The 47,969-nt window shown below is 73.8% G+C and carries 35 protein-coding genes, 5 tRNA genes and 1 pseudogene (1 of these 41 cut by a window edge); 19 read left to right on the forward strand and 22 right to left on the reverse strand.

The annotated features are described in order from the left end of the window. The 8 genes from J5Y04_RS34140 to J5Y04_RS34175 form a co-directional block, all read left to right on the forward strand. Positions 1-187, forward strand: the 3' portion of a protein-coding gene (locus J5Y04_RS34140; protein ID WP_209416426.1) for a hypothetical protein. The gene continues 38 nt to the left of window position 1, outside the view; the window shows 187 of its 225 coding nt (coding positions 39-225); its start codon lies beyond the left edge, outside the window; the stop codon is at positions 185-187. Positions 188-497: 310 nt separating this feature from the next. After that, the gene (locus J5Y04_RS34145; protein ID WP_209416427.1) at positions 498-1,046 is read left to right on the forward strand and encodes a tRNA adenosine deaminase-associated protein; all 549 of its coding nucleotides are present in this window, start codon (positions 498-500) and stop codon (positions 1,044-1,046) included. Positions 1,047-1,085: 39 nt separating this feature from the next. Then, positions 1,086-1,676 (forward strand): nucleoside deaminase, encoded by a 591-nt coding sequence (locus J5Y04_RS34150; RefSeq protein WP_209416428.1) that lies wholly within the window; start codon positions 1,086-1,088, stop codon positions 1,674-1,676. Between the two features lie 116 nt (positions 1,677-1,792). Next, positions 1,793-1,882, forward strand: a tRNA-Ser gene (locus J5Y04_RS34155). Positions 1,883-2,335: 453 nt separating this feature from the next. Continuing rightward, on the forward strand, positions 2,336-2,500 hold the full coding sequence (locus J5Y04_RS34160) for a hypothetical protein (RefSeq protein WP_174315669.1): 165 nt from the start codon (positions 2,336-2,338) through the stop codon (positions 2,498-2,500). Positions 2,501-2,562: 62 nt separating this feature from the next. Next, positions 2,563-2,856: a Dabb family protein gene (locus J5Y04_RS34165; RefSeq protein WP_148643967.1), complete on the forward strand. Its 294-nt coding sequence runs from the start codon at positions 2,563-2,565 to the stop codon at positions 2,854-2,856. A gap of 544 nt (positions 2,857-3,400) precedes the next feature. Then, entirely contained in the window at positions 3,401-4,198 is a 798-nt protein-coding gene (locus J5Y04_RS34170) for an RNA polymerase sigma factor SigF (protein ID WP_374106170.1), read from the forward strand. A 188-nt stretch (positions 4,199-4,386) separates the two neighbouring features. After that, a complete protein-coding gene (locus tag J5Y04_RS34175; protein WP_245205994.1) occupies positions 4,387-5,340 on the forward strand; it encodes an RNA polymerase sigma factor SigF in 954 nt (317 codons plus the stop codon). A gap of 57 nt (positions 5,341-5,397) precedes the next feature. Here the strand turns inward: J5Y04_RS34175 and J5Y04_RS34180 are convergent, their stop codons facing one another. Beyond that, positions 5,398-6,351: a tyrosine-protein phosphatase gene (locus tag J5Y04_RS34180; protein WP_209416430.1), complete on the reverse strand. Its 954-nt coding sequence runs from the start codon at positions 6,349-6,351 to the stop codon at positions 5,398-5,400. 413 nt (positions 6,352-6,764) lie between these two features. Here J5Y04_RS34180 and J5Y04_RS34185 point away from each other — a divergent pair, with 413 nt between their 5' ends. The 8 genes and pseudogenes from J5Y04_RS34185 (at position 6,765) to J5Y04_RS34220 (ending at position 17,081) form a co-directional block, all read left to right on the forward strand. Then, complete coding sequence (locus J5Y04_RS34185; RefSeq protein ID WP_245205996.1) at positions 6,765-9,119, forward strand: hypothetical protein; 2,355 nt, start codon at positions 6,765-6,767, stop codon at positions 9,117-9,119. 106 nt (positions 9,120-9,225) lie between these two features. Beyond that, positions 9,226-10,731 carry a GT4 family glycosyltransferase PelF gene (gene pelF / locus J5Y04_RS34190; RefSeq protein ID WP_209416431.1) on the forward strand — a complete coding sequence of 502 codons (1,506 nt, stop codon included), beginning with the start codon at positions 9,226-9,228 and terminating at the stop codon, positions 10,729-10,731. 150 nt (positions 10,732-10,881) lie between these two features. Beyond that, on the forward strand, positions 10,882-12,408 hold the full coding sequence (locus J5Y04_RS34195) for a hypothetical protein (RefSeq protein ID WP_209416432.1): 1,527 nt from the start codon (positions 10,882-10,884) through the stop codon (positions 12,406-12,408). A 100-nt stretch (positions 12,409-12,508) separates the two neighbouring features. Continuing rightward, entirely contained in the window at positions 12,509-13,501 is a 993-nt protein-coding gene (locus J5Y04_RS34200) for an SDR family NAD(P)-dependent oxidoreductase (RefSeq protein WP_209416433.1), read from the forward strand. A 71-nt stretch (positions 13,502-13,572) separates the two neighbouring features. Beyond that, positions 13,573-14,274, forward strand: a pseudogene (locus tag J5Y04_RS34205) (NDP-sugar synthase); the annotation flags it as partial. Between the two features lie 149 nt (positions 14,275-14,423). Continuing rightward, a complete protein-coding gene (locus tag J5Y04_RS34210) occupies positions 14,424-15,329 on the forward strand; it encodes an NAD(P)-dependent oxidoreductase (RefSeq protein WP_209416434.1) in 906 nt (301 codons plus the stop codon). After that, complete coding sequence (locus J5Y04_RS34215) at positions 15,326-16,009, forward strand: spherulation-specific family 4 protein (protein ID WP_209416435.1); 684 nt, start codon at positions 15,326-15,328, stop codon at positions 16,007-16,009. Before J5Y04_RS34210 ends, J5Y04_RS34215 begins: the two co-directional genes overlap by 4 nt. Before the next feature lie 67 nt (positions 16,010-16,076). Beyond that, entirely contained in the window at positions 16,077-17,081 is a 1,005-nt protein-coding gene (locus J5Y04_RS34220) for an endo alpha-1,4 polygalactosaminidase (protein WP_307853447.1), read from the forward strand. Positions 17,082-17,123: 42 nt separating this feature from the next. On the opposite strand, the gene J5Y04_RS34225 is transcribed toward J5Y04_RS34220, so the two are convergent. Then, positions 17,124-17,324 (reverse strand): hypothetical protein, encoded by a 201-nt coding sequence (locus tag J5Y04_RS34225; protein ID WP_148643958.1) that lies wholly within the window; start codon positions 17,322-17,324, stop codon positions 17,124-17,126. 190 nt (positions 17,325-17,514) lie between these two features. On the opposite strand from J5Y04_RS34225, the gene J5Y04_RS34230 reads away from it, so the two are divergent. Continuing rightward, positions 17,515-18,480, forward strand: a complete 966-nt coding sequence (locus J5Y04_RS34230) for an aldo/keto reductase (RefSeq protein ID WP_209416436.1) — start codon at positions 17,515-17,517, stop codon at positions 18,478-18,480. Positions 18,481-18,602: 122 nt separating this feature from the next. Here the strand turns inward: J5Y04_RS34230 and J5Y04_RS43330 are convergent, their stop codons facing one another. The 6 genes from J5Y04_RS43330 to J5Y04_RS34260 form a co-directional block, all read right to left on the reverse strand. Then, positions 18,603-19,811: a C40 family peptidase gene (locus tag J5Y04_RS43330; RefSeq protein WP_209416437.1), complete on the reverse strand. Its 1,209-nt coding sequence runs from the start codon at positions 19,809-19,811 to the stop codon at positions 18,603-18,605. Then, entirely contained in the window at positions 19,808-21,103 is a 1,296-nt protein-coding gene (locus tag J5Y04_RS34240; protein WP_209416438.1) for an SPFH domain-containing protein, read from the reverse strand. The genes J5Y04_RS43330 and J5Y04_RS34240 overlap by 4 nt, the downstream gene beginning before the upstream one ends. A 184-nt stretch (positions 21,104-21,287) precedes the next feature. Further along, a complete protein-coding gene (locus tag J5Y04_RS34245; protein WP_209416439.1) occupies positions 21,288-24,419 on the reverse strand; it encodes an Ig-like domain-containing protein in 3,132 nt (1,043 codons plus the stop codon). Positions 24,420-25,525: 1,106 nt separating this feature from the next. Next, positions 25,526-25,601 (reverse strand) — tRNA-Arg (locus tag J5Y04_RS34250). A 31-nt stretch (positions 25,602-25,632) separates the two neighbouring features. Next, a tRNA-Arg gene (locus tag J5Y04_RS34255) sits at positions 25,633-25,708 on the reverse strand. A gap of 254 nt (positions 25,709-25,962) precedes the next feature. Then, positions 25,963-26,056 (reverse strand) — tRNA-Ser (locus J5Y04_RS34260). A gap of 176 nt (positions 26,057-26,232) precedes the next feature. Here J5Y04_RS34260 and J5Y04_RS34265 point away from each other — a divergent pair. After that, on the forward strand, positions 26,233-30,054 hold the full coding sequence (locus J5Y04_RS34265; protein ID WP_209416440.1) for a PAS domain-containing protein: 3,822 nt from the start codon (positions 26,233-26,235) through the stop codon (positions 30,052-30,054). Between the two features lie 133 nt (positions 30,055-30,187). Here the strand turns inward: J5Y04_RS34265 and J5Y04_RS34270 are convergent, their stop codons facing one another. The 6 genes from J5Y04_RS34270 to J5Y04_RS34295 all read right to left on the reverse strand — a co-directional run bounded on the left by J5Y04_RS34270 (position 30,188) and on the right by J5Y04_RS34295 (position 37,573). Beyond that, on the reverse strand, positions 30,188-31,849 hold the full coding sequence (locus J5Y04_RS34270) for a long-chain fatty acid--CoA ligase (RefSeq protein ID WP_209416441.1): 1,662 nt from the start codon (positions 31,847-31,849) through the stop codon (positions 30,188-30,190). Positions 31,850-32,203: 354 nt separating this feature from the next. Beyond that, positions 32,204-33,007 carry a response regulator transcription factor gene (locus J5Y04_RS34275; RefSeq protein ID WP_209416442.1) on the reverse strand — a complete coding sequence of 268 codons (804 nt, stop codon included), beginning with the start codon at positions 33,005-33,007 and terminating at the stop codon, positions 32,204-32,206. Then, positions 33,004-34,203 (reverse strand): sensor histidine kinase, encoded by a 1,200-nt coding sequence (locus J5Y04_RS34280; RefSeq protein ID WP_209416443.1) that lies wholly within the window; start codon positions 34,201-34,203, stop codon positions 33,004-33,006. Before J5Y04_RS34280 ends, J5Y04_RS34275 begins: the two co-directional genes overlap by 4 nt. A 23-nt stretch (positions 34,204-34,226) precedes the next feature. After that, on the reverse strand, positions 34,227-34,943 hold the full coding sequence (locus J5Y04_RS34285) for a hypothetical protein (RefSeq protein ID WP_209416444.1): 717 nt from the start codon (positions 34,941-34,943) through the stop codon (positions 34,227-34,229). Between the two features lie 312 nt (positions 34,944-35,255). Beyond that, positions 35,256-36,605, reverse strand: a complete 1,350-nt coding sequence (locus J5Y04_RS43335) for a hypothetical protein (protein ID WP_209416445.1) — start codon at positions 36,603-36,605, stop codon at positions 35,256-35,258. Between the two features lie 101 nt (positions 36,606-36,706). Further along, entirely contained in the window at positions 36,707-37,573 is an 867-nt protein-coding gene (locus J5Y04_RS34295; protein WP_209416446.1) for a DUF1906 domain-containing protein, read from the reverse strand. Positions 37,574-37,725: 152 nt separating this feature from the next. Between J5Y04_RS34295 and J5Y04_RS34300 the strand changes: the two genes are divergently transcribed. Next, positions 37,726-38,793, forward strand: coding sequence for a DMT family transporter (locus tag J5Y04_RS34300; RefSeq protein ID WP_245205998.1), 1,068 nt, complete (start codon positions 37,726-37,728; stop codon positions 38,791-38,793). Between the two features lie 90 nt (positions 38,794-38,883). Here J5Y04_RS34300 and J5Y04_RS34305 read toward each other — a convergent pair whose 3' ends face one another. The 8 genes from J5Y04_RS34305 to J5Y04_RS34340 all read right to left on the reverse strand — a co-directional run. Further along, positions 38,884-39,654 carry a pyridoxal 5'-phosphate synthase gene (locus J5Y04_RS34305; RefSeq protein ID WP_241002682.1) on the reverse strand — a complete coding sequence of 257 codons (771 nt, stop codon included), beginning with the start codon at positions 39,652-39,654 and terminating at the stop codon, positions 38,884-38,886. Positions 39,655-40,086: 432 nt separating this feature from the next. Continuing rightward, a complete protein-coding gene (locus tag J5Y04_RS34310) occupies positions 40,087-40,428 on the reverse strand; it encodes a hypothetical protein (RefSeq protein ID WP_209416447.1) in 342 nt (113 codons plus the stop codon). 503 nt (positions 40,429-40,931) lie between these two features. After that, positions 40,932-42,296 carry an FAD-binding oxidoreductase gene (locus J5Y04_RS34315; protein ID WP_209416448.1) on the reverse strand — a complete coding sequence of 455 codons (1,365 nt, stop codon included), beginning with the start codon at positions 42,294-42,296 and terminating at the stop codon, positions 40,932-40,934. A 374-nt stretch (positions 42,297-42,670) separates the two neighbouring features. After that, the gene (locus J5Y04_RS34320; protein WP_245206031.1) at positions 42,671-43,897 is read right to left on the reverse strand and encodes an MFS transporter; all 1,227 of its coding nucleotides are present in this window, start codon (positions 43,895-43,897) and stop codon (positions 42,671-42,673) included. A gap of 280 nt (positions 43,898-44,177) precedes the next feature. After that, positions 44,178-45,008, reverse strand: coding sequence for a MerR family transcriptional regulator (locus J5Y04_RS34325; protein WP_209416450.1), 831 nt, complete (start codon positions 45,006-45,008; stop codon positions 44,178-44,180). Between the two features lie 154 nt (positions 45,009-45,162). Further along, complete coding sequence (locus tag J5Y04_RS34330) at positions 45,163-46,278, reverse strand: peptidoglycan-binding protein (RefSeq protein ID WP_209416451.1); 1,116 nt, start codon at positions 46,276-46,278, stop codon at positions 45,163-45,165. A 196-nt stretch (positions 46,279-46,474) separates the two neighbouring features. After that, positions 46,475-46,562, reverse strand: a tRNA-Ser gene (locus tag J5Y04_RS34335). 63 nt (positions 46,563-46,625) lie between these two features. Continuing rightward, positions 46,626-47,969, reverse strand: a 1,344-nt coding sequence (locus J5Y04_RS34340) for a S1C family serine protease (protein ID WP_209416452.1), incomplete at its 5' end; no start/stop codon positions are given.

The raw sequence follows: 47,969 nt of genomic DNA on the forward strand, positions 1-47,969 counted from the left end.
CGGGCTCCCGGGCCCGTCGGGCGGGCGCCCGGACCATCCGGAGACCGAGGCGGAACGCCGCAAGCGGCGGGCCGTCTTCCTGCGCGAGCTCGCCGAGGCGCGCGAACTGCGTGAGCGGGTGCAGCCCCGCCGGACCAAGGAACGGCGGATGCGCGAAGCCCTGCGGATGCGAACCTTCCGGATCTGAAGGGTCTCCCGTCCCCTCCGGATCACTCCCCCGCCCCTCCCGGGCCCCCTTCCGGCCACCGCGCGACCGCCGCGCGACCGCCGTTCGAGCGGTCTCGGCGCGCCCCGGCGGGCGTACACCGGCCCCCGGCCAGTCCTTCCGACACGACCTGCAAAGACGCGCTGCCGAACACCCCCCGCAACGGCGGGCTTTCTGTCACGATTCCGATGGGACGGTCCGAACAGCGGACCGCCTCTGGCGCGGGGGCGGCCAGGTTCCGCGTTGCCCGAGCGCGCCGACAGCCGAGACCGAGATCTTGGGAGTGTCCCTGGTGGCGTACTTCGCTGCAGTGCTTGCTCGCACCGAGGACGGGTGGGATGTGAGCGAGACGGAACTCGACGACGTCGAAACCCTGGCCGATCTGGCCGATGTGGCCCGCGAGGCCGCCCAGGACGACGACAGCGTCCTGGTCTTCATCGAGCAGGAGGACGCCTGGTTCGCCGTCGTCCGGGTCGACGGTGAGGAGGACCCGCGCATCTTCGTGTCGGACGGCGCCGCCGCCGCGCGCAGCTCGTACGGCTCCGTCCTCACCGACGAGCTGGTCGACCAGGCCGGCGAGAGCGAGTTCGGCGACCTCGACAACCTGGTCGCCGAGCTGGAGGACGAGGAGGTGGCGCAGGAGCAGGAGGAGGACGACGACGCGGGCACCCGCGGCGGCGTCCCGGTCGGCCCGCTGGGCGACTCCCACCTGCTCTCCGAGTTCGGGCTGCCCTCCGAGGAGCTGCTCGCCCTCAGCGGCGAGGGCGCCGTTCCGGGCGACGCCCTGGAGGAGATCGCCGAGGCCCTCGGCTGCGGCGAGGTCCTGGAGGCGGTCCGGTAGCGACCGGTGCCCGTCACCGGATGCCGGACACTGGATGCCATGCAGTCCGCGTCCGCCCGCCAGACAGTCCTACCGGCTGTCCCGCAGATAGCCCCGCTCCCCGCCCCCGTCCGCCCCGACCCGGTCCGCGACCGCTGGGCGGCGCCGATGCGCCTCGCCATCGCCGAGGCCGCACTGGCGCCGGCCACCGGGGACGTCCCGGTCGGGGCGCTCGTCCTGGGCCCGGACGGCGAGGTGATCGGACGCGGCCACAACGAGCGCGAGGCGGTCGGCGACCCGACCGCCCACGCCGAGGTCGTCGCCATCCGCGAGGCGGCCGCCAATTTGGGAGCGGCCGCGCGAAGCGCTCCGAACAAGGGTGGCGGCGGGCGACGGGAGGGCGAGTGGCGCCTCAGCGGCTGCACCCTCGTGGTCACCCTGGAGCCCTGCACCATGTGCGCGGGCGCCATCGTCCTCTCCCGGATCGACCGGGTGGTCTACGGCGCCCTCGACGAGAAGGCCGGCGCCGCCGGCTCCCTCTTCGACGTGATGCGCGACCGCCGGCTCAACCACCGCCCCGAGGTCGTCCCGGGCGTCCTGGCCGACGACTGCGCCGAACAGCTCCGGGCCTTCTTCGACACCCACCGCTGAACACCCACCGCCGAACACCCCGCCGAACACCGCCGCGCACCCCCGCAGGCGACCCGCAGGACCCCCTCCCGATACGGATTTCGTGACGGAGCCACCCGTCCGGTAGAGTTCCCCTCGGTAGCGTGTCCGAGCGGCCAAAGGAGCACGCCTCGAAAGCGTGTGTGGGGGCAACTCCACCGTGGGTTCGAATCCCACCGCTACCGCCAGCAACACGAGGGCCCCGTCCGCACCGGACGGGGCCCTCGTCGTTCCCGCGCACCCTCATACGCGGAAAGGGCTCCGCGCCCTGGGCCGATGACCACCAACGCCCTTCGAGCACGGAGCCTGGAGGGGGGAGCGGCCCAGGGGGGAACAACCGCTCCCCCGGGCGGAGTCCCACAACCGGGGCCGCGTCGGGGGAAGTCGCGGTGCCCGGTCCCACAGCGGGGAGCTCCGGATCCACACACCGGGGATTCCTGCCAGATCCTCGGCACATCAACCATCCTGCTCGACGCATCGCGCCGGGGCACCCGGAGAAAGGCCCCACTCAAGGGGACCTTCGTCCCGCCGGGCGAACGCGTCGCACACTTGATAGGCCGTCCGGTGGATAAGCTGCCCAATGCAGAGGGACGCTCGGGGACCGAATGGCGGCGGCCCACAGCAGGGAGGAAGGCCACCGGATGGCGCAGGCGAAGAAGATCGGCATGGTTCTCCTGCTCGTCTTCGTGCTCTACACGATCATCACCTCGCCGGCCCGCGCCGCCGAGCTCGTCCAACTGGGCTTCGAGGGCATCTCGAACGCCGCCAAGGCGATCGGCACCTTCATGACCGGGCTGGTGAAGTAGCCGCTCCGGCACCGGCTACGGTGGGCGCGTCCCTCAACCCCCCGTCCGCGAGGAGCGGCATCGTGATCCGGCACCTGGTCCTGTTCAAGCTCAATGAAGGCGTCAGCAAGGACGACGAGCGCGCGCTCGCCGGCGCCAAGGCCTTCGAGGCCCTCGGCCCGGTCATCCCCGAGCTGCGCGAGTGGGAGTGCGGCTGGAACACCACCGAGCGCGACATCGCCCACGACTACGCGATCAACAGCCTGGTCGAGGACCGCGAGGCGCTCCAGGCCTACCTCACCCACCCGGCCCACCAGGCCGCGGCCGGCCAGTGGCGCGAGTTCGCCACCTGGGTGATCGCCGACATCGAGGTCTGATCCCGGGACATCCCCCGGACGGACCGCGGCGCCCCTCCCGAGACCCGGGCGGGGCGCCTTGCTCTGTCCCGGAACGATCCTCCGGAGGCCGCGCCGGAAGACCCGGTGAAGCACCCCCGCACCACCAACACACCTCTACGCGGTGCTTGCCCGACCTGCGCCCGCCTTGTGATGCTATGACCGGTTTTGCCGGACATGGCGAGGTGGTGAACCCAGACGCGACGCCCGATCCGCAAGTCCCACCATTGTCGACTTTGGGAGGGGTGACGTGTCCGTGCGGACACCAGGGAGCGCGCCGGGAACCGATACCGGGCCGGCCACTGCACAGACCAGTACGGGGGCCGCCGCACCGGCGCCGGCCCCGCCCGCACAGGGCCAGGCGCAACCCCCGGCCCAGCCCCCGCCCCAGACCCCGCCCCAGGCTCAGGCCCCGCCCCAGAGCTCCGTTCAGGCTCAAGCCTCCGTTCAAGCCCAGGCCCAGCCCCCCGTCCAGGCCGTGCCGCCCGAGGAGGTCCTGGCCGCCGTCATCGGCCCGGCCGGCGAACTGCGCCCGGACGGCCTCCGCGGCCCCGGCGGGCGCCCCGTGGTGGACGTCCGGACGCTGACCCGGGTGCTCTTCGAGCGGCTCGCCGAGCTGCCCCCGGACACCCCCGAGCGGGAGCGGGTCCGGGCCGCCCTGATCGAGGTCAACATCCCGCTGGTCCGCTACGCGGCGACCCGGTTCCGCAGCCGCAGCGAGCCGATGGAGGACGTCGTCCAGGTCGGCACGATCGGCCTGATCAACGCGATCGACCGGTTCGACCCCACCCGCGGCGTCCAGTTCCCGACCTACGCCCTGCCGACCATCCTCGGCGAGATCAAGCGGTACTTCCGGGACAACGTCCGCACCATGCACGTGCCGCGCCGGCTCCAGGAGCTCTGGGTGCAGGTCAGCGGCGCGATGGAGGAGCTGACGGTGACCCACGGCCGGGCCCCCAAGGTGCCGGAGATCGCCGCCAGCCTGCGCATCCCCGAGGAGGACGTCCGGGCCTGTCTGGACGCCGGGCGGGCCTACAACGCGGCCTCCCTGGAGGCGGCGCAGGAGCACGAGGGCGGGCTCGCCCTGCTGGACCGGCTCGGCTACGAGGACTCGGCGCTGGCCGAGGTCGAGCACCGGGACATGGTCCGCCACCTGCTGGTGCAGCTGCCGGAGCGGGAGCGGCGGATCGTCATGCTGCGGTTCTTCGCCAACCTGACGCAGTCGCAGATCAGCACCGAGCTGGGGATGTCCCAGATGCACGTCTCACGCCTTCTGTCCCGGATCCTGGCCAGGCTTCGGACCGGCAACTCCTGGGAAGACTGAGCATCACAATCCCCTCAGAGCACGGCAAAAGGGCACCCGGAACAGGATTGCTGCGCGTTACCGACGCGTGACGTCTTGCGACGTTCGGGTTTGCCGGGGACCGTGTTCCGGTATGGAGGGGGAGGGCGTCGCCGGGAACCTCAGTGCGACAGCCCCCGTTCAACTGTCAGTCACAAGGGGGTGGGTGCATGTCCGGAGATCTGGGCGCTGCGGAGATCCACGGTGGTCGGGCCAGTGGCACAACGGTCGCCGTCGACCTGATCCCGGTGCAGCGCGGCCCGGCCGCAGCCCCGCCCGCCCCCGGGGCCCCGCCGGGGACCGTCGGACGGACGGTGCCCGGGGCGTCCGCCCACGCGCCCGCGGAGGCACCGTCCGGTGCCGCGCTGGACACCCGGACGCTCTCCCGCTCGCTCTTCCTGCGCCTGGCCGCCCTGGAGGCCGGCAGCGCCGAGCACACGTACGTCCGCGACACCCTGATCGAGCTCAACCTGCCGCTGGTCCGGTACGCCTCGGCCCGGTTCCGCAGCCGCAACGAGCCGATGGAGGACATCGTCCAGGTCGGCACGATCGGCCTGATCAAGGCGATCGACCGGTTCGACCCGGAGCGCGGGGTGGAGTTCCCCACCTTCGCGATGCCGACCGTCGTGGGCGAGATCAAGCGCTTCTTCCGGGACACCAGCTGGTCGGTCCGGGTGCCCCGGCGGCTCCAGGAGCTGCGGCTGGCGCTCACCAAGGCCGGCGACGAGCTGGCCCAGCGGCTGGACCGCTCCCCCACCGTCGCCGAGCTGGCCGCCTGCCTGGGCGTCAGCGAGGAGGACGTGGTCGAGGGCCTGGCGGTGGGCAACGCGTACACCGCCAGCTCGCTGGACTCCAGCCCCGGCGAGGAGGACGGCGACGGCCCGCTGGCCGAGCGGCTCGGCTACGAGGACCTCGCGCTGGAGGGCGTGGAGTACCGCGAGTCGCTGAAGCCGCTGCTGGCCAAACTGCCGCCGCGCGAGCGCCGGATCATCATGCTGCGGTTCTTCGCCAACCTCACCCAGTCGCAGATCGGCGAGGAGATCGGCATCTCCCAGATGCACGTCTCCCGGCTGCTGACCAGGACCCTCACCCAGCTGCGCGAGGGCCTGATCAGCGAGGGCTGACGGCACGCCCGGGCCCCCGAGTGCCACCCGGCGTCCTGACGCGCCCCTGAGGGGCGCTCAGGGCGCCGTGAGCAGGTTGGCCCGCAGGCCCTCCAGCACCTCGTCGTCCAGCCCGAGTCCGTCCCGCCAGAACCCCTGGAAGGTGCCCCAGCCGGTCGCGACCTCCTCGAAGGCCGCCTCCAGGTAGGAGCGCTCCGCCCGGAAGACCGGGAGCAGCAGCTCCGGCTCCTGCATCAGGCCGCGGGTGAAGAAGCTGTCGACGATGTTCTCGACGATCCCGGCGGAGCGCTCGTTGGTGAGCAGGTAGTCGGCGAAGACCGTCTCGCGGTCCACGCCGAGGGCGGTCAGCAGGATCGCGGCCGTCCAGCCGGTGCGGTCCTTGCCGGCCGAGCAGTGGAAGAGCAGCGGCGGGCCGTCCGGCGCGGCCAGCAGGCGCAGCACCACGGCGAAGCGCTCGCGGGCCACCTGGTCGGTGACGAACCAGCGGTAGAGGCCGGTCATCATCGCGGCGGCCCTGCCGTCGCCGAGCAGGGCGCGCTGCTTCTCCGGGCTGCGGTCCGCCAGCGCGTCACGCAGCGTCACGTAGATGTCGAAGTCGGCGGCGAAGACCGGCACGTGGTGCAGGGTCACGCCGTCCGGCGTGGCGGGCTCCACGGTGATCGGGGTGGCCGACATCTCGGCGGCCGCGATCGCGGCGACCGGCAGGCCGGGGACCCGGTCGGGGCCGGCCTCGCGGACCTCGTCGAGGCTGCGCAGGTCGACCACCTGGCGCAGGCCGAGTGAGCCGAGCAGGCCGAGATCCGCGTCGGTGAGCCGGTTGAGGCCGTCGCTGCGCAGCGCGACGCCGTGCCGCAGCACCGTGCCGCCGGCCGCCCGGTAGCCGCCGAGATCGCGGGCGTTGACGGCGCCCTGCAGGCCGAGGCTCCGGGCCGGCAGGTCCGCGTCCGGGGCGCCCTGCACCGCTTTCCGGGTGGCCTCGATAACGGCGGTCTCGGTCTGCTGCTCGGTCACGCGGCGGCCTCCATTGGATATTCGGACTGTGACATGGCACAACCCTGCGCGATATTGCATGAACCTGCCCGACGGAACGGGAGGATGTGCCAGAGTGTCATGCGCAACGCCGCCAGTGTAGGGCGCGCCACAGCCAGCCCCAGCGCACGGTGGGTGACCAGCGGTAACGCTCAGGCTTCGGGTTTTAATTTTCAATTCATTATTTGCGCAGCGGGTGCAGTTCCGGCCACAATCAGCGCCTTCATGGCATCGCCATGAACGTTGGTAACAGATTCGCTGCACTCCCGCCCATTTGGTCCCAATCGGTGCGGAGTCTCCACCAGGATGGGCGCCGGGCAGCCTGCTGCCCGCGAACAGCGACAGGGCAGGCGAGCGCCGAGCAGCGGAGCGCCCTGCCCAGGGGAGGAACACACATGGGTCGAGCGACCCGAAGAGTTGCCGCATGCGCGGCAGCAGTCCTGCTGGCCGGCGGCCTGCAGTCGTCCCTCGCACACGGTGCCAGCACGGCTCCCAGGATCGACCTCACGGTCCTGGTGATCAGTGACGGCGGGCCCGCGACGGCGGCCGTCGCCGCCGAGCTGAAGAGCCAGGGCACCCCGTACAAGGTCGTCGACCTCAACGACGCCAACCGCCCGGTCATCGATGCCGCCTTCCTCAGCGACACGGTCAACGGGCAGCCTCGCGGCAAGTACCAGGGCATCGTCATGCCCAACAACAACCCGTTCGCGGCGGGCTCCGTCGAGATGACGGCCCTCGCCACCTACGAGGCCGCCTTCGGCGTGCGCCAGGTCGACGCGTACACCTACGCCCAGCCGGACGTCGGCCTGAACTGGGCGGCGAACCCGGGCTACATGGGCAAGCTGGACGGCGTCCAGGGCCAGGTCACCACGGCCGGCCTGGCCGGCCCGTTCGGCTACCTCAAGGGCGCCGTGCCCTTCGAGGACAACGACCCGTCGGTGGACGAGAGCTACGGCTACCTGGCCACCCCGCTGGCCTCGCTGCCGGCCGGCGCCTCGTTCACGCCGCTGGTGGACGCCCCGATCCCGGGCTCCACCGCGCGCGGCTCGCTGGTCGGCGAGTACAGCCACGACGGCCGCAAGGAACTGGTCGTCACCTTCGTCTACAACCAGTACCAGCAGCAGTACCGGCTGCTGGCGCGCGGCATAGTCGACTGGATAACCCAGGGCGTCCACCTCGGCTACGACCGCAACTACTTCGCGGCCCACGTGGACGACGTCTTCCTGGCCGACGACCGCTGGGACACCGCGCTGAAGTGCACCCCCGGCGACGTCACCTGCCCGCCCGGCACCCCCGAGACGGCCAACCCGATCCGGATGACGGTCGCCGACGCGCAGTACGCCAAGCAGTGGCAGACCGCCAACAACTTCACCATGGACATGGTGTTCAACGGCGGCGGCAGCGAGGACTGGAAGGCCGACCACGAGACCACCACCGACCCGGTGGTGGACCAGATGATCGCCGACCAGGCCAGCTACCGGTGGATCAACCACACCTACACGCACCCGTACCTGGGCTGTCTCCAGGACGTCTCGGTGGTGCCGTGGAAGTGCACGAAGGACGCCTCCGGCAACACGGTCTGGGTCGACCAGGCCACCATCACCTCCCAGATCAAGAACAACCTCGACTGGGCCACGGCGCGCAACCTGCACCTGGACAAGACCGAGCTGGTCACCGGTGAGCACTCCGGTCTGCTGACCGCCCCGCAGGAGACCAGCGACAACCCGTACCTGGCCCCCTCGCTGGTCGCCAACGGCGTCAAGTGGACGGCCAGCGACGCCTCCCGCGAGCCCGCCCAGCGGGCCGTCGGCTCGTCCACGCTGACCGTGCCGCGGTACCCGATGAACGTCTTCTACAACGCCGGCACGGCGAAGGAGGAGACCGACGAGTACAACTGGATCTACACCAGCGCGGCCAAGGGCGGCAGCGGCGTCTGCGAGAACAACGCCAACTCCACCTGCCTGCCGGCACCGCTGGACGTCAACACCGGCTACCAGTCGTACATCGTCCCGCTGGAGGCCCGGATCGACCTCGGCCACGTGCTGAGCAACGACCCGCGGCCGCACTTCATCCACCAGTCGAACCTGTCCGAGGACCGGATCGTCTACCCGGTGCTGGAGAAGGTCCTCTCGACCTACCGCTCGCTGCACGCCGACAACGCCCCGATCGTGAACCTGGCGCAGAAGGACATCGGCGCCGAGTTCCAGCGGCGCGCGGCCTGGAACGCGGCCCTCGCCTCCGGCCAGGTCACCGCGTACCGGGTCGGCGACACCGTGACGGTGTCGGCCCCGGCCGGCGTCCAGATCCAGGCCACCATGCCCACCGGCACCACGCAGAAGCTGTCCATCGGCACCACGCCGTTCGGCACCGCGTACGCCGGTACGCTGTCCGGCTGGGTGAAGCCCGCTCTGCTGCAGAGCGCCGTGACGCTGAAGCTGGCCGCAGCCCCGGCGGCGGCCCCGGCCGTCACGCCGAACGTCGCCGCCCAGTCGGTGACCGCACCGGCGCCGGCCGACAAGAAGGTCGTGCCGCAGGGCACCGCCGACGCCGTCCCGGCCGGCCCCGGCGACACCGTCCGGACCGACGCGCCGGTGCTGATCCCCGGCAGCGGGGCACCGGTCGCGGGCAAGGGCGCCACCACCGGTTCCGCCGGCAAGGGCACCGCCCAGGGCAGCAGCAAGACCGGCAAGGCCTCCGGGGGGAAGGCCGACCCGGCGAAGAAGACCGCCGGGACGACCGGCACCCGCTAAGAGGTGATACCGGTGGTGGGGCCGGGCCGTCCCCCGGCCCCACCACCGGCACCCGACCGGCCCTTCGGGCCGGACGCTTGACGCAAGGACAGGAGGGGGGAAAGCCATGCGCGTCACCCTGCTCACCGAGGGGACGTACCCGCACCAGCACGGCGGTGTGAGCGTCTGGTGCGACCAGCTCGTCCAGGGCATGCCGGACGTCGACTTCGACATCATCGCCGTCACGGGCACCGGCCACGAACCGCTGGCCTGGGAGCTGCCCGCCAACGTGCGGTCCGTCACGACCGCGCCGTTGTGGGGCCCGGCCACCGAGGGCAGAGCCCCGCGGGGCAAGGAGATGCGCCGCTTCCTCAACGCGTACGAACGCTTCCTGCACTCCATCCTCGACCCGGTCTACACCACCCACTTCGGCACCGAGCTGTACGGCTTCGCCGACCTCGCCCGCCGCGGGCTGCTCAGCCCGGCACTGCGGAGCGAGCGCGCCCTGCGCACCCTCCAGCACGTGTGGACCCGCGACTACCTCTCCACCGCCGTCTCCAGGCCCACCCTGCACGACGCGCTCAACGCCACCGACCTGCTGGAGCACGCGCTGCGCCCGCTCTCGGCCGAGCCGCCCAAGGAGGGCGTCGCGCACGCCGCCAGCGGCGGCCTGGCCACCCTGCCGGGGCTGATCGCCTCACAGCAGTACGGCGTACCGTTTCTCCTCACCGAGCACGGCATCTACCTGCGCGAGCGCTACCTCGGCTACCGCACCGGCCCGTACCGCTGGCCGGTCAAGGCACTGCTGCTCGGCTTCTACCGGATGCTCGCCGAGGAGAGCTACCGGCGGGCCGCACTGGTCACCCCCGGCAACCGGTACAACCGGCGCTGGGAGGAGCGCGGCGGCACGCCGTCCGCGCACATCCGCACCGTCTACAACGGCGTGGACCCGGCGGCCTTCCCGCCCGCCGGACCCGAGCCGCAGACGCCCACGCTCAGCTGGGCCGGCCGGGTCGACCCGATCAAGGACCTGGAGACGCTGATCCGGGCCTTCGCGATCGTCCAGCGCGAGATACCCGAGGCCCGGCTGCGGCTGTTCGGCGGCACGCCCAAGGGCGGCGAGGCGTACCGCGACGGCTGCATAGCCCTGGCCGCCGAGCTCGGCATCGCCGACTCGGTGGCCTTCGAGGGCCGCGTCGCCGACATCACCGACGCGTACGCGGCGGGGAACGTGGTGATGCTCTCCAGCATCAGCGAGGGCTTCCCGTTCACCCTGATCGAGGCGATGTCCTGCGGCCGCTCCACCGTCTCGACCGACGTGGGCGGCGTGCGCGAGGCCGTCGGCGACACCGGCCTGGTCGTCCCCCCGCGCGAACCCGAACCCATGGCCGCCGCCGCCATCGAGCTGCTGCGCGACCCCGAGCGCCGCGCCCGGCTGGGCGAGCAGGCCCGGCTGCGGGTGATCGAACAGTTCACGCTCCGCCAGAACATCGACGGCTTCCGCGGCATCTACACCGAGCTGCTGGGCACCTCCCGCTGGCTGCCGAACGGCGTGGTCGCGGTCCAGGACGGCGCCCCGGCCGGCTGGGACGAGCCCGTGGCCCTGGGCGAGCGCGACGAGGTGACGGCGTGAACGAGCGCAGCACGAGAACCATGAAGAGCAGCGTGTCCCGCGAAGCGGCCGCCGAGCGCAGCGAGGTGGCGGCGTGAGCGAGCGCAGCAAGCGAACCATGAAGAGCAGCGTGTCCCGCGAAGCGGCCGCCGAGCGCAGCGAGGTGGACGCATGAGTGGGCCCCTGCGCCTCGTCCCCGACGAGGCCGGCCCGGACTGGGCCGAACAGACCGTGCAGCTGCGCACCCTCCCGCGCAAGCGCCGCCGGCAGGCGGTGCCCGCGCAGCCGGTCGAGCCGCAGGAGCAGCTCGACCTCTCCCCCGACCCGCTGGACGAGCTGGCCGAACGGCTCGCCGACGTCTGCGCGGACGCCGTCCACCCCTACGAGATCGCGGCCTTCCTGGAGTCCGACGGCCTCTCCGACGAGCAGGCCGGGCTGCTGTACGGCCGCCCCGACGCGTTCACCGTCGCCGAGGAGCTGTTCGAGAAGGTCGAGCGCCGCTACCCCGGCCCGAGCGCCGAGTTCGCCAACCCCTGGCGGGCCGACCCCTGGCGCTGCGTGGTGCGCGGACTGGTCTTCGCCCTGCCCGGACTCGGCTACCTGCTCGGCGCCAACCTGTTCGCAGCCACCCGGATGCGCTTCGGCCTCCCCTCGGGGATGCTCGCGCTCTCGGTGGCCACCCTGGTCAGCTGGTCCTGGAACCAGGCGCTGGCGCACCGCTCGTACGCCTGGCTCGGCCGCGGCCGGCGCCGGGCGGCCGGGCTCTGCCTGGCCGTCGGAGCTCCGCTGGGCGCGCTGGTCGCGGCCACCGCCGGGTACGTGGTCGGCGGCCCGCTCGGGGCGCTCTGCTTCGCCGCCGGGCAGTCCGGCTACCTGGCGGCGGCCACCGTGCTGCTGGTGCTCGGCCGGGAGAAGTTCCTGCTGCTCGCGCTGGCGCCGTCCGCGGTCGGCGCGGGCGTGGTGCTCGCCGTCGACGTGCCACAACCGGTCCGGACGGTCGTCCTGCTGTCCTCGCTCGGGCTGGCGGTGGGGCTGGCCACCCGGGAGATCGTCCGCTGCCTGCGCAGCGAGCAGGACTCCACGGCACTGAGGCTCCCGCTCCTGCACGAGCTGCCGCACCTGCTGTTCGGGCTCGCGGTCGGCGCGCTCACCCTGATCGCCGGCCTCGGCACCACCGTCCACCAGGCGGTCCGCACCGGCGCCGCCGAAGGCGCGTCAGCCAGCCCGACGGGGCCGGCGATGATCGCGCTGACGCTCAGCCTCGGGCTCGCCGAGTGGCTGCTCTTCCGCTACCGGGCGATGGCCGTCGCCGCGCTGCGGACCAGCCACACCCCGGCCGCGTTCGCCCGCCGCACCGGCGGCGTGCTGCTCGGCTGCCTTTTCATCTACCTCACCACCGTGGCCGCGCTGGACGCCGCCGCCACCGTGCTCTGGCCCGGCGCCCCGGCGCTCGGCGTCCCGGAGCTCGGTGCGCTGCTGCTGCTGGGCGGCTCGCTCTGGCTGGCGCTGCTGCTGAACGCCTTCGGGCTCAGCTGGAGCACGGCCCTGATCTGTCTGGCAGCCGCGGGCGCCGAGTGCACCGCGCTGCTGACCGGGGTGGACCCGACCGTCCTGCAGCTGATCGGCTGCGGGGCCGCGGCGGCCGTCCTCACCGCAATCGCCGGGCCCGTGCTCGGCCGCACCACCAAGCACCGCTGAACCGTCCGACACCACCGACCACCGGCCACGGCCGGTGCACGCCGGGCCACCACTGACCGTCCCGCCCGGCCGTCCCCGAAGAACAGAAAGCGAAACACGCATGAGCAGCGTCGCCGTCACCGGAGCCGAGGGCTTCATCGGCTCCCACCTCGTCGAGACCCTGGTCGCCGACGGACACCAGGTCCGCGCCATGGTCCAGTACAACTCCTTCTCCTCCTTCGGCTGGCTGGAGACCCTGTCCAAGGAGGTGCTGGAGTCGGTCGAGATCGTCCTCGGCGACGTCCGCGACCCGGGCTCCGTCAACGGCCTGGTCAAGGGCACCGAGGCGGTCTACCACCTGGCCGCCCTGATCGCGATCCCGTACTCGTACCGGGCCCCGCACTCGTACGTCGACACCAACGTCACCGGCACCCTCAACGTGCTGGAGGCCGTGCGCCACCTGGAGATCCCCCGCCTGGTGCACACCTCCACCAGCGAGACCTACGGCACCGCGCAGACCGTGCCGATCACCGAGGACCACCCGATCAACACCCAGTCCCCGTACGCCGCCTCCAAGGCCGGCGGGGACCGGCTGGCCGACAGCTACCACGCCAGCTTCGAGACCCCGGTCGTCACGCTGCGCCCGTTCAACACCTTCGGCCCGCGCCAGTCGATGCGCGCCGTCATCCCGACCGTGATCGCCCAGGTCGCGGCCGGCGAGACCGAGATCACCCTCGGCGACCTGCGCCCCACCCGCGACTTCACCTTCGTCAAGGACACCGCCAACGCCTTCCGCACGGTCGGCACCGCCCCGGCCGAGACCGTGGTCGGCAAGACCTTCAACGCCGGCACCGGCGGCGAGATCTCGGTCGGCGACCTGGTCACCCTGGTCGGCAAGCTGATGGGCGTCGACCTCCTGGTGAAGGAGGACGAGCAGCGCATCCGCCCGGCCAACTCCGAGGTCATGCGGCTCGTCGCGGACGCCACCCGGCTGCGCACCGCCACCGGCTGGGCGCCCGCCTTCTCGCTGGAGGAGGGCCTGGAGCAGACCATCGAGTTCTTCCGCGACCCGGCCAACCTGGCCCGCTACAAGACCGACATCTACAACGTCTGACGCCGCCGCACCACCTGCCAGAACTCGCTATCCAAGGCTCCTGTCGCACTAAATTCCGTGGGGGAAACACCATGCATGCAGTGATCCTGGCCGGCGGTAAGGGCGTCCGTCTCCGCCCCTACACCACCGCGCTCCCCAAGCCGCTCGTCCCGATCGGCGACCAGCACGCGATCCTGGAGATCGTGATGCGCCAGCTCGCCGCCGCGGGCTTCAAGACCGTCACCCTGGCCATCGGCCACCTCGGCCACATCATCCGCGCGTACGTCGGCAACGGCTCCCAGTGGGGCCTGCGGGTCGGCTACGCCGTCGAGGACAGCCCGCTCGGCACCATGGGCCCGTTGCTCACCATGCAGGACCGGCTGCCCGAGAACTTCCTGGTGATGAACGGCGACATCCTCACCGACCTGGACTTCGCCGGGGTGCTCAAGCACCACGAGGCCTCCGGGGCGCCGCTCACCATCGCCACCTACGCCCGCCAGGTCAAGATCGACTTCGGCGTGCTGACCACCGACTCCGGCTCCATCACCGGCTTCCAGGAGAAGCCGAGCATCGACTACCGGGTCTCGATGGGCGTCTACGGCGTCTCCCGCTCGGCGCTCGCCAAGTACACGCCCGGCCTGCCGCTCGGCTTCGACGAGCTCGTGCTGGACCTGCTCGCCGCCCAGACCCCGCCGTCCGCCTACGAGTTCGGCGGCTACTGGCTGGACATCGGCCGCCCCGACGACTACGACCGGGCCAACGCCGAGTTCTCGCTCATCCGCTCGCAGCTGATGCCGGCCGAGTCCGAGGGCCTGTACGCCGTCCCGGGCGGGCAGGAGCAGCCGGTCCCGGCCGCCCGCACCGCACCGGACGCCGGTCTCGCCGCCGCACCCGACCAGCCCGCCACGGCCGCCGCCGGCCCCGAGAAGGACGGACGGGCCGCGTGAGGATCCTGCTGCTCGGCGCGGACGGCTTCCTCGGCCGGCACGCCGCCACCGTCCTGCGGTCGCTGCCCGGCGCCACCGTGCTGACCGCCGGGCGCCGGCCCGACCACGACCTGCGCCTCGACCTGGCCACCGCCCAGGCCGGCCCGCTCGGCGAGGAGCTGGCCGCGCTCGCCCCCGACGCGGTGGTCAACTTCGCCGGCGCGGTGGCCGGCAGCGCGGTCACGCTCGCCGAGGTCAACGCCCGTGGCCCGGCCGTGCTCTGCGAGGCGCTCCGGGAGGGTGCCCCGAAGGCCCGGCTGGTGCACATCGGCTCGGCCGGCGAGTACGGCGTCTGCGCCCCCGGCAGCTCGCTCGCCGAGGACGCCGACGCCCGCCCGGTCGGCGTCTACGGCGCCACCAAGCTCGCCGGCTCCCTCGCGGTGGCCGGCTCGCCGCTGGACGCCGTGGTGCTGCGGGTGTTCAACCCGGTCGGCCCGGGCGCCCCGGCCGGATCGCTGCCCGGCCGGCTCGCCGCCGAGCTGCGCCGGGCCGCCCCGGAAGGTGCCGACGGCGTGGTGAAGGTCGGGGACCTCTCGGCCCACCGCGACTTCGTCGACGCCCGGGACGTCGCCCGCGCGGTCGGCCTGGCCGTCGCCGCCGAGCGCCCGCTGCCCCGGGTGCTCAACCTGGCCTCCGGCCGGGCGCAGCCGGTCCGGGCGATCGCCGACGGCCTGGTCGCGGCGGCCGGCTTCACCGGCCGGATCGACGAGAGCGGTGCCGGCTCCGAGCGCTCGGCCGCCGTCTCCTGGCAGCAGGCCGACGTCTCGGCCGCCGCCCGGGAGCTCGGCTGGCACCCGGAGACCGGCCTCGCCGACACCCTGCGCGACCTCTGGCTCAGCACCGGCCCACTGGTCGCCGCATGACCGGCGCAAGCCCGAACGACGGCCGCCTGCTGGTGCCGCTGTACGTCCACCCCGCGGTGGACCCGGCGGCCTGGCAGGCGGTCGCCGCCGCCGACCCGGGCCGGATCGCCGCCGTCGTGCTCAACCTCGCCGACGGCCCCGGCGACACCCCCGACAACGTCTTCGCCGAGGCCGCCGACGAGCTGCACAAGGCCGGCCTCCCGCTGCTCGGCTACGCCGACACCGACTACGGCCGACGGCCGCACGCCGCCGTGGTGAACGACATCCTGACCTACCGTCAACGCCACGGCATCACCGGCGTCTACCTCGACCAGGTCGCCACCCATCCGGGCGCGCTGGCGCACTACCGACGGCTCGCCACCGCGGCCCGCGCCGCCGGCTGCGCCACCGTGGTGTTCGGCCACGGCGACCACCCCGACCCCGGATACGCCGAGGTCGGCCTCGCCGACCTGCTGGTCACCTTCGAGGGCGACTGGACGGCCTACCGGGAGATGACCCTGCCGCTCTGGACCGGACGGCACGCCGCCGCCCGGTTCTGCCACCTCGTGTACGACGTCCCCGCCGACCAGGCCCGGGACGCCGTCGCCCTGATCGCCGCACGCCGGGCCGGTGTCGGCTGCGCCGTCCCGGGCGCCGGGGAGAACCCCTGGAGCACCCTTCCGCACGGCCTGGCCGTCTGACCGACCACCCGACCTTCCCGCCGCACCGTCGCCGAACCGACCTGATCCGACTCGGAGTTCGACCACCGTGACACGCCGCACCCGGCCCCTGCTGGCCGCCCTCGCCCTGACCACCGCCCTGCTGGCGACCTCGTGCAGCAGCTCGGGTTCGGAGGACGGGGACGACTCCTCGGCCGACGCCACCGGCACCCAGCCGCCCGCGGCCACCGCCACCACCGAGCCGGGCACCCCGTCGGCACCCACGACGTCCACTCCCGGGACCCCCGGCACGCCCAGCACCCCGGGCACCCCCGGAACCACCCCGGCGACCCCGGGCACCCCCGGCAGTCCGTCGGCCCCCGGCACGCCCGGCACGCCACCGCAGCCCGCAGGCTCCCGTTGGCAGCCCACCCCCGGCCTCGCCTGGCAGTGGCAACTCGGCGGCGGCGTCGACCAGTCGGTGGACGTCCCGGTCTACGACATCGACGGCTTCGAGACCGACGCCGCGACCGTCGCCGCCCTGCACGCCAAGGGCCGCAAGGTGATCTGCTACATCAACGCCGGGTCCTGGGAGGACTTCCGCCCCGACTCCACCGCCTTCGCCAAGGCCCTCCAGGGGGACGGCAACGGCTGGAAGGGCGAGAAGTGGTTCGACATCCGCAAGATCGACCAGCTGAAGCCCCTGATGGCCTCCCGCTTCGACATGTGCAGGAGCAAGGGGTTCGACGCCGTCGAACCGGACACCATCGAGGCCTACAACCAGAACAGCGGCTTCCCGCTGACCGCCGACGACCAGCTCCGGTACAACCGCATGCTGGCCGGGCTCGCGCACGAACGCGGCATGGCGATCGGCCTGAAGAACGACCTGGAGCAGATCCCCGCCCTGCTGCCCGACTTCGACTTCGCCGTGAACGAGGAGTGCGCCCAGTTCAACGAGTGCGCCCGGCTCTCGCCGTTCGTGCAGGCGGGCAAGGCGGTCTTCCACGTCGAGTACAAGCTCGGCACGGAGAAGTTCTGCGAGAAGACCAAGTCCCTCGGCTTCAGCTCGATGCAGAAGAAGCTCGAACTGGACGCCTGGCGGAAGCCCTGCTGACCCGGCAGGGCGGGCAGTCCGCCAGGCACTCCGTCCAGCGGGTTACTTGACCGCCAACCAGATGACGGCACCCAGAACGGCCAGCGCGACGACGGCGATCACCGCGATCAGGCCGGTCCGGCTGCCGTTGCTGGTGCTGCCGTAGGTGGAGACGGAGCCCGGCGCCTGGGGTGCCGGGCTCTCGTCGACGAACGCCCGGAACATCTGGGTGCTGCCGGCGGGGTCGTAGTCGTTGTCAGCCATGGCACGGACTCTAACGAATCCGTGGACCCCGCCGACACCCCGGACCCTCCTCCGGCACGCTCCCCCCACGTCTCCCCCCTCCTGTCCTCCCAGGGTTCGTCCCCGCGCCCTTGCGACAGGGGTGCGACAAGCGTGTGAAGTCCGCCCGGATCATGGAATGCCCACCCGCCCGATCCGGTTGACTCCGCTCATGACCGGAAACCACAGTGACGCCCCCGGCCGGGTCCGGCTGGGCACCTCCGACCTCGCCGTGTACCCGCTCTCCCTCGGCGGCAACGTCTTCGGCTGGACGGCCGACGAGGAGCAGTCCTTCGCCGTCCTCGACGCCTACGCGGCCGCCGGCGGCAACTTCGTCGACACCGCCGACACCTACTCCTCCTGGGTGCCCGGCAACGTCGGCGGCGAGTCCGAGACCATCATCGGCAACTGGATCCGCAGCCGGGGCAACCGCGACGACCTGGTGATCGCCACCAAGGTCGGCCTGCACCCCGAGGCCCGCGGCCTGAGTGCGGCCAACATCAAGTCCTCGGTCGAGGGCTCGCTGCGCCGCCTCGGCACCGACCGCATCGACCTCTACTACACCCACCAGGACGACGACACCCCGGTCGAGGAGTTCGTCACCGCGCTGAACGAGCTGGTGAAGGAGGGCAAGATCCGCGAGGTCGCCGCCTCCAACATCAGCGCCGAGCGGCTCGCCGAGGCGCTGGCCTTCGCCGCGAGCGAGGGCCTGGCCAAGTACGTCGCCGTCCAGCCGCACTACAACCTGGTCTCCCGCGCCACCTTCGAGGGCCCGCTGGCCGACGTGGTCGCCGACCACGGCCTGGCCACCGTCCCGTACTACGCGCTCGCCTCCGGCTTCCTCACCGGCAAGTACCGCCCCGGCGGCGGCGAGGTCGCGAGCGCCCGCTCCGAGGGCGCCTCCCGCTACCTGGACGACCCGCGCGGCCCCAAGGTCCTGGAGGCGCTGGACACCGTCGCCGCCGAGCACGGTGCCGAGCCCGCCACGGTCGCCCTGGCCTGGCTCAACGCCCGCCCGACGGTCGCCGCCCCGATCGCCAGCGCCCGCACGGTCGAGCAACTCCCCCCGCTGCTGGCCGCCGCCTCCCTGCGCCTCACCCCGGAACAGCTCACCCTCCTGAACACCGCCTCCGCCTGAGCGGAGCCCCCTCCGGGCGGGCACGGCAGCGGCCCCCGACGGATCCGTTCCGTCGGGGGCCGCCGCCGTGCCGCTGCCGTGCCGGCGCCCGGTACTGGACGCCCGGTACTGGGAGCCCGGCGCTAGGGCCGGCCGAAGTGGGTCGGGTAGAAGCCGCTGCTGATGGTGGAGACCCGTACCGCCTTGCCCGGCCGGGGCGCCTCGACGAACTTGCCGCCCCCCAGGTAGATCCCCACGTGGTGGATGCCGGAGGCGCGGCCGGAGTCCGACCAGAACAGCAGGTCACCGCGGCGCAGCTGCCCCGCGCCGATCGGGGTGGTGGCCGCGTACTGGTCGTCGGCCACCCGGGGCAGGCTGATCCCGCTGCGTTGGTACGCCTGCTGGACCAGCCCCGAGCAGTCGAAGCCGGACGGGCCGTTGCCGCCCCAGACGTACGGCTTGCCGAGCTGGGCGAGTGCGTAGTCGATCGCCGCCTCGACGCTGCCGGAGTCCGGCGCGTCGTCCGGGTCCGGCCGGCTCGCGGGCCGGTCGGGCGCGGGGGCCGAACCGCCGCCGGACTGGCCGGTGCGGTTCAGGTACACGTCGTAGTGGCTGGTGTACCGCCACTCGCCGCTGCTGTTCTTGAACCAGTACTTCGAGCCGTCCCAGCCCTGCTTCCCGGCCGCGGACGCGGCCGAACCGTTGGAGGCAGGGGCCTTGGAGGCGGAGGCCTTGGAGCTTGAGGAACCCGAGGAACCCGAGGAACCCGAGGAGGCGGCGCCGGAGGCGGTCGTCTTGCCGCCGGACTGGCCGGTGCGGTTCAGGTACACGTCGTAGTGGCTGGTGTACCGCCACTCGCCGGCGCTGTTCTTGAACCAGTACTTCGAACCGTCCCAGCCCTGCTTCCCGGCCGCGGCGTGCGCGGACCCGGCCCCGGCCGTCAGACCGACCACGCCGGCACCGGCCAGCACGGTGGTCGCCAGGCAGGTGTTGCGAACGGCGCGGTGTATTCGTCCGCCACCGGACGACCCGGACGACCCGGACGACCCGGCCCCCGCCGGGCGGGCGAACCGCGGCCGGAGCACGCAGTTCGGGCAGGCGCAGCCCGCCATCGCGGGAACGCTGCCGAGGCTCTCCTCGAAGCCGATCAGCGCGGCGTCGGCGTCGAAGCCGGCGAACCCCGCACCGAAGTCGGCATCGAGCACGGCGTCGAGTGCGGCATCGAAGTCCGCGTCGAAGTCCGCATCGAGCTCGTCATCGAGCCGGGCTCCGCGCCCGGCGTCGGCCTTCGCACCGGACACCGGGACGAAGTCCGTCCCGAAGTCGGCTTCCGTGCCGGTGGCTATCCTCATGCCGGTCGTCCTTCCTTCCGCCCGGCCCGGGCGGCCGGGGACGGTACCGAGGCGGCCACTCCGGCCGGGGCGACGAAGGCGACCAGCAGCTGCTCCATCAGCGCACTGCGGGCGGCCTCGTCCAGTTCCTGCGCGGTGGCGCGCTCCAGCCGGCGGACGGCGAGCGCCGCCGCCTCCACCGCGTCGTCCACCAGCACCGTGCGCAGGCCGGCGTCCAGATCGGCCAGCCGGCGGCGGCGCATCGACTCGGCCACCTCGGGCGCGTAGTCCAGCGCCAGCGGCTGCACCGAGTACACCTCCAGGCCGGCCGGGGCGACCTCGGCGGCCAACGCCCGGGTCATCTCGTCGGCGAACCACTGGCCGTCCCGCAGGGCCGGACCGGGCGCCGCGTTGCTGTCGCACGGCAGCGTGGACGCGGTCCGGGTCAGCACCGCCTGCACCTGCGCGCGCAGGTAGCCCTCGTGGTCGTCGATCGCCAGCAGCGCCCGGGCGCTGTCCTTGACCCGCCACACGATCAGCAGCCGGACGACGATCGGCGTGCCCGTCCGGTCCACCACCTTGACCGGCTCGCTGCGCCAGTGACGCAGCCGGACGTCGACCCGGCGACGGCGGAGCAGCGGGTTGACCCAGACCAGTCCGGTCCGCCGGACGGTGCCGCGGTAGCGGCCCCAGCGGCTGAGCACCCGGGTCTCACCACCCGCGTTGGCCAGCAGCCCGGCCAGCGAGAAGACGACCAGCAGGCCCGCCGCGATGACGGCGGCGATCGACCTGGCGTCCACCTCGGCCCGGCCGCCGTCCAGGGCGGCCGGGCCGCGCAGATCGGGCAGCGCGTCCCAGTGCGGGATGACGCCCGCGTGCAACAGCACCAGTACGACGGCCGCCAGGCCGGCCAGCACCGCCAGCAGGGCGATCCAGCCGGGCAGCGCGGTGGCACCGTACTCGCGCAGCGCCTGGTCGGCGCGCGGGGGGCGGCGGGAGGTGGCTGCGGCGACCGCGCCGGCCGGGGTGGCCTCCGGGAGCTCCACGGTCTCCGGCCCCGTCTCCAGCGGGTCCCGCAGGTCGGGGGGCGTGACCACCGGACCGGGGACCACCGCCAACGGGGTGGTGGCCGGACCGTCGTCCGCCGGCTTGGCGGGCTTGGGTGCCGGCGTGGCCGCCGTTCGGGTGGCCGACGCCCTGGCCACCGTCCTGACCAGCGGGCTGGAGCCGGAGGCGGAACGTTCCGGCAGGGCCGGCGGTGGTGCCTTGGGCAGGTTGTCGGGTCGCTGCGAAGAATCGCGGGTGACGTCCATGCACGGATCCTCGGGTTCGGTGTGTCGCGCAACGGGCGGCCCGGATCTGACGGGCAGTGCCAGAGCCAGGCTAAGTTCATACGTCATCAAATGCGACATTTGAGATAGAGCGTGTCGACATCTACTGACGAATCATCCGAAGCCGACCTGACGCGCAGGCACATGAGCGAATGGTCTGAATGGTTCAGCGCCGCCGCGCGCCGGGGCCACGGGAGAAGACCCGGCGGGTGATCAGCCCGACACCGGTGAGCAGCAGCAGGACACCGGCGAGGCCGCCGCGCCAGCCGTCCGACCGCGACCGGTCGGACGCCGCCTGCGACGCCGCGGCCCCGGCCTCGACGGACTGCCCGGCCGGCGGCGCGGCCAGCGCCCGGGAGGGCTCGGCAGACACCTGTCCGGCAGACACCGGCTGCGCCGCACCGGTGGCTGCCGCCGGGGCGGCGGCCGCCCCGGCGGACGGGGAGGACGAGGGCGCGGACGGGAATCCCGGAGAGCCCGGGGAGACCGGGGAGACCGGGGAGACCGGGGAGACCGGGGAGACGGACGGGGACGCAGACGGGGACGGCGCGGCGGACGAGCCGGAGATCGGGCTCGGGCTCACTCCGGAGATCGGGCTCGGGCTCGGAATCTGGCCCGGCTTTACGCCGACCGAGGTGGTGGCCGTGGCCACGGGCATCGCCGGCCGGCCGGCCGGGTCGACGACCGCCGGGACGACGATCGGCAGCAGGCCGGGCAGGACGGGTTCCAGCGCGGCTTCGGGGCCGGGAACCGACGGGACCGGCGGAGTCGGCGGCACCGGCGTCGCGGGCAACACCGTCGGCGCGGGCACCGGGGTCGGGGGCGCGGAGGGCGAGTGAACGGGCGACGCGGGAGCGGTCGGCGCAGGCGTCCCCGGCGACGGCACCGGAGAGCCCGGCCCCACCGGTGACGGCACGGCAGGTGACGGAACACCAGGCACCACCGGAGCGAAGGTCACCACAGGCACCGCCGCCGAAGCCTCCGAGGTCGGGACCACCGGGCTCGGGGCCACCGGGCTCGGCACCACCGGACTCGGAGCCACCGAAGTGGGGGCCGTCGTGGCCGCCGGCGCCCCGGCCGCCACGACCCTGACGGTGACCGCGTCGGCCGCCGTCCCGTTGCCCGCCAGGTCGGTCGCCGTGACGACCAGCCACTGATCGCCGTCCGCCAGGTCCCGGCCGGCCGTGCAGCTCCAGCCGCCGTCCGCGGCGGCGGTGGCCCCGCAGGCGACGATCCGCTCGGCCGAGGCCGCGCCGCCCGACCGGGCGGTGACGGTCACCTTGGCCCCCGGCTCCGCCCGCCCGGCGAACTTCGGCCTGGCGGCCCGGACGGTCTCGCCCGCGACCGGCGCGGTCAGCACCGGACGGTCCGGCGGGACGGTGTCGACGACCAGGGCGGCGGACCGGCCCGGGCTCCGGTTCCCGGCGGCGTCGACGGCGGTCGGGGTGAGCTGGTGCCGCCCGTCCGCCAGGTTCTCGACCGGCAGGCAGGCCCAGCCGCCGTCCGACCGGACCGCCGTGCTGCACAGCTCGGCGGCGGCGCCGTCACGGCCCCCGGCCGGCTGGTCGGCCACCGAGACGGTGCTGCCCGGCTCCCCGCTGCCGGTCAGTTGGAGACCCGGGTCGTTGGTGTACTCGGGGAGGCTGAGCACGGGGGCGGCGGGCGGCGCGGTCTTCACGGTGATCCGGACCGGCTCGCCGCGCAGCACGACGCCGCCGGTGGTCGTCTCGACCGGGGTCAGGCTGTGCGCCCCCGCACCGAGCGGGCTGCCCGGTCGGCAGGACCAGTCGCCGCCCCGTTCGACCCGGGCCTTGCAGAGCACCGCGTCGCCGTCCCGGACCTCCACCGTCGCACCGGCCACGGCGCCCTCGCCGCGCACCTGCGGACGGGCGTCGGAGACCACGCTGCCGTCGACCGGGATCGCGATCTCGGGCCGGGCGGCGCCCACGTTCAGCCGGATCCGCTGGTCGGAGACCTCCCCGGAATCGGCGAAGCCGCCGGGCGGCACCAGCTGGGTCGCGTCCCGGCCGATCCGCAGCCGGGCCCAGGTCTCCCCGGACGCGGCGCCGGCGGGGACGGTCCACTCCAGGGCGGCGGTGTCGGCACCCGCCGGGATCTCGGCCTGCACCCGCTCGGCGGGGTCGAAGCGCCCGTTGTGGTCGAAGTCGACCCAGCCGGCCAGGGTGGCGGACGCGCCGCTCACCGCGACCGGTACGACGAGCCGGTAGTAGTGGCCGATCGCCGCCTCCGTCGGGTAGCTGACGGCCGGGTCGGCGCCCTGGTACTCGCCGCGCCCGGGCTGGAGCTGCGGCGGGGCCGGGTTCGCCCAGACGCTGCGCCGCCCGGCTCCGTGGTCGAGTTGGACGAGCGGCTCGTCTGCCTGCCCCCGCGAGGTGGTGGCGGGCCGACGGGCGAGCCGGGCCGGGGTCGTGGCGTCCGCGCCGAGGAAGAGGTCGGAGAGCAGGTGGGAGGCGTTCCCGTAGCCCTGGGGGGCGGTGCCGACGCCCTCGTCCAGGGTGACGGTGGCCGCCAGGACGAGCGGCTGCGGCGCGGTGGCGGAGCCGTCCCGGGCGGTGGAGCGCTGCTCGACGCGGAAGACGGCGGTGCGGAAGGTGCCGGCCAGCTCCAGGCTGCCTTCGGCGGCCGAACCGTTCGAGGGGTCGACGCCGCCGTCCGCCCCGGCGGGGGCGAGGGTGTTCCCGTCGACCGTCCAGCCGGGGAAGTCGGTCCGGTTGACCAGGGTGGGGGCGGCCGGCGAGCCGCCGGTGAGGGTCAGCCGGGTCGCGGTGCCGGTGGCGCCGCCTTTCCCGGCGACGATTCCGGCGAGTCCGCTGAGATGCAGGCGGGGATTCCGGACCGTCCGGGAAAAGCCGATCTGAAGCGTTCCGACGGTTCGCCAGGAACCGTCCGTCTGCGGACGGTCCTCCGCGATCCGGAAGGCCTGCGCGGGATCTCCGGGCCGGACTCCATCGGTGTAGAGGGCGGCCGCCCGGCCGCCCCCGGCGCGGTCGGCCAATTCACCCGGTTCGGCGGTGACGGCCACTCCGGGAGCGGCGGAGAAATCCAGCTGGACGGCGAGACCTGAGGGCAGGACCGCCCGGCGGTCGCCCGACCAGGCGTCAGGCGACTGCTGGGCCGCGGAGTGCGGCGGGTTCCAGCCGATCAGCAGTCCGGCCGCCAGTGCCGCCGACGCTCCGGCCGCCGCCATCCGGAGCCGCCGCACCCCTCCCGCCCGGGCGCCGCACCGGTGCGGGGACGGTGCGGACAGCGCGGCGTCGCGGGGAATCCGTCGGCTCATCCGGCTCTCCTTCGGTGTCGGCTGCCAGGGCCGGTGGCCAGTCACCAGGGGCTCCGCAGTCTGGGCACAAGATGCGACAAAACGGAATCACGATCCTGGGCCGGTCATACTGCGACACCTGCGCTCATGGCCGCATCCCACCCGATCGGCGGTTATCCGACCGGCAGGACAGGATGTAACTGAAGGGGACGCATTTCATCCGTTGGGCGGCATGTCGAGGGGAACACCGATGAATCCCGGCGAGCCCCGGTGAGCCCCGGTGAGCCCCGGTGACCCGGCGATTCCAGCCGGACGCCGGCGTCCGGCGCCTGACCATTCATCCGGCGGATCTGTTCAACTCGGTCGACCGCTCACCAGCGTCGGGCCCCGTGGCAGTTGCCCCCGTTCTGACCAGGAACAGTCTCGCGGTCGTCGAACCCCACGACCCCGCCGTCGCCGGGTACTCCCACCAGCACCTGTTCGAGCACAGTCCCGGGATGCGGGCGTTCTTCCCCGCCGAGACGGCCGAGCAGCGGAACCGGCGCCTCGCCGCGTCACCTAGGTCGCGCTGTGGCTGGAGAGCGCCGAACAGCTCGCCGGGCACCGCCGGGCTCCGGGACACGACCACCGCAGGTTCCCGGCCGCGCCCGAGCACTACCCCGCCGTCGGAGCCAGTCCGATCGCCGCCGTGCGGCACCTCTCCGACCGCCACTGGACGCCCGAGACCGAGAAGGCCTGGACCGAGGCCGTCACCGGCGGGGGAACGACCGGCTCCGGGTGCTGCCGCCGGCCCCAGCCCGGGGAGCGGACGGAACGGTGCGACCGGGCTGGTCCACGACGCGCGTCTGCGGCAAGGGAACCGGTCCGGCCGGGACGTCCACCTCGGCGGGCCGCCGGACCTCGCCCCGGCGCTCGCCTGTCTGCAGGCCGGCCTCGGCGCCGACCCCGGCCTGATCCGGCACGCCCCGGCGCCGGCGGCCTTCAACCGGACCGGGCCCCTGACCTCCTCCGACCGGTTTCCCGACCAACGCGACGTGCCCCGGATCAACCACGCCGAGCTGAGGTGAGCGGCCCGGAAGGCCCGGGAAACGGGAGAAGCCCCCGGCCGGTGGCCGGGGGCTTCTCGCTGGTGCGCTCAGCAGGATTCGAACCTGCAACCTCTTGATCCGTAGTCAAGTGCTCTATCCGTTGAGCTATGAGCGCAAGTACCGGGCGGACCCGGTCTTGCGGGGTTTGGTGCGCTCAGCAGGATTCGAACCTGCAACCTCTTGATCCGTAGTCAAGTGCTCTATCCGTTGAGCTATGAGCGCTCGCCCTGGTGAACGTGCCACCGGGGCGGTGCGGGGACAACATTACATGACCTGCGACGTGGGGCGAAATCGATTGATCCGGGCACCCCGGACACCTGCTCCCGCCCGCACGCCCGGAGCGCCGACCGGACCTGTCGGACCTGCCTGAGACACCGAAGGCGTCGAAGGCGCCGGACCTGTCGGACCCACCGGCCGGATCCCGACCCGGAAATGCGGAAAGCCCCGCCGACGTGATCGTCGGCGGGGCTCCCGGCTGGCGGAGGCTGAGGGATTTGAACCCTCGATGGGCTTTAAGACCCAAACCGCATTAGCAGTGCGGCGCCATAGACCGGACTAGGCGAAGCCTCCCCACATGAACCGTGCCCGCGTGGCGGACCCGCTCCGTGTGCCTGAGATGATGCCACAACCCAAGGGCTCGGCACCAACCACCGCCAACGTTACTAGGCGGGTCGTCCCCACCGCAAAGAAGAATGAGATACTGCCGTCTCCGGAGGAGCTGCCCTGAGCCGAGGAGACCTGTCGACGTGAGCAGCAGGCCGATCCGAGGCGCTGCTCGCCTCGCCGCCATACTCGACGCCCTGCCCGACGCGTTGCTGCTGGTGAACAGCAACGGCACCGTCGTCGATGCCAACAACGCAGCCGTCCAGGCGCTCCAGGCGCCCGGCACCTCGCTGGTCGGCATGGGCGTGCTCGACCTCTTGCCGGAGTTCGACCCGAGCCGGATCCCCGGCTCGATGCGGCCGACCCCGCGCGAGGACGACGCCCTCGACCGCCCGGTGCGGATGACCGCCCGCCGCACCGACGGCACGACCTTCCCGGTCGAGGTCTCCGGTAACGACTTCGCCGACGACGGGTCCGGTGCCCGCTCCGGCGACGGCCGCGGCTACGCGCTCTCGCCGCTCGTCCCCTACGACCCGTACCGCGACGGCTCCCGGCCCTCCGCCAGCGACCTGCTCCTGCTGCTGGTCCGTGACCTCTCCAGCCGGCTCGGCGTCGAGGCCGAGCTGCGGCGCCAGCACAAGCAGACCGAGATGATCCTGCGCGCCGCCGCCGAGGGCGTGCTCGGCGTGGACCTCGAAGGCCGCTGCGTGCTGGTCAACCCGGCCGCCGCGCACATCCTCGAGTACCGGGCGAGCGAGCTGGGCGGGCGCGAGCTGCACCCGCTGATCCAGCACTCCCGGGCCGACGGCACCCCGCTGGCACTGGAGGAGTCCGCACTGCTGGACACCCTCACCTCGGGGCGCAAGCACCGGGTGCGCGGCACCGTGCTCTGGCGCAAGGACGGCCGGCCGGTCACCGTCGACCTCACCACCGCCCCCGTCCGGGACGGCGACCAGCTGGTCGGCGCGGTGATGACCTTCACCGACCGCAGCCGCGAGCTGGCGCTCGTCGCCCGCAACGAGCACCTCACCGCCGTCCTGGAGAGCGAGCTGGGCGGCGCGCTGACCGCGCTGCACCGGCGGATCGACGCGCTCGCCGCCGACCCGGCCGGCCAGCTCTGGCCGGAGGCCAACTGGACGCTGCGCCGGCTGGCCGACGAGTGCCGACGGTTCGGCAAGCTGATCGACGGCGTGCTCGCCCACCAGCGCTCCGAGGCCGGCGAGTCCGGGTCGGGGTCCGGTTCCGCGTCCGGCGGACCCGGCGACGGCAGAGACGGCGGCAAGGGCGACGGCACGGGTGACGGCAAGGGCGGGAAGAAGGCCCCCGAGCGCGTCCCGGTCGCCCTGGACAAGGTGGTCCGGCAGGCCGTCGAGCACGCGGGCGAGCTGGTCGGCGCCGGCCGGGTGCGGTTCTCCGTGCACGCCGCCGCCGTCGAGGTGATCGCCGACGAACAACGGCTCGCCCAGGCGCTCGCCCACCTGGTCGCCGACGTCAGCGGGGTCGCACTCTCGCTGGACGCCCCGCCCACCGTCACCTCCCCCGGCCTGGCCGCCCCCGGTACCGCGGCGCTGCCGCCCGGCGGCGACGACGCGCCGATGGTGGTGCTCGCCGCCGCCCAGCGCGGCGACGTCGCCCGGGTGGAGATCCGCGGCCCCGGCCGCGGCGGCAGCCCCGTCCACCTGCCGATCGCCCGCGCGGTGGTCGAGCGGCACGGCGGCGTGCTCCAGCCGCACGAACTGCCCGGCAAGGCCGGCACCACCTACGTCGTCGAGCTGCCGCTGGACCCGGCCGCCGCGAAGGCCGCCGCCGAGCGCGCGTCGGCCGAGGGGCGCTCGGACCGGCCCAAGGAGAGCGACTCCGCCGTCCTGCCGGACCTGCCGGGCATCCCGCAGCTGCCCAGCGCGCGGCACCCCGAGGACGACGCCGAGGCGGCGCCGGGCGGCGGCAAGGACCCCGAGCCCGCAGCGGAGCGGCGGGCGGGCGACCAGCCCGCCGAGGAGCCCGTGGCCGAGCGGCGCGGGCGCCGGGGCCGACCCGCCGTCGAGCAGCCGCCCGTTCCCGCCGCCGCGCCTTCGTCCGTGCCCGCCGGCACGCCGTCCGGGGCGTCCTCCGACCCGTCCGGCGCTCCGTCCGCGACCCCGTCCTCCGCTCCGGCGGGTGACGCTCCCGCCCCCGAGCAGTGGCCGCACGCCCCGGCGCGGGTCGAGCGGGCCGTCCCGGAGCAGTGGCACGGAACCGGCAACGATCCCGCGTACGGGCGGCCGGGCCTCGGCGGTCCGACCGCCCAGCCGACCGACCCGTGGGGCAAGGACGACGGCCGCTCCGGTACCGCGTACGCCGTGCCCGTCGACAGCGTCGACGGCCTGGGTCGCCCGGACGGCCAGGGCGGTCAGGGCGGCCGGCCGGATGGCCACCGCGCCGCCGAGGCGGGTGCGGCCGGTCCGCGTGGACCGCTCGCGCTCGGCCCGGCGCCCACGCCCGTATCCGCGCCCGCGCCCGCCGGAGAGGCCCACGGCACGCCGGCGGTCGGGACTCCCGTGGAGGGCACCCCGGCAGGGGGCACCCAGGTCCACGGGACTCCGGCCGGCGGCACCCCCGTCGACGGGACTCCGGCGGGCGGCACCGCGGTCGGCGCCGAGACCGGCCGGGCGGACGGCGGGCAGGAGCCGAAGCCGTCCCGGCGACGCCGCGCACTGCCGGCCAACGAGGACTCCTCCGGCGGGTTCGCCCTGCCCGGCGTCCCCGACCCCTCCACCGTCTACCCCGGTCTGGAGCACGCGCTGCCCGCCGGGCCGGCACCCGCGCTGCCCGAACCGGCCGCCGCCCCGACCGGCCGCCGCCGCAGGCTGGCCGTCCCGCCCGGCCCCGGCGCCGAGGCCCAGGGACCGGCCGCCCCCGACGCCGCCTCCACCGCACTCGCCCCCGCCCGCCCCGCCCTGCCCGCCCCGGCGGCGGACGGCCCGGCGGCGGACGGGCAGGGCAACGGTCCGCAGCCCGTCGGCACCGGCCTCGCCGAGCTGGCGCCGCCGCGCCCGCTCCAGTCCCCGGGTGTGCCCGGCCTCCCGTCCGGACCGGCCCCGGAGACCGGTGCCCCGGCCCTCCCGACCGGTGCGCCGCAGCTGCCCGCCGTGCCGGAGGCCCGTCCGGCGCCCCGGCCGATGGCCGAGCTGCCCGCAGCCGGCCACGACGACCCCGCCGAGCACCCCGCGCAGGCCGCCCCCGGCGGGGACGGCGGCCCGCGCCGCCTGCTGGTCTGGCCCGAGCCCGACCCGGCCACCAAGCTGGCCCTCCAGGAACGCGGCTACCGCCCGGTGATCGTCCGCTCCCGCGAGGAGGTGGACGCCCAGGTGGCGGGCTTCCCCGCCGCGCTCTTCGTCGACCCGCTGACCGGCCCGATCACCCGGACGGCGCTCCAGTCGCTGCGCACCGCCGCGCTCAACAGCCGGGTCCCGGTGCTGGTCACCGCCGGCCTCGGCCAGTCGAACCGGGACGCCGCGTACGGCGCCGACCCGGCCGTCCTGCTGCGGGCGCTCGCCCCGCGCGACGGCGAGCACCACGCCCCGCGCGTCCTGCTGGTCGAGGGCGACCCGGACATCGCCGCCGCCATGATCAGCAGCCTGGAGCGGCGCGGCATGCACGTCGAGCACGCGGTGGACGAGAACGACGCCGTCTCGCGGGCCAGCAGCGTGCAGCCGAACCTGGTGGTGATGGACCTCTTCCAGATCCGCCGCCGCCGGGTCGGCCTGCTCGACTGGCTGCGCACCAACGACCGGCTGCACCGCACTCCGCTGGTCGTCTACACCTCGGTGGACCTCGACCCACGCGAACTGCCCCGGCTGCGCACCGGCGAGACGGTGCTCTTCCTCGCCGAGCGTTCGACCAGCGCGGACGTGCAGTCGCGGATCGTCGACCTGCTCGGGCGGATCGGCACCATGGGCGAGGCGGGCGTCGCGGCCGCCGGCTGACGGCGGCGGCTGGCGGCTCGTGGCCAAGGGCTCGCGGCTGATCGTTTGCCGACACGGCTGAGGGCCGGTCACCCCGTGTGGGGGGGACCGGCCCTCAGCCGTGTTCGGCCTGCCCGTTGCGTCGGGTGTCCGGCTACTCCTTGCCGAGCACCGTGACGTCCAGCTCCTCGGCGGCGTAGCTGGCGCGGATCACCTTCTTGTCGAACTTGCCGACCGAGGTCTTCGGCACCGACTCGACGATCGCCCAGCGCTCCGGCAGCTGCCAGGAGGCGATCCGCTCGGCGAGGAAGGCCCGCAGCTCCTTCAGCCCGGCCGTGGCACCGGGCCGCAGCACGACGGTGGCCAGCGGCCGCTCGCCCCACTTCTCGTCCGGCACCGCCACCACAGCCGCCTCGGCGACCTCCGGGTGGGCCATCAGCTGGTTCTCCAGGTCCACCGAGGAGATCCACTCGCCGCCGGACTTGATCACGTCCTTGGCCCGGTCGGTCAGGGTCAGGTAGCCGTCCGCGGTGATGGTGCCGACGTCACCCGTCCGCAGCCAGCCGTCCTCGGAGAACTTGTCCTCCGGGCGCTGCGGGTCCTGGTCGGCGCCGCCGTAGTACGCCCCGGCGATCCACGGGCCGCGCACCTCCAGCTCACCCGCCGAGACGCCGTCGTGCGGCATCCGCTCGCCGCCCGGGCCGATCAGCCGGGCCTCGACCGAGGCGGGGAAGATGCCCTGGGTCACCCGGTACGGCCACTCCTCCTCCGGGGTGAGGCCGCCCGGCGCCTGGGCGAAGGAGCCGAGCGGCGAGGTCTCGGTCATCCCCCACGCGTGCACGACCCGGATGCCGTGGCGCTCCTCGAAGCCCTTCATCAGCGAGGGCGGGCAGGCCGAACCGCCGATGACGACCATCCGCAGGCTGGAGGTGTCGTAGTCGCCCGCGTCCAGCTCGTCGAGCAGGCCGCTCCAGATGGTCGGCACGGCGGCGCTGACGGTCGGCCGGACGGCGGCGATCATCTCGGCCATCGGCTTCGGCTGGAGGAAGCGGTCCGGCATGAGCAGGTCGGCGCCGGACATGAAGGCGGCGTGCGGGATGCCCCAGGCGTTCACGTGGAACATCGGGACGACCGGCAGCGCGGTGTCACGCGGCGTGAAGGCGAAGTTGTCGCCGGAGTTGACCTGGAGGCAGTGCAGGTAGACCGAGCGGTGGCTGTAGAGCACGCCCTTCGGGTCGCCCGTGGTGCCGGAGGTGTAGCAGAGCACGGCGGCCTGGCGCTCGTCGATGTCGGTCAGCCAGGGGTACTCGGCCGGCCGGCCGGCGATCAGGTCCTCGTACTCGTGCACGGCGCCGGCGAAGCCGGCCAGCACCGACCGGTCACCCGGGCCGCTGACCACGATGTGCTTGAGCGTCGGGCCGAGCTCCGGCAGAACGGCGGCCAGCAGCGGGAGCACCGTGCCGTTCACGATGATGACGCGGTCGGCGGCGTGGTTGATGATGAACGACAGCTGCTGCGCCGGGAGCCGCAGGTTGAGCGTGTGCAGCACCGCGCCCATCGACGGCACCGCGAGGTACGCCTCCAGGTGTTCGGCGTTGTTCCACATCAAGGTCGCGACCCGGTCGTCGCCCGTCACCCCGAGCTCGTCCCGCAACGCGCACGCCAGCTGCGCGGCCCGCGCCCCGACCTCGGCGTACGTCCGGACCACCGGCCCGGTGCCGTCCCAGGTGGTGACCGTCGACCGCCCGTGGATGGTCGCCCCGTGGTTCAGGATCCGGGCGACGGTGAGCGGTACGTCCTGCATCGTGCTGAACACGGGTCCTCCTTGACCGGGCGGCACTGCGGCTGCGACTGCACCACCATTCGTCTACTCACCGGTAATGCGGGCAGTCGAGCCCGATTGTGCCTCTCCACCCTCCCGATGTCAGCATCCTGACCCCGTTGCACGGATCACGGCTTCGCCGCGGTTCCACCGCTCCGGGGAAGATGCGGAACAACAGGAGGGGGCGAGTGGGGCGGGCGATACTGGTGGGCATGAGCGACAGTCATGAGGACCGCCGGGTTGATCGGGGGGCGGGCGGGTTCCGGGTGCCCTGTCCGTGTTGTTCCGGTGGGGTGCGGACGCGGGCGCGGCTGGGGGTGCGGGCGGACCGGTCGGGAACGGGGCACATCACGGAGACCTGCCGGGACTGCGGGGGGCTCGGCTGGCTGACGCTCGGCCTGAAGGAGTAGGGGCGGAGACGAGCCCGGACTCGTAGGCCGCGATCACCAACTGGGCACGGTCGCGCGCGTCGAGCTTCGCCAGGAGGCGGCCGATGTGGGTCTTGACCGTCCCGGGGCTGAGGTGGAGGTGCTCGCAGAGTTCGGCGTTGGAGAGGCCGCGGGCGATCAGGGTCAGGACCTCCCGCTCCCGCCCGGTCACACCGTCGAGAGCTCCGGCGAAGGGCCACCGGGCGTCCGGGAGGCGGGCGAACTCGGCGATCAGGCGGCGGGTGACCGACGGGGAGAGCAGCGCCTCGCCCTCCGCGACGGTGTGGATGGCCCCGAGCAGGGCGTCCGGCGAGGTGTCCTTGAGCAGGAACCCGGCCGCGCCGGCGCGCAGCGCGGCGAACACGTACTCGTCGAGGTCGAAGGTGGTCAGGATCAGGACCCGGGTGCCTGCCGTGTCGGGCGAGGCGCAGATCTCGCGGGTGGCGGCGATGCCGTCCATACCTGGCATCCGGATGTCCATCAGGATGATGTCCGGCCGGTGGCGGCGGGCCAGTGCGACCGCCTCCTCGCCGGTGCCGGCCTCGGCAACGGCGACGAGCCCGGGAGCGGTCTCGATGAGCACCTTGAAGCTGCCCCGCAGCAGCGCCTGATCGTCCGCCACCAGCACACGGACCGGGCCGGAGGACGCGGAGACGGAGGTGGACGCGGGACCGGAGGAAGTGGGACCGGACGACGTGGGGCCGGAGGAGGTGGGGGCGGTCATGCGGGCGCTCCCTGTCGGGGGTGCGGCAGCCGGGCCGAGACCACGAAGCCGCCGCCCGCGCGGGGCTCGGCGGTGAGCGAGCCGCCGTACATCAGCACGCGCTCGCGCATGCCGAGCAGGCCGTGGCCGCCGGCGAGCCCGGTCCGGTCGGGGGTGGGGGCCCCGGACGGCGGGCCGTGGTCGAGGACGTCGATCAGGACTTCTCCGGCCGTACCGGTCCCGACCGAGACCTGGCAGCGGGTGCCTGCTCCGGAGTGCTTCACCACGTTGGTCAGTGCCTCCTGGACGATGCGGTAGACGGCGAGCTCCATCCCGGCCGGGAGGTGCCCGGGGGCGCGGACCCGCAGCCTGGCCCGGACGCCCGCCTGTTCGGCGCGGCGGACGAGCTGTGGCAGGTCGGCCAGCCCCGGCGCCGGGGCCAGCGAGGCCGACTCCGCCGCGGCACCGGCGTCGTCGCGCAGCACACCGAGGGCCCGGCGCATCTCGGCCAGTGCCTCGCGGCCGGTCTGCTCGATCACCTGCAGGGCGTCGTGGGCCTCCTCCGGGCGGGCCGCGGCGACGTGGTTGGCGATCGAGGCCTTCACGACGATCGTGCTCAGGCTGTGCGACACGATGTCGTGCAACTCCCTTGAAATGCGCATCCGTTCGTCCGCGAGAGCTTGATCGGCGAGCGCCCGGCCCTGCTCGGCCGCCAGCGCGCGGCGCTCGCGCACCCAGCGGCCGACGACCCAGCCGAGGCCCACGGCCAGGCACACCGACGCCGCGGTGGCGCCCGCCTCCGTCCACGACCCGGCCGGCGTGACCACCGCCTCGCCGAGCAGGACCGCCGCGGCGGACGCGGCCAGGGTCACCACCATCGCGACCGCGGAACGCCGGGCCGGCTCCAACAGGGCCACCGGGTAACAGGCCAGGGCGGTGGCGACGAACGGGTCCCGGGTGATGTCCAGCAGGGTGGCGGCCACCGAGGACAGCAGCACCACCGCAAGGACGGGCAGCGGCTGGCGGCGCCGGACGGCGAGCGGCATCCCGACACCTGCGGCCACCAGCCAGCCCAGCCAGGCAGGCCCGCCGAAGACGGGGAGCCCGTCGACCGGTTCGGCGCCGGCCAGGCTCCCGTAGGCGAGGGTGATGACGACGGCCGCCCCTAAGTCGAGCACCATCAGATGGCCGGCATGCGACCGGAGCAGCAAGCGCATCCCCCCACCGTAGTTGCGCGGCCTCATCCCGCCTGCCCGAGGAGGAACATCGCCGTGCCGGCTGCCCCGACGAGCAGCAGCCGCCCGACGACCACACGACGCGCCGGGAGTGGACCGGACCGGAGGACGGAGATTCCGAGCGGGACCAGCGCGAGGCAGAGCCCGGCCAGCGCGACGAGCGAACCCGGCGACGTCCCCTTCAGCACCCCGAGCGGCAGCACCGCCGTCAGCGCCAGCGCAAGGGCCCGCCACGGCCCGAGCACCCCGGACCGGTGCGCGCCGAGGGCCAGCAGGACCCAGCCGCCGAGGACGGCCGCGTTGAGCGTGCTGAAGACGTGGAACGCGCCGTAGGCCTGACCGACCGTACGGGTCGCAGCCTCTGCGCCTTCCTGTGCGGCGAGTTGGAACGCGAGGTGGTCGACACCCGCGTGGAAGGTCCGCGCGGACAGGCCGAGGACCGCCAAGGTCCCACCCCACAGGGCCAGCTCGCGCCGCTGCCGCGCTATCCGGGAGGCGAGCAGCACGATGCCCGGGGAGAGCAGGACACAACCGGCCCCGAAGGCACTGTAGGAGGCGGCGATGAGGGTGGGATGCCCTTCATAGGCGCGGAGTTGGGACGGGTAGAAGAAGTCGTACCGGACGCGGAGCAGCACACCGGCCAGGAGCAGGAGCGGCCCGACGACGAGGGAGACACCGCCGACCCAACGGCCCGGGAAGGTGGCGGGAGGCTCATGGGCCATGGGGCGCGGGCCCCTTGAGGTGGATGAGGAGGCAGGAGCGGGGGCGGAGACGGTCGAGGAGGTCGAGGAGGTCGAGGAGTGCGGCGCGGCGGGTTTCATGGGGCCAACAATGCGGCGACGCCCCACCCCGGCACATCGGAGCACGGTCGTCACTTTCGGGTCGGACCGTGGTCTTACGAGAACGGCCCGACCCGGCCCACCGACAGACCGGATGACAGCGGGCGGGACAACGGCAAGCGGAAGAACGGCGGACGGGACACCGGCGGGCAGGATGACCGCAGGCACGACAACCGCAGGCTGGATGACGGCAGGTCAGCCCTGGTCCGGCCGGTAGAGGCGGACGCAGGCCTCGGGCTCCGGGGTGTAGGCCGGGTCGAGGACGTACCCCTGTTCGGCGGCGATGCGCAGGACCTGCTGAGCCCCGGCGCCACGGTAGGTGGCGAGGTTGATCTGGATGCGCCGCGGAAGGGCCGGTCCCGCGGAGCCGGGCTTGAGGCGGGTGTCGCGGGCCAGAATGCGGCGGATGTGGCGGTCCCAGGCGGCGGCGCTGCCGGACAGCTCCGCCCAGAAGGCGCGCGGCCCGACCGTCCAACGGGCGCCCCAGCGCTCCCAGTGGTCCGGCTCGTGGTGGGTCACCCAGAAGGCCAGCAGGTTGAGCACCCCGTAGACGGGGACGTAGGCGATCTGCAGCACGAACATCAGCGGCAGCAGGAGCGCGAACCGGCCCGGTCGCGGACCCCACGGCGTGCCGGGGGCGGCCGGCGGGTCCTGCGGGCCGGGAGCGGGCAGCCGGGGCGGGGCGGGGAAGACGCGTCGGATCCAGACCCGGTCCGGGTCGCCCCCGACGGACCCGCCCTCCCAGCCGTACCGCTCGGCGAGCCGCACCACGCCGGCCGCGCCGAGGCCCCGGTAGAGGCGGACGGAGAACTTGACCCGCATCGTGCGGGTGAGGTCGTCGCCGACCTCACCGTCGCCGGCGGCGTGCCTCGCCTCGGCCTCGCGGATCCGCCGTTCGAGGATCGGGGTGAGGTACCGCTCCCAGACGTCCGGCCGACCGGTGAGTTCGGCCTTGAGACGGCGCGGCGGGATGAACGTGCGGTTGACCTTCAGCCAGGAGTCGGAGCCGGTCGGACCGCTGGCACCCGTCCAGAGCAGGATCACGATGAGGGACACCAGGGCCGCGATCCAGAGGGGCGCGTAGATCCACTGGAGGGTGAACTGGACCAGCACACCGGTCCGGCTGCGGCGCGGCGCCGGGCCGGGGTAGTCGGTGCTCGGGGGTGCGGGAGCGCGCACTGACTGCGGCACGGCAGGCGCGGGGTACCCGGCCACGGGCTGCGCGGGGTACCCCGCCACGGGCTGCGCGGCCACGGGCTGCGGCGGCACGAACTGCGCGGGCACGGGCTGCGCGGGGACCGGCTGCGGGTACGGGGTGCCCTGGGGGGCGGGGACGGGGACAGGCCGGGCGTACGGGTTGGGTTGCGGCGCGCCGCCGTGCCCGTACGGGTTCGGCTGCGGAACCCCCTGGGCGTACGGGTTCGGCTGCGGCACACCGACGTGCCCGTACGGGTTCGGCTGCGGAACCCCCTGCGCGTACGGGTTCGGCTGCGGCACACCGCCGCGCCCGCCCGCCCCGCCGTAGTACCCCTGACCGTCCGACACGCCCGTCCCCCTCTGCCTGATCGCGCTCGGCTCGATCACGCTCTGCCGATGGAGGTGATCGAGTCAACGGGACACCCTATCCACCCGGCGGTCCTGGACCGTCAGCCCGCCAGCGGGGCGTCGACCTGGTTGCGGTCGATGGTGAGCGTGGCGCCGCCGTACGTCTCCTCGACGTTGCCGTGGTACTGGTGGACCCGCTGGTGGTCGATCCAGAGCTCGGGGGTGAGGGCGCCGCCGCCGGCGGTGTCGGCCTGGTCGTTCCAGCGGGCGTACCAGAGGGTGTCGGGCATCGGGGAGCTGCCGGCGCGGGCGGCGGCGGCGAGGTCGGCGATGCCCGAGTCGAGGCTGGAGTAGAAGCCGGAGCGGAAGCCGGCGGCGTGCAGGGCCTGGGTCCAGCCGAGGGTGAAGTCGACGACGGCCTGCCCGCAGACGGGGTCGTTCACCGGGTACGCCTCGATGTCGAGGAAGACCGGGCTGCCCGTGCCCAACCCGACGGTCATGAGGCCGCTGACCGCCTCGCCCGCCTCGTCCCGGCCCTGCTGGGCGGCGCGGGCCGGGTCGATGCGGTTCGGCTTGTTCTTGAGATCGCTGCACGGCGCCTGGAGGCCGACGTGCACGGGGAGGAACCGCCAGCCCATCGCACGCGCCTGGCGGACCCAGTCGGCGGTGAGCCTCGGCTGGGTGCAGCCGCGCTGGGTACCGCTGGTGTAGATGCCGAGCGCGCCGTACGGGGAGACGCCGCGCCAGGCGCGGAGGGTTTCGAGCGGCGGTGCGGTGCAGGCGTCGAAGGCGGCACCGCTGAAGGCTTCGCGGGTGCGGGCGGGTGGGGGTCCGGCCAGGTCGGGAAGGACGGTGGCCCGGATGCGGGGCACGGCGGCGGCCGCCGGGGCGCCCACATCCGTCCCGTCGACGGCCAGCAGGAGGACGAGGGAGGCGGCGGCCATGGCCGCCGGGCGGAGATAGCGCACCTGGCATTGATACTGACGGACCATCGGACGAATGCGGCAGCCGCGCCGCGGGCGCCGGAGAAGCCCACCCTTTCGGGCGCACCCGTCCATATCCGTCCCGATTCTGGTAACGAGCTTGCAGCCACGTCACTCCTTACGGCAAACTCGCCATTATGCCCACGCTCAACCCCAGCGAAACCACCGCCCCGACGCCGGCCGTCGCCGTCGCCGAGGCCCTTGCCATGCCGCCCGCCCCCAAGGGCGAGCCCGCCGGCGAGCGCGGTGGCTGGCGACGAGGCGGGGCGCCCGGCTCCGAGACACCACCAGGCACGCAGCCCGGCCGGCCCACCGGCCGGCGGTTCCCGAACTTCCTGCGGCGCCCGGAGAAGATCCCGGCGCCGCTCTTCTGTCTGACCGCGATGTTCCTGGTCCAGCTCGGCATCGCACTCTCCAAGCCGCTGTTCGGCCCGCTCGGGGTCAGCGGCACGACGTTCCTCCGGCTGGGCTTCGCAGCGGTGATCCTGCTCGCCGCCACCCGGCCCCGGCTGCGGGGCCGCCGTCCGCGCGACCTCGCCGCGGCCGGCCTGCTCGGCATGGCCTCCGCCGGGATGACGCTGCTGTTCGCCGGGGCCATCGACCGGCTGCCGATGGGCACCGCCGCGACCGTCGAGTTCCTCGGTCCGCTCGCGGTCGCGCTGGTCTTCGCGCGCCGGGCCAGCCACCTGGTCTGGGCGCTACTGGCGGCTGGCGGCGTGGCCCTGCTGACCCTGCTCGGCGAGGGCGGCGGCGGGGCCGGGCTGGACCCGGTCGGCCTGGTGTACGCCTTCGGCGCCGCCGCCTGCTACGCCGCGTACATCCTGTTCACGGACAAGGTCGGCGCCGCCTTCCAGGGTTTCCAGGGGCTCGCCGTCTCGATGACGGTGGGCGCGCTGACGCTGGCGCCGTTCGGGCTCGGCCAGGCCTGGGACGGCCTGACCGCGCCGGGCACCTCGCCGCTGGTGCTGCTGCTCTCGGTCGCCGGGGTTTCGCTGCTGCTGCCGGTGATCCCGTACGCGCTGGAGATGACGGCGCTGCGGCGGATGCCGCAGCGGGTCTTCAGCGTGCTGGTGAGTCTGGAGCCGGCGGTCAGTGCACTGGTCGGGCTGGTGGTGCTGGGACAGCTGCTCGGTGCGGCGCAGCTGGCCGGAATCGGCTGTGTGGTGGCCGCCAGCGTCGGGGGCACCCTGACCGGGCGGCGCTGAGCCGAGCGCGGCCGGGCGCCGGGCGGCGCCTCACCGGCCTGCGCGCAACCGGTCGGCGTACAACCGGCCGGCGCCTCACCGGCCGGCGCCCTACGGCCAGAGCAGCGTCCGTGACCACTCCGGGGTGCGGACCGGCCCCGTCCGGGTGTAGCGCAGCCGGACGTGGCGGCGGTCCGCGTCGCCCTGCCAGAACTCCACCTCGTGGGCCCAGAGCGTGTAGACGGCGTGCCCCGCGGCGACCGCGTCCGGGGTGGCCTCCAGACGGCGGCGGGCGACCGCGACCGCCTCGTCGTACTCGGCCAGGGAGGCCAGCGGCTCGCTCTGCCGTCCCACCAGCGCGCCGATCCGGGCATCCGGGGAGCGGGTCGCGAACTCGGCGCCGGCGACCTGGTCGGCGGCACGCTCGACGGTGCCCCGGACCCTGACCTGGCGGCCGAGCGGCGGCCAGTAGAGGGTGAGCGCGGCGGCCGGGTGGTCGGCGAGCTGACGGCCCTTCGGACTGTCGGCGGCGGCCGAGAAGACCCAGCCGGTGCCGGCCGCGTCCACGTCGCGCAGCACCAGCACCCGGGCGTCCGGAAGGCCGTCGGCGTCGACCGTGGAGAGGGTGGCGACCTGCGGGTCCAGCACGCCGGCCGCGAGGGCGGTGGCGAGCCAGTCGACGAAGAGCGGGCCGGGCTCGGCCGGGGCCGCCTCGGCGTCGAAGGACGGCAGCGGGCGGGCCATCGGCGGACGGCCGAGCAGCAGCTCGGGTACGGACCTGGGCTCGGGCCTCGGCTCCAGCCGCGGTTCGGGCCTCGTCTCCGGTCCCGGTGCAGGCCTGGCCTCGCCCGGGCCCTTCAGGCCCTCCTCCTCCGCTGCCATCGCACCCTTCCTTCCGGTTGCCGCGGCCGCAGCCCTCGCCGGACGGGCCTCCGGGGGCCCGGGCACGGGGTGCGCTGTCGGAGCGCAACCGTACCGCCGAGGGGTGACGGCTCCGCGCGCGCCCTGGCCCGACGGGGTTCGCGGCGGCCGGACGGGACGGTCGGGCACGCGCCCGGGCGGGCGGCCGGGCACGCGCCCGGGCAGGCGCCGGTGCGTACCGGGAGGGCCCGTCCCCGGACGCGCTCGTGGGCGGTGCCGTCGATCGGCACCGCCCACGAGGCCGGTTCGCGGTGACCCTTTCCGCTACCCGGTCGTTCCCTGCATCGAGTCGTCTCGCTTCGATCCCCACCGTGGATGCTCAGATCACCCGCGGTCACCCACCCCCGGCGCCCCCGCCGGCGGTGGTGGTACCCGTAACGCTCAGGGGAAGAGTCAGTGGAAGACCGGGGCGAAGACGAGGTTGACGTTCTTGTTGGACTGGCCGGCCAGGATGACGCCCGTGTTGTCCTTCACCGCGAGGGTGTTGGCCTGGTTCGAGGCACCGGCGCCGGTGGCCGTCTGCTGGGTGGAGACGTAGTTGCCGTCGACGGAGCCGAAGACGTTCCCCGTCCCGACGTTCGACACCACGCCGCTGCTGGAGCCGTCGTTGGCCGCCGCACCGTTGTCGGCGGCGGCGGAACCGGCACCCGCGAGCAGCAGACCGGCCGCGAGCGGAGCGGCGACCAGAAGACCGGCAAGCCGGCGACTTCGATTGCGGATGTGGATACGAGCCATGGGTCTGCCTCCAAAAAGCTGTCAATCGGGTATTCGTGCATTGAGTGCGGGAGTTCGTCGGCCAGACGAACACCAGCGGGCTGCGACGCCGAGGGACAGACTTCCGCAACAAATCGACAAAGCACCACCTCGGGGCGGCAGTTTCGCCCGTTAGCGTGATATCCAGGGCAGCGAGGAATAACGGCCCCGCGATCGGAAAGCGCGCCGACACACCATCATCCACCTGGGATTTTGCCCGAACGATGGCAAGCCAGGAGGCCACCGTGAACAGCACACGGGGGGCACACGGAGAACCCGTCGCACCACCCTGGCGCGAATCCCGCCCGATCGCGCCCCTCAAGGTCGCGCGACCGTACCGTGTCGATATATCCAGCCATCCTGTGACTGTTCAAACAATCCTATTTCCCGCGGGCCATGTCACGACTCAGCCCCCGCGCCACGGCTCAGCCCGCGCCCCAGAGCGCGACTCAGAGCGCGCCCCAGAGCGCGACCCGGCCCGCGACTCAGACCGCCTTCCCGGGATTGAGGATGCCCAGCGGGTCGAAGACAGCCTTCACCTGGCGCTGGAGCTCCACCGCCACCGGCCCCAACTCGCGCGCCAGCCAGTCCCGTTTCAGCAGCCCGACCCCGTGCTCCCCGGTGATCGTGCCGCCCAGCTCCAGCCCCAACGCCATGATCTCGTCGAAGGACCGCTGCGCCCGCGCCGACTCCTCGGGATCGGCGGCGTCGAAGATGACGATCGGGTGCGTGTTGCCGTCGCCGGCGTGGCTCACCACCCCGATGGTCAGCTCGTGCCGCTCGGCGATCGCGGCCACGCCGTTCAGCATCTCGGCGAGCCGGGAGCGCGGCACCGCCACGTCGTCGATCATCGTGGTGCCCAGCCGGTCCAGCGCCGGGAGCGCCAACCGCCTTGCCTCCAGCAGCATTTCGGACTCGGCCTGGTCGTCGGCCGGTACCACCTCGGTCGCGCCGGCCACCCGGCAGATCTCTCCCACCACCGCCAGCTCGGCCGCCGGATCCGTTCCGTCGAAGGCCACCAGCAGCAGCGCCTGCGTCGACTCCGGAAGCCCCATCTGCGCCAGCTCGTTGACCGCCCGGATGCTCACCGAGTCCATCAGCTCCATCAGCGACGGCGTGAGCCCGCGCGCCATCACCTCGCAGACCGCGGCGCCTGCCGCGTCCGCGCTCGGGAACTCCGCGACCAGCGCCAACTGCGGTGCAGGAGCGGGACGCAGGGCAACCACTGCCCGGACCACCACCCCCAGTGTGCCCTCCGAACCGACCAGCAGCCGGGTCAGGTCGTAGCCGGCGACGCCCTTGGCCGTCCGGCGCCCGGTGGAGAGCAGCCTCCCGTCCGCCAGCACCACGTCCAGCCCGAGCACGTACTCGCTGGTGACGCCGTACTTCACGCAGCAGAGGCCACCCGCGCCGGTGCCGATGTTGCCGCCGATCGTGCAGGACTCCCAGCTGGACGGGTCCGGCGGATAGGAGAGCCCCAACTCTCCTGCTGCGCGCGACAGTTCCGCGTTCACCACACCGGGCTCGACCACCGCGATCCGGTTCACCGGGTCGAGCTCCAGGATCCGGTTCATCCTGACCATCGACAGCACGATGCAGCCGTCGACGGCGTTGGCCGCGCCGGAGAGCCCGGTCCGGGCGCCCTGCGGCACCACCGGGACGCGCAGCTCGGTGGCGATCCGCAGGATGTGCTGCACCTGCTCGACCGTCTCCGGGAAGACCACCACCGCCGGGGTGCCGGCGGCGCAGAATCCCGCCATGTCATGGCTGTAGGCGGCCATCACATCCGGGTCCACCACCAGTGCGCCGGGCGGGAGCCCCTGTGCCAGTCGGTCCGTCAGATCACTCATCGCCGCCTCCGATCGCCACCCGGCGCACGCCGTCCGGCGGTACGCCGCCCTGTTCACGCGCCGCCCGACCGTCGTACACCGCCCGTCGGCCGCTGGTGCCCGGCCGCGGGCCGCGCGGTCGTACGCCGCCCGTCGCCTCTGCCCGCACTCTGCCCGGCGGCTGGACGACCGGCAAGTACGCCGCTCCGGCCCGGCCCGCCCCGGACGGAGGATGGCCCACACCCTCCGCACCGGCAGAGGCAGAGTTGGAGGCAGAGGCAGGGGCAGGAGGCAGGGGCGCCGGCAGACGCAGTGCAGTCCAGTGGGCCACGCATCCGGGCCACGCAGCCGTGTCGCACATCGGGCTGCACGGAGGCGTCAGGCAGCGACGCCCGTCAGGCCCGGCGCAGTGCGGCCGACGTCAGCGCGACGAGCCCTGCCGCGCCGGTCGCCAACGCGCAGAGCGCCGTCGGCCAGCGGGGGCCGGCCGCGTCGGCGAGGACGCCGAGCAGGCCCGTCGACAGCACCAGGGCGCCGCTCTGCACCAGCGTCAACAGTGCCTGCACGCGGGAGAGATGGCCGGCCGGGGCCCCGCCGAGGACCAGCGGGCCGAGGTGGCAGGCGAAGAGGCCCGAGCCTGCCCCGGCCACCACGCCGCCAGCGACCGCCGCCGGCACGCCGGGCGCCCATGCCAGCAGCGCGATCCCCGCCGCGGCCGAGCAGAGACCGGCGGCCGCCCCGACCCCGGCCCGCCGCAGGGCCCCCCGCCAGGCGATCAGACCGGCCACCAGCAGGACCCCGGCACCCTGCCCGCCGGCCACCAGTCCGGCGGCCCCGGCACCCCAGCCGTGCGTCCGGGCGAGCAGCGGCGCCAGCAAGGAGACGACCGGCAGCAGCGCCCCGGCGGCGGCCCCGGTCAGTAGCAGTGCCGCCCGCAGCAGCGGGTCGGCCAACGCGAGACGGACGCCGTCGGCCGCCTCGCGCAGCAGCCCCGGGGAGTCCCCGGGCTGCCCCGGCCCCCTCCCGTCCGGCTCTTCCCGCCCGTCCCGCTCTTCCCGCTCGTCCCGCCCCTCCTGCGGCCGCACCCGCAGCAGCACCAGCAGGACGACCCCGAAGCTCACCGCATCCGCCAGCGCCGCCCCGGACAGCCCGCCCAGCGCGACCAGCACGCCGCCCAGCGGCGCCCCGAGCAGTGCGGCGACCTGCCCGCCCGCCTGCCGCAGCGCGAGCGCCCGGGACAGCTGCCCGGCACCCACCAGGCGGCGCGGCATCGACCCGCTCGCCGGAAGGTAGAACGCGTCGACGGTGCCGATCACGACGGCCGCCACGACCAGCAGCCGCAGCGGCGTGCCCCAGCCGGACGCGGCCGCCGCCAGGGCCAGCGTGGCACCCAGCATCACCGCGTCCCCGGCGAGCATCACCCGGCGCGCCCCGAACCGGTCCGCCACCGCGCCGCCCAGCAGCACCAGGACGGTGCGCGGCACCGTGATCGCGGTGAGCACCAGGCCCGCCGCACCCCCGCCGTGGGCGGACGCGGCCCAGCCCAGCGCGAAGTAGAGCGCCGCGTCACCCAGCAGGCCGGCCTGGGAGCCGGCGAGCCAGACCAGGTACGGCCCGGGCAGCGCCGCCCGCCGCGCCGGTGCGGCAGCGGTACCGGGAGGACCGGAAGGATCAGGAGGACCGGGAGAACCGGAAGGACCGGAAGGACCGGGAGGACCGGGAGGACCGGAAGGACCGGAAGGACCGGAAGGACCGGGAGAACCGGGAGAACCGGGAGAACCGGGAGGACCGGCGGGCGTGGTTTCGGTGGTGCTGGTCGTCGCCATGCCTGCCGACCGTAGGACCCTCGACCTGGTCGAGGGCAAACCGGCCGCAGCCCACCCCGCACCGGTCCCGCACCGACTACGCGCGGACCACCGGCTCCTGAAACTCCGTCACCCAGTCCGCCTGGCTGTCCGGGCACTCCAGGTACAGCTCACGCGCGTACCCCGCGGAGCGGTAGCCGTTCTCGGCGATGAAGCGGGCCAGCGTCTGGAAGGCACCCACCGCGTCGTCCATCGAACCGCGGTGCACGATGGTCGCCGCCTCCGCGATCTCCGGCAGGTCGACCACCGCGAAGCCGGACTCCCCCTCCCCGGTCACGGCCTTCGCGACCGGGACCGCCACCCGGATCAGCACCGCGCCGTCGCCGTCCGGCACGTCCTCGTACCGGGCCAACGACGGACCGGCCTCCTCCACCCCGGCCTCCGCCAGCCGGCGGCAGAGCTCGGCGAACAGCGGGCCGATCACCGGCCCGATGTCCTCCGGTTCGTAGCTCGCCGCGACGGCCGTCAGCTCCGCGACCCGCACCGACGGCACCCGCTTCACCACGACATCGTGCACCGACATCGTTCCCTCGCTCTCGATCGTCCGGAGCCTCGCCTCGACCCGGGCCAGCCGCTGGGCGTCCGCCGCCATCGCCGCGGCGAGTTCGGCTCGCCGCAGCCGCAGCATCCCGCGCAGCTCGGCCGCGTCCACCCGCTCGTCCAGGACGGCCAGCACCTGCTGCAGCGTGAAGCCGAGGTCCTTGAGCGCGATGACGCGGTTGAGCCGGGCGAGTTGGGCGGCCTCGTAGGAGCGGTAGCCGCTGGCCGGGTCGACACGGGCCGGGCGCAGCAGCCCGATCGCGTCGTAGTGGCGCAGCATGCGGACCGACACCCGGCCGTGCTTGGCGAAGTCTCCGATGTTGAACATGATGCCTCCAGTGCAGACCCTCACACCGTGTCATGGTCAAGCACCGCGCTCCGCCTCCCCCTCCTGCCTCCTCTCCTGCCTGCCCCTCCCGGTTGCCGGCCACCCGGCCCGCCCCGCCCCGGCCGCCGCCCGCGCAGTGGCGCTCCGCCGCGGCTCAGTCGGTCACGTCGAACCCCCGTCGCCGGCCCAGTTCCCGCAGGCTGCGCTGCCCGGGGATGCCGTTCGCGTCGGAGCCCGCGTAGCCGAGGCTGCGCTGGAACGCCGCGTACGCCTGCACCGTCATAGTGCCGAGCGAGCCGTCGACCCAGCGCTGTTCCAGGAACCCCTCGTCCGCCAGCGCCTGCTCGACGATCCGGACCTCGCCGCCGTAGGTCTGGTGCCCCTGCTCGGCGCCGGGGTCCCTCCGCGCCGCCGCGACGATGTGGGCCAATGAGACCTGGTACGGCGAGGGCAGCCGGCCGAGCAGCCGGCGCAGCGAGTCCTCGCCCGGCACGCCGTCCGCGGCAGACCCCGAGTAGCCCAGACTCTGCTGGTAGTCCTGGTAGTTGAGGGTGTCGGCGTCGCGCCAGTCCTCGTCCGGGCCGACCGTGTAGTGCGAGCCGTGGCCCGCGGCGACCAGCGCCTCGCCGACCTCCCGGACCTGCGGGCCGTGCGCGCCGTAGCCGTACTCCAGACCGTTGATGGTCACCCGGTACCGGGCCGGCCCGCTGTCCGAACGCGGCGGCGGCAGCGGCGTACCTGTCCCGCCCACGGCCGCGGCGACACCGGGCAGCACCACGGCCAGGAACTGCTGCACCCGCGCGTCGCCCGGGCAGGCGGTGCCGCCGTCCGACCAGTCCGGGAACAACCGGTGGTACCCGAAGCCCGGGTCGTCGGCGCTGCGGCAGATCCGCACCGGGATCCCGTGCTGCCGGTGCAGCCAGACCCCGAGCGCGATCAGCGCCGCGACCTGCGCGTCCGTCCACGGATCGGTGTGCTGGTCGTTGCTGGCCGACTCGATGCTCACCGCCCCCGTGCCGTCCGGTCGCCGGTTGGCGTACATGTTGGCGTCGGCGCGGGTCTGCGTGCCGATGAACTGGCCCACGTGCCCGTCGTAGCCGACCCCGAAGTGGGACTCCAGATTGGTCGAGTCCCGCCAGTACTCGTACATGCGCCGCGGCGTCCACGGCGCCGCGATGCTGTGGAAGATCACCTGCGTCGGCACGATCGCCGGCTGCGCGTCCGACTCGGGCTGGAGCTCCATCTTCTCAGCGCCGGGGTACCAGGCCATCCGTCTCTCCTCGCCGGGCCCGGGGCGGTCCGCCCCTCACTCCCGACAAACGAGACCTCGCGCCCCGCGAGAGGACACCTCCGCCCCAAACCCCCCGTTCAGGTGAAAGCGGACACCGCTCCCCCGGCCCGGAAACGCAGAAGGCGGGTGCCGGAAGCTACCGGCACCCGCCTTGAGCAGGTGGTTCTCCTACCAGCGGAGAGCGTGGGATTCGAACCCACGGTGACGGGTCACGCCACGACAGTTTTCAAGACTGTTCCCTTAGGCCGCTCGGGCAGCTCTCCAGGCGGAGGTCAGCCTAACGGGTCCGGCGGGGTTCGGTGCACCGGGTTTGGGGAGGTGGCGGGTCAGCTGTCGCCGACCCGCTCGGCGAGGGTGACCTTGGTGGTGAAGGTCTGGCCGTTGCGGGTGTACTCGACGTCCACGGTTTCGCCGGGCTTGTGGGTCCAGATCTTGCTGACCAGGGCGGGGCCGTTCTCGATCGGGCTGCCGCCGAGCTTGGTGATGACGTCGCCCGGCTTGAGGCCGGCCTTGTCGGCGGCGCCGCCGGGGGTGACGGCGGGGGTGCCCTGGATGTCTCGCGTCTGGATCTGCGCGCCGTCGCCCTTGTAGTCGTCGTTGCGCAGGACGTCGAGCTTCGCGTACACGGGCTTGCCGGTCTTGATCAGCGTGTCGGCGACCCACCGGGCCTGGTTGATCGGGATGGCGAAGCCGAGACCGATGCTGCCGGCCCGGCCGTTGCTGGAGGTGTTGGACTGGATCGCCGAGTTGATGCCCATCACCGCGCCGCTGGAGTCCAGCAGCGGGCCGCCGGAGTTGCCGGGGTTGATGGAGGCGTCGGTCTGCAGGGCGTTCATGTACGAGGACTGGGCGCCGGTCTCGTCGCCGGACGCGACCGGACGGTCCTTGGCGCTGATGATGCCGGTGGTGACGGTGGATTCCAGGCCGTACGGGGCGCCGATGGCGATGGTGGAGTCACCGACGTTGACCTTGTCGGAGTCGGCCAGCGGAAGGGGCGTCAGCTTGCCCTTCGGCGGGTTGTCGAGCTTCACCACGGCGACGTCGTAGCCCTCGGCGCGGCCGAGCACGGAGGCGCTGTAGGAGTTGCCGTCGGCGAACTTGACGGTCAGTTTGCCGCCGTTGGAGGCGGGGGCGACGACGTGGTTGTTGGTGAGGATGTGGCCCTCGGTGTCGAAGACGAAGCCGGTGCCGGTGCCGGACTCGCCGTTGCCCTGCGCCTTGATGGTGACGACGCTGGGCAGCGCCTTCTGCGCGATGCCGGCGACGGAGCCGGGGGCGGGCTCGTTCTTCTGCGGGCTGCTGGCCTGGACGGTGGTGCTCCGGTGGTCGTCCGAGGCGAGGATGCCGTTGCCGTCACGGTCGGCGACGGCGACACCGAGCGCGCCGCCGGCCACACCGGCGACCAGGGCGACGGCGGCGATGAGGGCGATCAGGCCGCCGCGCTTCTTGCGCGGGCCGCCGGGCTCGGGGGCGGCGGGGTACTCGCCCGGGTAGCCGAGCGGGCCGCCGGGGTAGCCGGGGCCGCCGGGCGTGCCGGCACCGCCGCCGGTGGCGTCGTGCATGCCCCAGCCGCCGAGCGGCTGGCCGGCGCCGAACGGGTGGTGCTGGCCGGGGGCCGCGGGCGCGCCCGGTGCCGCCGGGGCGCCGTACGGGTCGTGGCCGGGGGCGGC

Source organism: Kitasatospora sp. RG8 (assembly GCF_017813315.1).
Lineage (GTDB): Bacteria > Actinomycetota > Actinomycetes > Streptomycetales > Streptomycetaceae > Kitasatospora.

Coding starts and splice junctions, on each gene's coding strand:
- J5Y04_RS34230 (WP_209416436.1), top strand. CDS start 17,515: ATGACCGGAAACCACAGTGACGCCCCCGGCCGGGTCCGGCTGGGCACC.
- J5Y04_RS34315 (WP_209416448.1), bottom strand. CDS start 42,296: ATGAGTGATCTGACGGACCGACTGGCACAGGGGCTCCCGCCCGGCGCA.
- J5Y04_RS34225 (WP_148643958.1), bottom strand. CDS start 17,324: ATGGCTGACAACGACTACGACCCCGCCGGCAGCACCCAGATGTTCCGG.
- J5Y04_RS34150 (WP_209416428.1), top strand. CDS start 1,086: ATGCAGTCCGCGTCCGCCCGCCAGACAGTCCTACCGGCTGTCCCGCAG.
- pelF (WP_209416431.1), top strand. CDS start 9,226: ATGCGCGTCACCCTGCTCACCGAGGGGACGTACCCGCACCAGCACGGC.
- J5Y04_RS43330 (WP_209416437.1), bottom strand. CDS start 19,811: ATGAGGATAGCCACCGGCACGGAAGCCGACTTCGGGACGGACTTCGTC.
- J5Y04_RS34240 (WP_209416438.1), bottom strand. CDS start 21,103: ATGGACGTCACCCGCGATTCTTCGCAGCGACCCGACAACCTGCCCAAG.
- J5Y04_RS34285 (WP_209416444.1), bottom strand. CDS start 34,943: ATGGCCCATGAGCCTCCCGCCACCTTCCCGGGCCGTTGGGTCGGCGGT.
- J5Y04_RS34195 (WP_209416432.1), top strand. CDS start 10,882: ATGAGTGGGCCCCTGCGCCTCGTCCCCGACGAGGCCGGCCCGGACTGG.
- J5Y04_RS34185 (WP_245205996.1), top strand. CDS start 6,765: ATGGGTCGAGCGACCCGAAGAGTTGCCGCATGCGCGGCAGCAGTCCTG.
- J5Y04_RS34245 (WP_209416439.1), bottom strand. CDS start 24,419: ATGAGCCGACGGATTCCCCGCGACGCCGCGCTGTCCGCACCGTCCCCG.
- J5Y04_RS34280 (WP_209416443.1), bottom strand. CDS start 34,203: ATGCGCTTGCTGCTCCGGTCGCATGCCGGCCATCTGATGGTGCTCGAC.
- J5Y04_RS34300 (WP_245205998.1), top strand. CDS start 37,726: ATGCCCACGCTCAACCCCAGCGAAACCACCGCCCCGACGCCGGCCGTC.
- J5Y04_RS34305 (WP_241002682.1), bottom strand. CDS start 39,654: ATGGCAGCGGAGGAGGAGGGCCTGAAGGGCCCGGGCGAGGCCAGGCCT.
- J5Y04_RS34160 (WP_174315669.1), top strand. CDS start 2,336: ATGGCGCAGGCGAAGAAGATCGGCATGGTTCTCCTGCTCGTCTTCGTG.
- J5Y04_RS34215 (WP_209416435.1), top strand. CDS start 15,326: ATGACCGGCGCAAGCCCGAACGACGGCCGCCTGCTGGTGCCGCTGTAC.
- J5Y04_RS34175 (WP_245205994.1), top strand. CDS start 4,387: ATGTCCGGAGATCTGGGCGCTGCGGAGATCCACGGTGGTCGGGCCAGT.
- J5Y04_RS34275 (WP_209416442.1), bottom strand. CDS start 33,007: ATGACCGCCCCCACCTCCTCCGGCCCCACGTCGTCCGGTCCCACTTCC.
- J5Y04_RS34325 (WP_209416450.1), bottom strand. CDS start 45,008: ATGTTCAACATCGGAGACTTCGCCAAGCACGGCCGGGTGTCGGTCCGC.
- J5Y04_RS34200 (WP_209416433.1), top strand. CDS start 12,509: ATGAGCAGCGTCGCCGTCACCGGAGCCGAGGGCTTCATCGGCTCCCAC.
- J5Y04_RS34330 (WP_209416451.1), bottom strand. CDS start 46,278: ATGGCCTGGTACCCCGGCGCTGAGAAGATGGAGCTCCAGCCCGAGTCG.
- J5Y04_RS34310 (WP_209416447.1), bottom strand. CDS start 40,428: ATGGCTCGTATCCACATCCGCAATCGAAGTCGCCGGCTTGCCGGTCTT.